The sequence below is a fragment of the Comamonas sp. 26 genome, from assembly GCF_002754475.1.
Classification (GTDB): Bacteria; Pseudomonadota; Gammaproteobacteria; order Burkholderiales; family Burkholderiaceae_C; genus Comamonas.
This window is the reverse complement of sequence record NZ_PEFL01000001.1, coordinates 3,077,884-3,129,460: the sequence shown is the minus strand read 5'-3', so window position 1 is coordinate 3,129,460 and position 51,577 is coordinate 3,077,884. Positions and strand designations below refer to the sequence as shown.

General features: G+C 59.3%; 42 protein-coding genes, 2 tRNA genes and 5 rRNA genes (1 of these 49 cut by a window edge). 26 read left to right on the top strand and 23 right to left on the bottom strand.

Features of this window, described 5'->3' with window-relative positions:
- The 8 genes from CLU84_RS14570 to CLU84_RS14535 all read left to right on the top strand — a co-directional run.
- Positions 1-2,396: ribosomal RNA gene (locus CLU84_RS14570) — 23S ribosomal RNA — on the top strand; the annotation flags it as partial.
- A gap of 180 nt (positions 2,397-2,576) precedes the next feature.
- Positions 2,577-2,689 (top strand): 5S ribosomal RNA (rrf, locus tag CLU84_RS14565).
- Positions 2,690-3,041: 352 nt separating this feature from the next.
- Positions 3,042-4,574, top strand: a 16S ribosomal RNA gene (locus tag CLU84_RS14560).
- 100 nt (positions 4,575-4,674) lie between these two features.
- Positions 4,675-4,751, top strand: a tRNA-Ile gene (locus tag CLU84_RS14555).
- Positions 4,752-4,780: 29 nt separating this feature from the next.
- Positions 4,781-4,856 (top strand) — tRNA-Ala (locus CLU84_RS14550).
- Between the two features lie 418 nt (positions 4,857-5,274).
- Positions 5,275-8,154 (top strand): 23S ribosomal RNA (locus tag CLU84_RS14545).
- Between the two features lie 180 nt (positions 8,155-8,334).
- A 5S ribosomal RNA gene (rrf, locus tag CLU84_RS14540) occupies positions 8,335-8,447 on the top strand.
- A 108-nt stretch (positions 8,448-8,555) separates the two neighbouring features.
- Positions 8,556-9,302, top strand: coding sequence for a 16S rRNA pseudouridine(516) synthase (locus CLU84_RS14535; RefSeq protein ID WP_099738037.1), 747 nt, complete (start codon positions 8,556-8,558; stop codon positions 9,300-9,302).
- Between the two features lie 66 nt (positions 9,303-9,368).
- On the opposite strand, the gene CLU84_RS14530 is transcribed toward CLU84_RS14535, so the two are convergent.
- The 5 genes from CLU84_RS14530 to CLU84_RS14510 all read right to left on the bottom strand — a co-directional run bounded on the left by CLU84_RS14530 (position 9,369) and on the right by CLU84_RS14510 (position 13,991).
- Positions 9,369-10,190, bottom strand: coding sequence for a DNA/RNA non-specific endonuclease (locus CLU84_RS14530; RefSeq protein WP_099738036.1), 822 nt, complete (start codon positions 10,188-10,190; stop codon positions 9,369-9,371).
- A gap of 329 nt (positions 10,191-10,519) precedes the next feature.
- On the bottom strand, positions 10,520-11,317 hold the full coding sequence (locus tag CLU84_RS14525; RefSeq protein WP_099737770.1) for a hypothetical protein: 798 nt from the start codon (positions 11,315-11,317) through the stop codon (positions 10,520-10,522).
- Between the two features lie 15 nt (positions 11,318-11,332).
- Positions 11,333-11,779, bottom strand: coding sequence for an RNA-binding S4 domain-containing protein (locus tag CLU84_RS14520; protein ID WP_099737769.1), 447 nt, complete (start codon positions 11,777-11,779; stop codon positions 11,333-11,335).
- 32 nt (positions 11,780-11,811) lie between these two features.
- On the bottom strand, positions 11,812-13,293 hold the full coding sequence (locus tag CLU84_RS14515; RefSeq protein WP_099737768.1) for a sensor histidine kinase: 1,482 nt from the start codon (positions 13,291-13,293) through the stop codon (positions 11,812-11,814).
- On the bottom strand, positions 13,290-13,991 hold the full coding sequence (locus tag CLU84_RS14510) for a response regulator (protein WP_099737767.1): 702 nt from the start codon (positions 13,989-13,991) through the stop codon (positions 13,290-13,292). The genes CLU84_RS14515 and CLU84_RS14510 overlap by 4 nt, the downstream gene beginning before the upstream one ends.
- A 134-nt stretch (positions 13,992-14,125) precedes the next feature.
- Here CLU84_RS14510 and CLU84_RS14505 point away from each other — a divergent pair, with 134 nt between their 5' ends.
- The 14 genes from CLU84_RS14505 to CLU84_RS14440 all read left to right on the top strand — a co-directional run bounded on the left by CLU84_RS14505 (position 14,126) and on the right by CLU84_RS14440 (position 31,035).
- Positions 14,126-15,091 carry a tripartite tricarboxylate transporter substrate binding protein gene (locus tag CLU84_RS14505; RefSeq protein WP_099737766.1) on the top strand — a complete coding sequence of 322 codons (966 nt, stop codon included), beginning with the start codon at positions 14,126-14,128 and terminating at the stop codon, positions 15,089-15,091.
- A 273-nt stretch (positions 15,092-15,364) separates the two neighbouring features.
- Positions 15,365-15,958 (top strand): tripartite tricarboxylate transporter TctB family protein, encoded by a 594-nt coding sequence (locus tag CLU84_RS14500; RefSeq protein WP_099738035.1) that lies wholly within the window; start codon positions 15,365-15,367, stop codon positions 15,956-15,958.
- Complete coding sequence (locus CLU84_RS14495) at positions 15,958-17,475, top strand: tripartite tricarboxylate transporter permease (protein ID WP_099737765.1); 1,518 nt, start codon at positions 15,958-15,960, stop codon at positions 17,473-17,475. The genes CLU84_RS14500 and CLU84_RS14495 overlap by 1 nt, the downstream gene beginning before the upstream one ends.
- A gap of 219 nt (positions 17,476-17,694) precedes the next feature.
- Positions 17,695-19,227: a sigma-54-dependent Fis family transcriptional regulator gene (locus CLU84_RS14490; RefSeq protein ID WP_099738034.1), complete on the top strand. Its 1,533-nt coding sequence runs from the start codon at positions 17,695-17,697 to the stop codon at positions 19,225-19,227.
- Between the two features lie 85 nt (positions 19,228-19,312).
- A complete protein-coding gene (locus CLU84_RS14485) occupies positions 19,313-21,301 on the top strand; it encodes an acetoacetate--CoA ligase (protein ID WP_099737764.1) in 1,989 nt (662 codons plus the stop codon).
- Between the two features lie 47 nt (positions 21,302-21,348).
- Complete coding sequence (locus CLU84_RS14480) at positions 21,349-22,230, top strand: 4-hydroxyphenyl-beta-ketoacyl-CoA hydrolase (RefSeq protein WP_003057560.1); 882 nt, start codon at positions 21,349-21,351, stop codon at positions 22,228-22,230.
- A 258-nt stretch (positions 22,231-22,488) separates the two neighbouring features.
- Positions 22,489-23,676: a substrate-binding domain-containing protein gene (locus tag CLU84_RS14475; RefSeq protein WP_099737763.1), complete on the top strand. Its 1,188-nt coding sequence runs from the start codon at positions 22,489-22,491 to the stop codon at positions 23,674-23,676.
- Between the two features lie 110 nt (positions 23,677-23,786).
- On the top strand, positions 23,787-25,328 hold the full coding sequence (locus tag CLU84_RS14470; RefSeq protein ID WP_099737762.1) for a PHB depolymerase family esterase: 1,542 nt from the start codon (positions 23,787-23,789) through the stop codon (positions 25,326-25,328).
- A 39-nt stretch (positions 25,329-25,367) separates the two neighbouring features.
- Complete coding sequence (locus tag CLU84_RS14465; RefSeq protein ID WP_099737761.1) at positions 25,368-26,141, top strand: ABC transporter ATP-binding protein; 774 nt, start codon at positions 25,368-25,370, stop codon at positions 26,139-26,141.
- Positions 26,138-26,872, top strand: coding sequence for an ABC transporter ATP-binding protein (locus tag CLU84_RS14460; protein ID WP_099737760.1), 735 nt, complete (start codon positions 26,138-26,140; stop codon positions 26,870-26,872). The genes CLU84_RS14465 and CLU84_RS14460 overlap by 4 nt, the downstream gene beginning before the upstream one ends.
- A 94-nt stretch (positions 26,873-26,966) precedes the next feature.
- The gene (locus tag CLU84_RS14455) at positions 26,967-27,950 is read left to right on the top strand and encodes a branched-chain amino acid ABC transporter permease (protein WP_099737759.1); all 984 of its coding nucleotides are present in this window, start codon (positions 26,967-26,969) and stop codon (positions 27,948-27,950) included.
- Positions 27,951-27,962: 12 nt separating this feature from the next.
- Positions 27,963-29,036 carry a branched-chain amino acid ABC transporter permease gene (locus tag CLU84_RS14450; RefSeq protein ID WP_099737758.1) on the top strand — a complete coding sequence of 358 codons (1,074 nt, stop codon included), beginning with the start codon at positions 27,963-27,965 and terminating at the stop codon, positions 29,034-29,036.
- A 67-nt stretch (positions 29,037-29,103) separates the two neighbouring features.
- A complete protein-coding gene (locus CLU84_RS14445; protein ID WP_099737757.1) occupies positions 29,104-30,000 on the top strand; it encodes an alpha/beta fold hydrolase in 897 nt (298 codons plus the stop codon).
- An 84-nt stretch (positions 30,001-30,084) separates the two neighbouring features.
- Positions 30,085-31,035: a VTT domain-containing protein gene (locus CLU84_RS14440; RefSeq protein ID WP_099737756.1), complete on the top strand. Its 951-nt coding sequence runs from the start codon at positions 30,085-30,087 to the stop codon at positions 31,033-31,035.
- Between the two features lie 56 nt (positions 31,036-31,091).
- Here CLU84_RS14440 and CLU84_RS22245 read toward each other — a convergent pair whose 3' ends face one another.
- The 14 genes from CLU84_RS22245 to hemH form a co-directional block, all read right to left on the bottom strand.
- Complete coding sequence (locus CLU84_RS22245) at positions 31,092-31,265, bottom strand: hypothetical protein (RefSeq protein WP_199173741.1); 174 nt, start codon at positions 31,263-31,265, stop codon at positions 31,092-31,094.
- A 12-nt stretch (positions 31,266-31,277) separates the two neighbouring features.
- Positions 31,278-32,375, bottom strand: coding sequence for a YeeE/YedE thiosulfate transporter family protein (locus CLU84_RS14435; protein ID WP_099737755.1), 1,098 nt, complete (start codon positions 32,373-32,375; stop codon positions 31,278-31,280).
- Positions 32,376-32,432: 57 nt separating this feature from the next.
- Entirely contained in the window at positions 32,433-33,389 is a 957-nt protein-coding gene (locus tag CLU84_RS14430; protein ID WP_099737754.1) for a sulfurtransferase, read from the bottom strand.
- A gap of 220 nt (positions 33,390-33,609) precedes the next feature.
- The gene (locus CLU84_RS14425) at positions 33,610-34,140 is read right to left on the bottom strand and encodes a (2Fe-2S)-binding protein (protein ID WP_099737753.1); all 531 of its coding nucleotides are present in this window, start codon (positions 34,138-34,140) and stop codon (positions 33,610-33,612) included.
- On the bottom strand, positions 34,137-36,419 hold the full coding sequence (locus CLU84_RS14420; protein WP_099737752.1) for a xanthine dehydrogenase family protein molybdopterin-binding subunit: 2,283 nt from the start codon (positions 36,417-36,419) through the stop codon (positions 34,137-34,139). The genes CLU84_RS14425 and CLU84_RS14420 overlap by 4 nt, the downstream gene beginning before the upstream one ends.
- A gap of 6 nt (positions 36,420-36,425) precedes the next feature.
- Entirely contained in the window at positions 36,426-37,223 is a 798-nt protein-coding gene (locus CLU84_RS14415) for a xanthine dehydrogenase family protein subunit M (protein ID WP_099737751.1), read from the bottom strand.
- Positions 37,224-37,244: 21 nt separating this feature from the next.
- Positions 37,245-37,757, bottom strand: a complete 513-nt coding sequence (locus CLU84_RS14410; protein ID WP_099737750.1) for a nucleoside deaminase — start codon at positions 37,755-37,757, stop codon at positions 37,245-37,247.
- Between the two features lie 20 nt (positions 37,758-37,777).
- Positions 37,778-38,539 (bottom strand): ABC transporter permease, encoded by a 762-nt coding sequence (locus CLU84_RS14405; protein ID WP_099737749.1) that lies wholly within the window; start codon positions 38,537-38,539, stop codon positions 37,778-37,780.
- A gap of 32 nt (positions 38,540-38,571) precedes the next feature.
- On the bottom strand, positions 38,572-39,351 hold the full coding sequence (locus CLU84_RS14400) for an ABC transporter ATP-binding protein (protein WP_099737748.1): 780 nt from the start codon (positions 39,349-39,351) through the stop codon (positions 38,572-38,574).
- 69 nt (positions 39,352-39,420) lie between these two features.
- Positions 39,421-40,419 (bottom strand): ABC transporter substrate-binding protein, encoded by a 999-nt coding sequence (locus CLU84_RS14395; RefSeq protein WP_099737747.1) that lies wholly within the window; start codon positions 40,417-40,419, stop codon positions 39,421-39,423.
- A gap of 40 nt (positions 40,420-40,459) precedes the next feature.
- A complete protein-coding gene (locus CLU84_RS14390; protein ID WP_099737746.1) occupies positions 40,460-41,260 on the bottom strand; it encodes an alpha/beta fold hydrolase in 801 nt (266 codons plus the stop codon).
- Positions 41,261-41,271: 11 nt separating this feature from the next.
- Entirely contained in the window at positions 41,272-42,225 is a 954-nt protein-coding gene (locus CLU84_RS14385) for an isopenicillin N synthase family oxygenase (RefSeq protein ID WP_099737745.1), read from the bottom strand.
- A 201-nt stretch (positions 42,226-42,426) separates the two neighbouring features.
- Positions 42,427-43,395, bottom strand: coding sequence for a LysR family transcriptional regulator (locus CLU84_RS14380; protein ID WP_099737744.1), 969 nt, complete (start codon positions 43,393-43,395; stop codon positions 42,427-42,429).
- A 55-nt stretch (positions 43,396-43,450) separates the two neighbouring features.
- The gene (hemH, locus tag CLU84_RS14375; protein WP_099737743.1) at positions 43,451-44,548 is read right to left on the bottom strand and encodes a ferrochelatase; all 1,098 of its coding nucleotides are present in this window, start codon (positions 44,546-44,548) and stop codon (positions 43,451-43,453) included.
- A gap of 71 nt (positions 44,549-44,619) precedes the next feature.
- On the opposite strand from hemH, the gene CLU84_RS14370 reads away from it, so the two are divergent.
- The 3 genes from CLU84_RS14370 to CLU84_RS14360 are packed head-to-tail and all read left to right on the top strand — an operon-like array spanning position 44,620 to position 46,525.
- A complete protein-coding gene (locus tag CLU84_RS14370) occupies positions 44,620-45,369 on the top strand; it encodes an HAD family hydrolase (RefSeq protein ID WP_099737742.1) in 750 nt (249 codons plus the stop codon).
- A gap of 45 nt (positions 45,370-45,414) precedes the next feature.
- Positions 45,415-46,263: a DUF2189 domain-containing protein gene (locus CLU84_RS14365; RefSeq protein WP_099737741.1), complete on the top strand. Its 849-nt coding sequence runs from the start codon at positions 45,415-45,417 to the stop codon at positions 46,261-46,263.
- A 46-nt stretch (positions 46,264-46,309) separates the two neighbouring features.
- Complete coding sequence (locus tag CLU84_RS14360; RefSeq protein WP_099737740.1) at positions 46,310-46,525, top strand: DUF2788 domain-containing protein; 216 nt, start codon at positions 46,310-46,312, stop codon at positions 46,523-46,525.
- Positions 46,526-46,609: 84 nt separating this feature from the next.
- Here CLU84_RS14360 and CLU84_RS14355 read toward each other — a convergent pair whose 3' ends face one another.
- The 4 genes from CLU84_RS14355 to hpnC form a co-directional block, all read right to left on the bottom strand.
- Complete coding sequence (locus CLU84_RS14355; protein WP_099737739.1) at positions 46,610-47,632, bottom strand: tripartite tricarboxylate transporter substrate binding protein; 1,023 nt, start codon at positions 47,630-47,632, stop codon at positions 46,610-46,612.
- Positions 47,633-47,775: 143 nt separating this feature from the next.
- On the bottom strand, positions 47,776-49,122 hold the full coding sequence (hpnE, locus tag CLU84_RS14350) for a hydroxysqualene dehydroxylase HpnE (protein WP_099737738.1): 1,347 nt from the start codon (positions 49,120-49,122) through the stop codon (positions 47,776-47,778).
- 8 nt (positions 49,123-49,130) lie between these two features.
- Positions 49,131-49,970 carry a presqualene diphosphate synthase HpnD gene (gene hpnD / locus CLU84_RS14345; protein WP_099737737.1) on the bottom strand — a complete coding sequence of 280 codons (840 nt, stop codon included), beginning with the start codon at positions 49,968-49,970 and terminating at the stop codon, positions 49,131-49,133.
- Between the two features lie 149 nt (positions 49,971-50,119).
- Positions 50,120-51,025 (bottom strand): squalene synthase HpnC, encoded by a 906-nt coding sequence (gene hpnC / locus CLU84_RS14340; RefSeq protein ID WP_099738033.1) that lies wholly within the window; start codon positions 51,023-51,025, stop codon positions 50,120-50,122.
- A 239-nt stretch (positions 51,026-51,264) separates the two neighbouring features.
- Between hpnC and CLU84_RS14335 the strand changes: the two genes are divergently transcribed.
- A protein-coding gene (locus tag CLU84_RS14335; RefSeq protein ID WP_233210167.1) for an efflux RND transporter periplasmic adaptor subunit crosses the window boundary here: on the top strand, positions 51,265-51,577 show its 5' end (the start). Its footprint extends 863 nt past the window's final position; only the first 313 of its 1,176 coding nucleotides appear in the window; it begins with the start codon at positions 51,265-51,267; its stop codon lies off the right edge, out of view.

The following is a 51,577-nucleotide window of genomic DNA, read 5'->3' as shown; positions in this document are numbered from 1 at the left end:
CCCGGGAGGAGTGAAATAGATCCTGAAACCGTATGCTTACAAAAAGTCGGAGCCTCGTAAGGGGTGACGGCGTACCTTTTGTATAATGGGTCAGCGACTTACATTCAGTGGCAAGCTTAACCGAATAGGGGAGGCGCAGAGAAATCGAGTCCGAATAGGGCGATCAGTCGCTGGGTGTAGACCCGAAACCAAGTGATCTATCCATGGCCAGGATGAAGGTGCCGTAACAGGTACTGGAGGTCCGAACCCACTAATGTTGCAAAATTAGGGGATGAGCTGTGGATAGGGGTGAAAGGCTAAACAAACTTGGAAATAGCTGGTTCTCTCCGAAAACTATTTAGGTAGTGCCTCAAGTATTACCGTCGGGGGTAGAGCACTGTTTAGGCTAGGGGGTCATGGCGACTTACCAAACCTATGCAAACTCCGAATACCGACGAGTACAGCTTGGGAGACAGAGCACCGGGTGCTAACGTCCGGACTCAAGAGGGAAACAACCCAGACCGCCAGCTAAGGTCCCTAAAATTGGCTAAGTGGGAAACGAAGTGGGAAGGCTAAAACAGTCAGGATGTTGGCTTAGAAGCAGCCATCATTTAAAGAAAGCGTAATAGCTCACTGATCGAGTCGTCCTGCGCGGAAGATGTAACGGGGCTAAGCCAGTTACCGAAGCTGCGGATGTGTCATTTATGGCACGTGGTAGGAGAGCGTTCTGTAAGCCTGTGAAGGTGTCTGGAGACGGATGCTGGAGGTATCAGAAGTGCGAATGCTGACATGAGTAGCGTTAAAGGGGGTGAAAAGCCCCCTCGCCGTAAGCGCAAGGTTTCCTACGCAACGTTCATCGGCGTAGGGTGAGTCGGCCCCTAAGGCGAGGCAGAGATGCGTAGCTGATGGGAAACAGGTCAATATTCCTGTACCGATCAATAGTGCGATGTGGGGACGGAGAAGGTTAGCTCAGCCAACTGTTGGATATGTTGGTTCAAGCCTGTAGTCATGCCTGGTAGGCAAATCCGCCGGGCTAAGATGAGGGGTGATAACGAGTCTGCTTGCAGACGAAGTGAGTGATACCCTGCTTCCAGGAAAAGCCACTAAGCTTCAGCTATTGACGACCGTACCGCAAACCGACACTGGTGCGCGAGATGAGTATTCTAAGGCGCTTGAGAGAACTCAGGAGAAGGAACTCGGCAAATTAACACCGTAACTTCGGGAGAAGGTGTACCCCAAGTCAGTGAAGTTGAACAAACGGAGCTAAAAGGGGTTGCAAAAAATTGGTGGCTGCGACTGTTTAATAAAAACACAGCACTCTGCAAACACGAAAGTGGACGTATAGGGTGTGACGCCTGCCCGGTGCTGGAAGATTAAATGATGGGGTGCAAGCTCTTGATTGAAGTCCCAGTAAACGGCGGCCGTAACTATAACGGTCCTAAGGTAGCGAAATTCCTTGTCGGGTAAGTTCCGACCTGCACGAATGGCGTAACGATGGCCACACTGTCTCCTCCTGAGACTCAGCGAAGTTGAAATGTTTGTGATGATGCAATCTCCCCGCGGAAAGACGGAAAGACCCCATGAACCTTTACTGTAGCTTTGTATTGGACTTTGAACGGATCTGTGTAGGATAGGTGGGAGGCTTTGAAGTGTGGTCGCTAGATCACATGGAGCCAACGTTGAAATACCACCCTGGTGCGTTTGAGGTTCTAACCTTGGTCCATTATCTGGATCGGGGACAGTGCATGGTAGGCAGTTTGACTGGGGCGGTCTCCTCCCAAAGCGTAACGGAGGAGTTCGAAGGTACGCTAGTTACGGTCGGACATCGTGACGATAGTGCAATGGCATAAGCGTGCTTAACTGCGAGACTGACAAGTCGAGCAGATGCGAAAGCAGGACATAGTGATCCGGTGGTTCTGTATGGAAGGGCCATCGCTCAACGGATAAAAGGTACTCTGGGGATAACAGGCTGATACCGCCCAAGAGTTCATATCGACGGCGGTGTTTGGCACCTCGATGTCGGCTCATCTCATCCTGGGGCTGTAGTCGGTCCCAAGGGTATGGCTGTTCGCCATTTAAAGAGGTACGTGAGCTGGGTTTAAAACGTCGTGAGACAGTTTGGTCCCTATCTTCCGTGGGCGCTGCAGATTTGAGGAAGCCTGCTCCTAGTACGAGAGGACCGGAGTGGACACACCTCTGGTGTACCTGTTGTCACGCCAGTGGCATCGCAGGGTAGCTAAGTGTGGAAGAGATAACCGCTGAAAGCATCTAAGCGGGAAACTCGTTTCAAGATGAGATCTGCCGGGGCCTTGAGCCCCCTGAAGGGTCGTTGTAGACCACGACGTTGATAGGCTGGGTGTGGAAGCGCAGTAATGCGTTAAGCTAACCAGTACTAATTGCCCGAGCGGCTTGACCCTATAACTTTGGGTTTAGCTCAGAAATGAAAAGACAGAATGAATCATGCAAGTGATCATTCAAGTTATGCCAAAAAGGCGCAATCGAATAAGCTGATCGAGACTCTATGAATTCGTTGGATTGAAAGTGAGCTTTGATTAAGAAGTTAATCGAAGAGCGATCAATCTGACAAAAAGTTTATGCCTGATGACCATAGCAAGTTGGTACCACTCCTTCCCATCCCGAACAGGACCGTGAAACGACTTAGCGCCGATGATAGTGCGGGTTCCCGTGTGAAAGTAGGTCATCGTCAGGCTCTTACGCCAAAACGCCTGGCTCACGCCAGGCGTTTTCTTCTCTCTCTTCGAAAGAGGGGTGAGAAGAAAACGCAAAAACGTTTTTAAAGTGCTGCAAAACAGTGCTAAAATCTAAGGCTTCGCTGATCACAGCAAGCAACGAAATTCAAAAGTGGTTCTGCCGGTTTTGAGTTCTCGGTTCCTTAAAAAAATACAGCCGATAAGCGTGGGCGTTTGATGGCAAGCAGCCAGTTCTTCGGAACAAAACTCTTCGGAGTATCAAGCGCTCACAAAAACAGTAATTATTGAAGAATTTATTCTTCTTGATTCCGTCAAGTGAGTGAGCAGTCGAAAGACTTTAAATTCAAGATCGAACTATAGAGTTTGATCCTGGCTCAGATTGAACGCTGGCGGCATGCTTTACACATGCAAGTCGAACGGTAACAGGTCTTCGGATGCTGACGAGTGGCGAACGGGTGAGTAATACATCGGAACGTGCCTAGTAGTGGGGGATAACTACTCGAAAGAGTAGCTAATACCGCATGAGATCTACGGATGAAAGCAGGGGATCGCAAGACCTTGTGCTACTAGAGCGGCTGATGGCAGATTAGGTAGTTGGTGGGGTAAAGGCTCACCAAGCCAACGATCTGTAGCTGGTCTGAGAGGACGACCAGCCACACTGGAACTGAGACACGGTCCAGACTCCTACGGGAGGCAGCAGTGGGGAATTTTGGACAATGGGCGAAAGCCTGATCCAGCAATGCCGCGTGCAGGATGAAGGCCCTCGGGTTGTAAACTGCTTTTGTACGGAACGAAAAGCTCTGGGCTAATATCCCGGAGTCATGACGGTACCGTAAGAATAAGCACCGGCTAACTACGTGCCAGCAGCCGCGGTAATACGTAGGGTGCAAGCGTTAATCGGAATTACTGGGCGTAAAGCGTGCGCAGGCGGTTATGTAAGACAGAGGTGAAATCCCCGGGCTCAACCTGGGAACGGCCTTTGTGACTGCATGGCTAGAGTACGGTAGAGGGGGATGGAATTCCGCGTGTAGCAGTGAAATGCGTAGATATGCGGAGGAACACCGATGGCGAAGGCAATCCCCTGGACCTGTACTGACGCTCATGCACGAAAGCGTGGGGAGCAAACAGGATTAGATACCCTGGTAGTCCACGCCCTAAACGATGTCAACTGGTTGTTGGGTCTTAACTGACTCAGTAACGAAGCTAACGCGTGAAGTTGACCGCCTGGGGAGTACGGCCGCAAGGTTGAAACTCAAAGGAATTGACGGGGACCCGCACAAGCGGTGGATGATGTGGTTTAATTCGATGCAACGCGAAAAACCTTACCCACCTTTGACATGTACGGAAGTTACCAGAGATGGTTTCGTGCTCGAAAGAGAACCGTAACACAGGTGCTGCATGGCTGTCGTCAGCTCGTGTCGTGAGATGTTGGGTTAAGTCCCGCAACGAGCGCAACCCTTGCCATTAGTTGCTACATTCAGTTGAGCACTCTAATGGGACTGCCGGTGACAAACCGGAGGAAGGTGGGGATGACGTCAAGTCCTCATGGCCCTTATAGGTGGGGCTACACACGTCATACAATGGCTGGTACAAAGGGTTGCCAACCCGCGAGGGGGAGCTAATCCCATAAAGCCAGTCGTAGTCCGGATCGCAGTCTGCAACTCGACTGCGTGAAGTCGGAATCGCTAGTAATCGTGGATCAGAATGTCACGGTGAATACGTTCCCGGGTCTTGTACACACCGCCCGTCACACCATGGGAGCGGGTCTCGCCAGAAGTAGGTAGCCTAACCGCAAGGAGGGCGCTTACCACGGCGGGGTTCGTGACTGGGGTGAAGTCGTAACAAGGTAGCCGTATCGGAAGGTGCGGCTGGATCACCTCCTTTCTGGAAAAATGCTGCTTTAAATTGAACGTCCACACTTATCGGTTGTTGGAACAAGCCAAAGCTTGATAGGCAAGGAAACTTGCTTGTTGTGTTGAGGAATGGGTCTGTAGCTCAGCTGGTTAGAGCACTGTGTTGATAACGCAGGGGTCGTTGGTTCGAGCCCAACTAGACCCACCAAGATTCCAATGCCAGTGCAAGAGGATCCTGGGGGATTAGCTCAGCTGGGAGAGCACCTGCTTTGCAAGCAGGGGGTCGTCGGTTCGATCCCGTCATCCTCCACCAAGTTTAAAAATGATAGCGCCTGAAGGTGCTATAATCGTTGGCTCAGCAGATGTTGCAAGGCATGAGGTTGAGAAGCAAGAAAACAGAAATTCAATATAAAAGCAGTCTGAAGCAGACTGCTTTTATATTGATCTTTGATCAATAGGCTGTTCTTTAAAAATTCATAGAGTCGAAATCAGCGTTGCTGGTGGAAAGCGCAAACCAAGGTTTGTGCACCGTGCCATCAGCAACTTTTTGATTGCGTCAAAACAAATATTTTGCGAAAGCAAAGATATTTAGTAATGACGAATATTCTCTAAGCTGTATCGAAAGATACAGCCAAAGATATTCACATTACGGCATAACGCGTGAGGTGCAAGACCTCACCAGTCTTTGAAATCTAGAGCTTTGTGTTTCGCAAGAGACGTCAAAGTTATAGGGTCAAGTGACTAAGAGCATATGGTGGATGCCTTGGCGATGATAGGCGACGAAAGACGTGATAGCCTGCGATAAGCTTCGGGGAGCTGGCAAATAAGCTTTGATCCGGAGATTTCTGAATGGGGGAACCCACCTCGCAAGAGGTATCGCATGATGAATACATAGTCATGCGAAGCGAACCTGGAGAACTGAAACATCTAAGTACCCAGAGGAAAAGACATCAACCGAGATTCCGATAGTAGTGGCGAGCGAATTCGGAAGAGCCTTGCAGTGATAGTCGACCGGTTAACAAAATGGCATGGAAAGGCCAACCATAGTGGGTGATAGTCCCGTATGTGAAAACCGATCGGTGGTACTAGGCTGCAGACAAGTAGGGCGGGGCACGAGAAACCCTGTCTGAATATAGGGGGACCATCCTCTAAGGCTAAATACTCATCATCGACCGATAGTGAACCAGTACCGTGAGGGAAAGGCGAAAAGAACCCCGGGAGGGGAGTGAAATAGATCCTGAAACCGTATGCTTACAAAAAGTCGGAGCCTCGTAAGGGGTGACGGCGTACCTTTTGTATAATGGGTCAGCGACTTACATTCAGTGGCAAGCTTAACCGAATAGGGGAGGCGCAGAGAAATCGAGTCCGAATAGGGCGATCAGTCGCTGGGTGTAGACCCGAAACCAAGTGATCTATCCATGGCCAGGATGAAGGTGCCGTAACAGGTACTGGAGGTCCGAACCCACTAATGTTGCAAAATTAGGGGATGAGCTGTGGATAGGGGTGAAAGGCTAAACAAACTTGGAAATAGCTGGTTCTCTCCGAAAACTATTTAGGTAGTGCCTCAAGTATTACCGTCGGGGGTAGAGCACTGTTTAGGCTAGGGGGTCATGGCGACTTACCAAACCTATGCAAACTCCGAATACCGACGAGTACAGCTTGGGAGACAGAGCACCGGGTGCTAACGTCCGGACTCAAGAGGGAAACAACCCAGACCGCCAGCTAAGGTCCCTAAAATTGGCTAAGTGGGAAACGAAGTGGGAAGGCTAAAACAGTCAGGATGTTGGCTTAGAAGCAGCCATCATTTAAAGAAAGCGTAATAGCTCACTGATCGAGTCGTCCTGCGCGGAAGATGTAACGGGGCTAAGCCAGTTACCGAAGCTGCGGATGTGTCATTTATGGCACGTGGTAGGAGAGCGTTCTGTAAGCCTGTGAAGGTGTCTGGAGACGGATGCTGGAGGTATCAGAAGTGCGAATGCTGACATGAGTAGCGTTAAAGGGGGTGAAAAGCCCCCTCGCCGTAAGCGCAAGGTTTCCTACGCAACGTTCATCGGCGTAGGGTGAGTCGGCCCCTAAGGCGAGGCAGAGATGCGTAGCTGATGGGAAACAGGTCAATATTCCTGTACCGATCAATAGTGCGATGTGGGGACGGAGAAGGTTAGCTCAGCCAACTGTTGGATATGTTGGTTCAAGCCTGTAGTCATGCCTGGTAGGCAAATCCGCCGGGCTAAGATGAGGGGTGATAACGAGTCTGCTTGCAGACGAAGTGAGTGATACCCTGCTTCCAGGAAAAGCCACTAAGCTTCAGCTATTGACGACCGTACCGCAAACCGACACTGGTGCGCGAGATGAGTATTCTAAGGCGCTTGAGAGAACTCAGGAGAAGGAACTCGGCAAATTAACACCGTAACTTCGGGAGAAGGTGTACCCCAAGTCAGTGAAGTTGAACAAACGGAGCTAAAAGGGGTTGCAAAAAATTGGTGGCTGCGACTGTTTAATAAAAACACAGCACTCTGCAAACACGAAAGTGGACGTATAGGGTGTGACGCCTGCCCGGTGCTGGAAGATTAAATGATGGGGTGCAAGCTCTTGATTGAAGTCCCAGTAAACGGCGGCCGTAACTATAACGGTCCTAAGGTAGCGAAATTCCTTGTCGGGTAAGTTCCGACCTGCACGAATGGCGTAACGATGGCCACACTGTCTCCTCCTGAGACTCAGCGAAGTTGAAATGTTTGTGATGATGCAATCTCCCCGCGGAAAGACGGAAAGACCCCATGAACCTTTACTGTAGCTTTGTATTGGACTTTGAACGGATCTGTGTAGGATAGGTGGGAGGCTTTGAAGTGTGGTCGCTAGATCACATGGAGCCAACGTTGAAATACCACCCTGGTGCGTTTGAGGTTCTAACCTTGGTCCATTATCTGGATCGGGGACAGTGCATGGTAGGCAGTTTGACTGGGGCGGTCTCCTCCCAAAGCGTAACGGAGGAGTTCGAAGGTACGCTAGTTACGGTCGGACATCGTGACGATAGTGCAATGGCATAAGCGTGCTTAACTGCGAGACTGACAAGTCGAGCAGATGCGAAAGCAGGACATAGTGATCCGGTGGTTCTGTATGGAAGGGCCATCGCTCAACGGATAAAAGGTACTCTGGGGATAACAGGCTGATACCGCCCAAGAGTTCATATCGACGGCGGTGTTTGGCACCTCGATGTCGGCTCATCTCATCCTGGGGCTGTAGTCGGTCCCAAGGGTATGGCTGTTCGCCATTTAAAGAGGTACGTGAGCTGGGTTTAAAACGTCGTGAGACAGTTTGGTCCCTATCTTCCGTGGGCGCTGCAGATTTGAGGAAGCCTGCTCCTAGTACGAGAGGACCGGAGTGGACACACCTCTGGTGTACCTGTTGTCACGCCAGTGGCATCGCAGGGTAGCTAAGTGTGGAAGAGATAACCGCTGAAAGCATCTAAGCGGGAAACTCGTTTCAAGATGAGATCTGCCGGGGCCTTGAGCCCCCTGAAGGGTCGTTGTAGACCACGACGTTGATAGGCTGGGTGTGGAAGCGCAGTAATGCGTTAAGCTAACCAGTACTAATTGCCCGAGCGGCTTGACCCTATAACTTTGGGTTTAGCTCAGAAATGAAAAGACAGAATGAATCATGCAAGTGATCATTCAAGTTATGCCAAAAAGGCGCAATCGAATAAGCTGATCGAGACTCTATGAATTCGTTGGATTGAAAGTGAGCTTTGATTAAGAAGTTAATCGAAGAGCGATCAATCTGACAAAAAGTTTATGCCTGATGACCATAGCAAGTTGGTACCACTCCTTCCCATCCCGAACAGGACCGTGAAACGACTTAGCGCCGATGATAGTGCGGGTTCCCGTGTGAAAGTAGGTCATCGTCAGGCTCTTACAGAGAAAAACCCCGTAATCGAAAGATTACGGGGTTTTTTATTTGATAAATCAGTATTCTTGATATTGCTTGCGCAGTAGTGGACAAAGAGAAGGAATCAGGCATGCAGCTGCAGGATATGTTGTATTCACAGGGCTTTGGCATTCGTCGTGTGTGCTCCGGTTTGGTGCAGCAGGGCTGGGTGGAGCTGTGGAACACCGAGACCGAGTCTTGGGATGTGGTGCTTGACTCCACTTTGGACATTGATCCTGAGGGGATGAGCTTTAAGGTGCAGGGCGTGGAATGGGCGTATCACGCTTTGGGCTATGTGCTGCTGCACAAGCCAGCTGGAACCGAATGCTCCCAAAAGCCCTCAGCTCACCCCAGCATCTACAGCCTGCTGCCACCGCCTTTGCGCTTGCGACCCAATAAGGGTGCCGTGCAGGGCGTGCAAGCGGTGGGCCGCCTGGATCAGGATACGACGGGCTTGCTGCTGCTCAGCGATGACGGTCAGTTCATTCACCGCATGTCGTCGCCCAAAAAGCATGTCTCCAAGGTCTATCGCGTGACTTGCAAGCATCCTGTCGATGCGAAGCAGGTGCAGAGCCTGCTGGATGGCGTGGTGCTGGATGATGATCCCAAGCCTGTGAAGGCTGCCGCATGCGAGCTGATTGATACGCATGTGCTGGATTTGACGCTGACTGAAGGCAAGTATCACCAGGTCAAGCGCATGCTGGCTGCCGTGGGCAACCGCGTGGAAAGTCTGCACCGCTGGCGAATTGGTGGGCTGGTGTTGCCGGAAAATCTTGCGCCAGGCGAATGGCGCTGGCTGACGGCGGATGAGCTGGAATTGCTCAAGCCCGGCAACTAAATACTGAATGCAATGCAAAAAGCCTGCTGGCATAGCCAGCAGGCTTTTGTTGTTTGAAGAGCAGGCTTAGCGTTGCAGGACAGATGCAGGTGCGGAAACCTGCTGGATCTTGCCTGCGCTGCGTAGTGCTGTGGAGGGCAGGAACTCGATGCCGGTGCGGCGCACCAATTCTTCGTAGCTGATGGGCTGGGTTACGCGGGCGGCATCGTCATTGGCTTGCCAGTGGGCCCAGGCGCGTTGGTTCTGGGCGTCGTAGACCAGCTTGTACAGAAAGCTGGGGACTCGTACCTGGTTGCTTCCGACGGCACTCGTATCCGCGGCAAATACGGGCCCGGTGATGACGTAGACATCGCCAGCAGCACGCTGGGCGTAGCTGCGTGTGTCTTTTTCGATGCGAGCCCAGGGGCCGCCGTTTTGTTTGCTGGACTGAGGCACCATATTGGCCAGTGAAAAGCTCTGGGCCATGGCCTGTGCAGTGGGCATGTCACCGGCAGGTGCCATGTGGCCGCGTGAGTAGCCGGAGCGCTTGTAGTCGTCCAGCTCGGCCCGTTCGTCGCGGGGCAGGCGGGCGTCGCTGAAGAACTTGTTGGTGCGTTTTTCGTCTGCGTCTTCCACCAATGCCTTGTTCAAGCGCTGGGCGACAAAGACGGGTGTCTTGCTCTGGCCACTGTGCAGAATGGCAAATGCGTCATAGCAAAGTGCACGCAGCTTGGGCTGATCGTTGAGAACTGGAGGCTTGCCGCCTGCAAAGAACTGGGGGCACTGGCTAAACCCCTGAGTGCTGCGCGTGGGGTTGGAGACTTGCAGTTGACCCGCTGGAGCGGTGGGCGACGACGGCAGCGGCAGCGGCATCTTGGCCGTGCAGGCCATGCTGCTGATGGACAGCAGGGCCAAGGCGGCATAGCGTGCAAGGCGCTGGCCTGAAGTTACGGGGAGGGCGTGAGCAGACCGGTAAAAAGCGAGTGACATTCGAGAGCAGAGACGGGGGAATGGTCGTTAATCGACCAGAAAAAGCGTGCCGCAAAGGCGAGGATGAGCTATTGAAAAGATAGCTGCTTGCGTATGCATAGAAGCTATTTCAGGCTTGAAGTTCCATCAAAGGCTTGCATGACAATCGCTGGCAGCTCTTATTTTAAGTAACTGAAAGATGCTGAAGATTGTCTCTTGCTCATGAATTCAGAGCAGGTAGCGCTTGAGCTGTAAGCGCTAGATGACTTTTAGCCTTGTATGGAAGTGCCGGGTGTCCCGTACATGAACAGCACTTGCAGCGCTGCCTGCGTCTGCTGGTGCAAGCTGGCCAGAGCCTGATCTTTATCGGGCGGGAGAATGTATTTGCCCTGAGCATTTTTGGCATAGGGCTGACCCAGCAACTCCGCCATGTCGATCTGGTAGTAGCTGCGATTGCCATAAGGCCGCTTGCCATCGATATAGGGCATAGGCCACAGCGGCTGGCTGGGGTCTTCGTCGTTCAACACGTCGTCAATGCTGTCGCTGCTGACCTCGCGCCATTGGGCGGCGTTGAGCAGCAATTGATGTGCGGGCAGAAACTGAAACGCCTGGCTTGCGCTGGCGTGCTGCTTGGGCTGCACAAAGCCAGAAGGTAATGAATAGCTGCCTGCAGGCAGCGTGGCTGAGGCGACGAATTCAGGAATGAGCAAGCAGACTTCGGCCAGCAGGCGGGTGGCCCGCGTGCGGTCTGTGGTTTGCAGAATGTGAAGGGCAGTGCGCAAGGCAGAGTCTGCTTCGGTGCTTGTATTGACGTTTGCGCTGGAACTCCATAGCGGCTGCACAGGATCAATGCCTGGTGCACCTGATTCTTCGGGAACCCAGTTCACGTGCAACTGGCGTATCAGCAGCAAATGTTGCGCTGAGAAAGTCGGTAGAGCGTTGGCGGTGAAGACGGCACGAATGATGTCGTGTCTATCTTCCGCCGCAGCATCCTTGCGCAGCCACCACCAGCCTAGGGACCCGGCAGTCAATGCACCCGCCAGTGAGATCAGTTGTCTGCGGATCATGGCTGCTGCAGGGTTTTAGTCGTCAATCGATGCGCTCCAGCGATCACCCCAGCCGCTGCTGCGGTGGTCTTTGCTGACGCGGTCAATCTCGCGGCGGTCGCGTTTGGTGGGGCGGCCTGCATGCAGGGCAGCCAGCGTGTCTGCGGGCTCTGGCGCCAGGCGGCGCTGCTCGGCCAGTTGCTCGCGCTGGGCCATGCTCTGCGACGTTTCCTCATACAGCAGCTGGGCCACAGGGGCCGGGCCGCGCATATTGCTCAGGCTGCGCACGATGACTTCTTTGGGAATGCTGCCCTGGCGCAGGTCGATGGTGTCGCCGGGGCGTATTTCACGCGAGGCCTTGGCATTGGACTTGTTGACGGTGACGCGGCCCTTGCCAATTTCCTCAACAGCCAAGCTGCGGGTCTTGTAGAACCGCGCGCACCACAGCCATTTGTCCAGACGCATGGATTGAATTTCGCTCATGCAGATATTTTGCGGCGAGTCTGGGCCGAGATTCAAGACAGTTGTGTATCAAGGCTCTGTGCTTCCGCATGCTGCAGCGGCAGTTTCACCAGCGCGCGCAGACCGCAAACCTGTCCGCATATATCGTGCAGATTGCGCAGCTCGATCTGGCCCCCCAGGGTTTGCACAATTTCCTGGCAGATGGCCAGGCCGAGGCCCGATCCGCTGCGTGCATTCCCCGCTGAGAAAGGCTGGAACAGGCGCTGGGCCAGTTCGTCATCAATGCCGCTGCCGCTGTCTTCAATGCTGAGTAAGGCCATGCCGTCTTGCTGACGCACATCGACTTGCAGTCGCCCACCTCGCGGCGTATGGCGCAGTGCATTGTGCAGCAGGTTGCGGGTCAGCTCGCGCACCATCCATTCATGGGCGGGCACGTGGCAGGGCTGGGTTTCAATGCCAAAGTCCATGTCCAGATCGGCAATCAGCGGTGACAGCTCAAGCGCTACATCGCGCACGATGTCGTCTAACTGGGCCAGCATGGTGCTCGGCTGGCTGCTGTCTTCCTGGCGCAGCTGCTCGACCTTGGCCAGCGCCAGCATCTGGTTGGCGACGCGGGTGGCGCGGTCTACGGTGTCGTCAATTTCTGCAAAGGCTTGCGCAGGTGGAATATCGCCGCGCTTGGCGGATTGCACCTGCACCTTGAGCACGGCGAGTGGCGTGCGCAACTGGTGCGATGCATCGCGCACAAAGCGCTTCTGATTGCTGAGCAGGCGCTGCAGGCGCAGCATGGTCTGGTTAGTAGCGTCCAGCAGCGGCTGTATTTCACGCGGGGCTTCGGGGGCGTCGAGAGGGCTGAGGTCGCCCTGAGCCCGCTCCTGCAAATCTTCGCTGAGCTGGCGAATGGGCTTGGTTGCGCGCTGCACCACGATGATGACGATAAGGGCCACGACCAGTACCAGCAGTGCTTGGCGAATCAGCGTATCTCGCAGAATCTGCAGAGCCAGAGACTGGCGCAGCTCCAGTGTTTCAGCCACTTGAATAACCGCCATGCCGCGGCCGTTGGCGCTGGCGACAGGTTGCAGCAGTACGGCGACGCGCACTGGGTGGCCGCGAAACTCATCGTCATAAAAATCCACTAGCGCGGCATAGGGCGGGCGCGGCGGAATCTTGCCATGCCACACGGGCAGCTCGCTGAAGCCCGAGACCAGTGCTCCATCGAGCGTGGAGACTCGGTAGAACATGCGGCTCTGGTTATCGGCTTCAAAAATCTCCAGCGCCGAGTAGGGCACCATTGCGCGCAGATGGGCCTTTTCGTCGTAGCCCTCAACGCCAATTTGTTCGCTGATGCTCTTGGCCGATGCCAGCAGCGTTCTGTCATACGCCGTGTGCAGCGATGACAGGGTTTGCTGATACAGGCTCCAGGCGTTCAGCGCAATAAGCAGCAGCACTGGCAGCAGAATACCGGTGAGCAGCAGGCGCCGCAGAGACCAGGCAGCCCGGCGCCGCCCACTGGCCGGGCCTGTGCTGGTGCTCATGTACTGACCTCGACCTTGATGAGATAGCCGAGGCCTCGCAGCGTGACCAGTTGAACGCCTGTGCCGCTGAGTTTTTTGCGCAGGCGATAGGCCACGACTTCTACGGCTTCGTACTGAACATCGACCTCACCGGGGAAGACGAGACTGAACAGGCGCTCCTTGGTTACGGCGTGGCCGGGGCGGGCCAGAAGGGCGTGCATCATGGACAGCTCACGTGGCGTCAGCTCCAGCACCGCATCGTTCAGATAGATAGCACCGCTTTCTTTTTCATAGCGCAGAGCGCCCAGCATGATTGTCTCAGGCGCGGATTTAGGTGTGAAGCTGTCTTGGCTGCGGCGCAGCAGTGCGCGCAGGCGTGCTTCCAGCTCATCCAGGTCAAAAGGCTTGGCCAGATAGTCGTCGGCACCGGCATTCAGACCCATTACGCGGTCACCCACCGTGCCGCGTGCGGTGAGTATCAGTACGGGGGTGCGCAGGCCCTGTGCGCGGGCGCGCTCCAGCACTTGCAGGCCGTCGAGGCCGGGCAGGCTCAGATCCAGCACCACGGCATCGGGTTCACGGGTCAGCCAGTGAGCCAGGGCGCTGGGTCCGTCGGCCGCTACCTCGACATGCAGGCCGCGGCGCATGAGGGTGCGCTGCAGCGTGGTGCGCATGGCGGAATCATCTTCAACAAGCAGTAATTGCATGGGGCAGAACATAGCACTGCGCCGAGAACCCACGGGCAATTCGTGAAACTACCGATACCGCTTAAGGGAATGCCCTAGGCGTTTGGACAGCTGTTTGACAGGCAGGCTCATCATCATTCGTTCACCAAATACATAAGGAGCTCACCATGCGTCGTGATACGTTTCTGAAGTCTCTGGCAGCCCTTGCGGCAGCTGGTGCTTTGCCTCTGTCGGCACAGGCTGCGACAGCCATCAAGATGATGCTGCCCGCCAACCCCGGTGGCGGCTGGGACACGACAGGCCGAGCCCTGGGCAAGGCTTTGCAGGACGCGGGTGTGGCTTCTTCCGTCACGTATGACAACAAGGGCGGCGCTGCGGGCGCGATTGGTCTGGCTCAGTTTGTCAACGGCAGCAAGGGTGATCCCAACGCCATGATGGTGATGGGCGCCGTGATGCTGGGTGGCATCATCACTGGCAAGCCACCAGTGAATCTGACACAGGCAACGCCTCTGGCCCGCCTGACCAGCGAATACAACGTGTTCGTGTTGCCCGCCAACTCGCCTTACAAGAACATGGCCGAAGTGGTGGCTCAGCTCAAGAAGGACCCTGGCTCGATCAAGTGGGGCGGCGGTTCGCGTGGATCGACCGAGCACATTGCTGCGGCCATGATTGCCCGCGAAGTGGGCGTGGACCCCTCCAAGATTAACTACGTGGCATTCCGTGGGGGCGGTGAGGCAATCTCCGCCATTCTGGGCGGCAATGTGACCGTGGGCGGCAGTGGCTTCAGCGAGTTTGCTGAGTACATCACCACCGGCAAGATGAAGCCCATTGGCGTGACCTCGGCTCAGCGCCTCAAGGGTGCGGCCTCCAGCATCCCCACGCTCAAGGAGCAGGGTATCAACGTGGAGATCGGCAACTGGCGCGGTGTGTATGGCGCACCCGGCATCTCTGCGGCTCAGCGTACCGAGCTGATTGCTCAGATCGAAAAAGCCACCAAGAGCAAGGCCTGGGCCGAAGCGCTGCAAAAGAACGACTGGACACCTGCATGGCTGGGCGGTGATGCCTTCGCCAAGTTTGTGGACGACGAGTTTGCCAGCCTGCGCGCCACCATGGCCAAGTCTGGAATGATCTGATGACGGCCAGGCAGCTTTGCATTCGACAGAGCTGCCCACTGTCTGTTTTTTATCTCTTGCCACAGGGCGCGAACATAGCATTCTTGCTGACCGGTTTTTCTTCTTCGCGACCCTGAGTTTTACCCCCGCAAATGTTCAATGGTCTTGCCGCAAATGCAAGGCTGGGGCGTTTGCACCCCGGTGATTGGTGTTGGAGTGGTGGTTAAGGACAAAAGTCCCAGATCAGCCGCTTTGACGAATGACCGAGCCTTTGAACATCAAGTCTTCAAAATCATGTCTGATTCTTACCAAGATCTAGCCAAGGCCGCAGAGGCCGCGCAGGTTTCGGCCTACGCAGACCCTAACGAGCCGCAAAGCCCGAATGTCCCGTCCAAGGTGGCGCAAACCATCGTGGGCAGTGGCGTGCTGCTGGTTGCCATTAGCCTGGCCGTTGGCGCGCTGCAAATCCCTGGGGATGCAGGCTACGGCGGCGTAGGCCCCAACTTTCTGCCTTGGGTGTGCGCGGCAGTGCTGGGCATCTGTGGTGCTTTGCTGATCTGGGAAGCTCAGACCGGCGGCTTTCGCCATGCAGCCGACCCCGGTGGTGGTGCCAAGGCTGACATTGGTGCCTTTGTCTGGGTCTCTGCAGGCCTGCTGATCAATGCTGCGCTGATCAGCACGCTTGGCTTCATCTTCAGCTGCACCATCTGCTACGTGCTGGCCGTGCAAGGCCTGCGCCGCGCAGCCCATGAGAAGAATGTCTCTGCACCCAGCACCTGGGTGAAGGATGTGATTACCGGACTGCTGATCTCTGCACCCGTGTTCTGGATGTTTACCCAATTCCTGGCCATCAATCTGCCGGGCCTGACTCAGACGGGGTGGCTGTAATGGATATTTTTAACGCTCTAATGGCTGGCTTTGCCACGGCCATCACTCCTGTCAATCTGCTGTGGGCGCTGGTCGGTTGCGCGCTGGGTACTGCTGTGGGCGTGCTGCCCGGCATAGGCCCTGCGGTGGCGGTGGCGATGTTGCTGCCCATCACCGCCAAGGTGGATGTGACGGCTTCGATGATTTTCTTCTCGGGCATTTACTACGGCGCGATGTACGGTGGCTCGACCACCTCCATCTTGCTGAATACGCCCGGTGAAACCGCTTCCATGGTCACGGCCATGGAAGGCAACAAAATGGCCAAGAGCGGGCGAGCCGGTGCGGCGCTGGCTACGGCGGCGATCGGCTCCTTTTTTGCCGGTACTTTTGCCACGGTTGTGGTCACGCTGTTTGCCCCGTTTGTGGCTGACTTTGCCGTCAAGCTGGGCCCGCCTGAATACTTCATGCTGATGGTTCTGGCCTTCACCACCGTGAGTGCGGTGCTGGGTCAAAGCTCGCTGCGCGGTATGACGGCGCTGTTTGTCGGTCTGGCTGCTGGCTGTATTGGCATGGACCAGATCTCTGGCGCTGCCCGTTACACCGGCGGCAAGATGGAACTGCTGGACGGTATCGACATCGTGCTGGTGGCTGTGGGCCTGTTTGCCGTGGCTGAAGTGCTGTATGCGGCCATCTACGAAGGCAAGGTTGAAGAATCGCAGAACAAGCTGACCCGCGTGCACATGACCAAGCGCGACTGGAAGCGCTCTGTTCCTGCCTGGATTCGCGGCACCGTCATCGGTACACCGTTTGGCTGTATTCCTGCCGGAGGTACCGAGATCCCTACCTTCCTGAGCTACGCCACCGAAAAGAAGCTGGCCAAGGGTGAAGACAAGGCTGAGTTCGGCAAGCAAGGCGCTATTGAAGGTGTGGCCGGCCCTGAAGCCGCCAACAACGCAACGGTGACGGCTGCGCTGATTCCTCTGCTGACGCTGGGCATTCCTACCAGCAACACCACTGCGGTGCTGCTGGGTGCATTCCAGAACTACGGCATCAACCCCGGCCCGCAACTGTTCACGACCTCGGCGGCCCTGGTCTGGGCGCTGATTGCATCGCTGTACATTGGCAACGTGATGCTGCTGGTGCTGAACCTGCCCATGGTCGGCCTGTGGGTCAAGCTGCTGAAGATTCCACGTCCTCAGCTGTACGCTGGCATCTTGATCTTCGCAACGGTGGGTGCTTACGGCATGCGCCAGAGCGCATTCGATCTGTTCCTGCTCTACGGCATTGGCGTGCTGGGCGTGATCATGCGTCGCTTTGACTTCCCCACAGCCCCAGTTGTGGTTGGCATGATTCTGGGCCCTCTGGCCGAAGCACAGATGCGTAACGCCGTGTCGATTGGCGAAGGCAGCTGGTGGATTTTCCTGCAGCGCCCCATGTCGCTGACGCTGATCATCATTGTGCTGTCGGTGCTGATCGTTCCCCGCGTCCTCAAGCGCATGGCAGATGCCAAACAGACACGAGAGGCTGTCGCCGCCTAGTCTTGTTTCCTAGCCTGCTGCGGGTGCTTTACGCATGGAGCCCGTTGCATTCATATCCCCTGTTCGGTGAGCTGAGCAGGGGATTTTTTTATGCATGCAGACTCCAGCCATCGAGAAAAAGACGTTATTTGCTCATGTATTGATAGTGCGGAGGACTCTGCTACAGCTCTGTGCTGATGGTTGAGATGCAATGTCGCCTACCATGGCGCAATGATGGAAATGAGCCAACTGGCACCCAACGACTTCGCTTCCCAGCTGCCTGAAGATGCCGACGGCATTTATGCCTTGGCGGCGCGTTCCATGTTTCAGCTATTCTCCTCGATGAGCCAGGGCATGTTTCTGGTTGACAGAACCGGGCGCATTGTCTGGGTCAACAAAGGGTATGAACGCTTTCTTCCCCGGCTGGGTATGGCTGGTGTCGGCGACTTTCTCGGACATCTGGTGGATGAGGTTATTCCCAACACCCAGATGCGTGGTGTTCTGGAAACCGGCAAACCTGTTTTGATCGATTTGCTGACCAACAGTGCGGGCACGTTTGTCGTGAGCCGTCTGCCGCTGCATGACGATGAGGGGGGCGTGATCGGCGCCATCGGCATTGTGCTGTTCGACCAGCCTGAAACCACTTTGCAGCCTTTGATCAGCAAGTTCGCGAGACTGCAGCGCGATCTGGACGAAGCCAGGCGGGAGCTTGCCACCCAGCGCAGCCGCAGCCTGAAGGTGTCCATGCAAGGTGCGCGTCGCAGCAAATACAGCTTCGCCAGCTTTGTGGGCAGCAGCCCGGCGGCAGTGGAGGTCAAGCGCCAGGCCCGGCGCGCGGCTCAGTCCATGAGTCCGGTTTTGTTGCTGGGCGAGACAGGTACCGGCAAAGAAGTGCTGGCCCATGCCATCCATGCTGCTTCGACACGATCCCTGGGGCCGTTTGTCACCGTCAATATCGCCGCCATTCCTGAAGCCTTGCTGGAGGCCGAGTTCTTTGGCGTGGTTCCTGGTGCATTTACCGGCGCCGACCGCAAAGCGCGCGATGGCAAATTCAAGCTGGCCGATGGCGGAACCTTGTTTCTCGATGAGATCGGTGACATGCCTGCGAGCTTGCAGGCCAAATTGTTGCGTGCCTTGCAGGAGGGGGAGATCGAACCACTGGGTTCCAACCAGATCGTGCATTTCGATGCCCGGGTGGTGGCCGCCACCTCTCGCGATCTGCTGCAGATGGTGCGCGATGGCTTGTTCAGAGAAGACCTTTTCTACCGACTGCATGTGCTGCCGGTGCATGTGCCACCGTTGAGGCAGCGCAGCAGCGATATTCCCGCGCTGGTGGAAATGCTGTGCGAGGATCTGGCGCTGCGCAATGACATGGCGCCACCGGAGCTGGGCCGTGGGGTGCTGGAACTGCTGGTCGCACAGGCCTGGCGCGGCAATATTCGCGAGCTGCGCAATGTGCTGGAACAAGCTGCCATGCGCTGTGATGACTCGCATATCGATGCCGGACTGCTGGCGCAGGTGCTGCGCTCTTCCGGGGTCGAGCCACTAGCTCCTTCACATCGGTTATCGCTGCCGCTGACGCAGGAGCCGCTTGTCCAACAGCCGGTGGCCGGTGAACTCATCAGGCCGCTGTCCGAGCAGATGGCCGAACTTGAAGCCCGTGCGATACGGGCGGCCATGCAGGCGCATGCGGGCAACAAGCTGGCGGTCGCCAAGGCTCTCGGCATATCGCGAGCCAAGCTCTATGACAGGCTGGAGAAGCTGAATTTCTAAGCCTTGCTAGGGATTGTCCTTGGTTGAGAGGACTCTATTTGTTTTTATAGTTATAAAAAATATCTAATTTGAGTCCGGAGACAGCATGGCATTGGTACAAGGGCAAGAATTGTGGAGGCCCACGCAGCAACAGCAGGAGCAAAGCGGCCTGTGGCATTACATGAACTGGCTGCGCGACAGCCGTGGCCGTGACTGCTCCGACTATGAGGCGCTGTGGCAATGGTCGGCCACCGATATCGAAGGCTTTTGGCGCTCGATCTGGGACTACTTCGAGATTCAGGCCGATGGTGACCCGACGCAGGTGCTGGCCGGCCGCAAGATGCCGGGTGCTCAGTGGTTTCCCGACACCCGGCTCAACTATGCCGAGCATATCTTCCGCCAGGCCAGCGATCAGCGCCCGGCCATCATTGCGCGCTGCGAGGGCCATGCTCCGGTCGAAGTCTCCTGGCAGCAGCTGCAGCGCGATGTGGGTGCCCTGGCGGCAAGCCTGCGCGGTCTGGGCATTGGGCCTGGCGATCGTGTGGTGGCCTATCTGCCCAATGTGCCGCAGACCGTGGTGGCGTTTCTGGCCTGTGCCAGCATTGGCGCCATCTGGTCCAGTTGCGCGCCGGAGATGGGCGTATCCGTGGTGCTGGACCGCTTCCAGCAGATTGCCCCCAAGCTGATTTTTGCGACCGACAGCTATACCTATGCTGGCAAACGGTTCGATCGCCGTGAGGTGCTGAACGAAGTGCTCCAGGGTCTGCCCGATATCGCCCGGGTGATTCATGTGCCGGGGCCCTTGTTCGGCAGCGATGCCGAGCATGCGGACGTGCCCTGGCGTGACTGCATGCGCTGGGACGAGGCAACGCACCATGCAGCGCCGCTGCAGTTCGAGCGCCTGCCGTTCTCCCATCCGCTATGGGTGGTGTACTCCTCGGGAACCACCGGCCTGCCCAAGGCCATGGTGCACAGCCATGGCGGCATTGTGCTCACGCACCTGAAGACCAATCGCCTGCAGCACGATGTGTTGCCCGGCGATCGCTTCATGTTCCTTGGCAGCACGGGCTGGATTGTCTGGAATCTGATGATAGGCAGCCTGCTGGCTGGCGCGACCGTGGTCCTGTCCGACGGCAATCCGACGGCGCCCCATGATGATGCGCTCTGGGACTTCATAGACCAATACCAGGTCAGCATCTTTGGTTGCGGTGCGGCCTTCCTCATCAAGAGCATGAAGGATGGTGTCTCGCCGAAGAAGGGGCGCCAGTTCGAGAAGCTGCGTGCCATCAACTCCACGGGCTCGCCGCTGCCTCTCGATGCCTATGCCTGGGTCTATGAGAACGTCAAAAGCGATCTATGGCTGGCCTCGATCAGCGGCGGCACGGATATCGCCTCGGGCTTTGTGGCCTGCGCTCCCATACTGCCGGTCAATGCGGGCGAGATTCAGTGCCGCGAACTGGGCGTGGCGGCCCACGCCTTCAACGAACAGGGGCAGAAGGTGGTTGCCGAAGTCGGCGAGCTGGTGATTACCGAGCCCATGCCCTCCATGCCCGTGTTCTTCTGGAACGACGAGAGCGGCGCGCGCTACTACGACAGCTATTTCGATGTGTTTGCCGGCTACTGGCGTCATGGCGACTGGATCGAATTCAGCGAGCGCGGAACGGCCGTGATCTACGGGCGCTCGGACAGCACCATCAACCGCTTCGGCATACGCATGGGCACGGCAGAGATTTACCGTGTCGTCGAGGAGCTCGACGCCGTCAAGGACAGCCTGGTGGTCGACCTCGAATACCTGGGCCGACCTTCCTTCATGCCGCTGTTCGTGACCCTGGCCGAAGGCCAGGCATTGACGGGCGAGCTGACTGCCCAGATCAAGAACGCCATCAAGACCAAGGCTTCGGCACGCCATGTGCCCAATGTGGTGGTGCAAGTGGCCGAGATTCCGCGCACCCTCACGGGCAAGAAGATGGAAGTGCCTGTGCGCAAGCTGCTGCTGGGGGCGGACGCCGCCAAGGTGGCCAGCCCCGATGCCATGGTCAATCCGTCCAGCATTGATTTCTTTATTCAATTTCGAGAGCAGGTGCCGCAGGCGTGACAAGCGCTTGAGGCTGATTTGACTCAATACCCAAAGCAGACCCACCCATGAACCATCAAGATTTGATCGCCATCGACTTCCACACCCATGCCGAAGTCAGCTGCCGCAATCCCTTTGACAGCTATGGCGAGGAGTACGACCGCGCGGCCGACAAATACTTCGGCAGCTCGCTGCGCCCGACGATCGCCGAAACCATTGCTTATTACCGCGAGCGCAAGATCGGTCTGGTGATGTTCACGGTGGACAGCGAGGCGCAACTGGGCCGCCGCCGCATTCCCAACGAAGAGATTGCCGATGCCGCGCGCGAGAACAGCGACATGATGGTGGCGTTCGCGAGCATCGACCCGCACAAGGGCAAGATGGGTGCGCGCGAGGCCGAGCGCCTGATCACCGAATGCGGCGTCAAGGGCTTCAAGTTCCATCCCACGGTGCAGGGCTTCCATCCCTACGACCGCATGGCCTGGCCCATCTACGAGGTCATCAACCACTACAAGCTGCCCGCCATCTTCCACACCGGCCACAGCGGCATCGGTAGTGGCATGAAGTGCGGCGGCGGCCTGCGTCTGGCCTACAGCAACCCCATGCTGCTGGACGACGTGGCTGTGGATTTCGGCGATATGCAGATCGTCATGGCCCACCCCAGCTTTCCCTGGCAGGACGAGGCGATCTCGGTGGCGCTGCACAAGCCCAATGTCTGGATTGATCTGTCGGGCTGGAGCCCCAAGTATTTCCCCAAGCAGCTGGTGCAGTACGCCAACACCTTGCTGAAAGATCGTGTTCTCTTCGGCAGCGACTTCCCGCTGATCACGCCCGAGCGCTGGATGAAGGACTTCGAGGTCGCCGGTTTCAAGCCCGAGGTCATGCCCGGCATCCTCAAGGACAATGCCGTGCGCCTGCTCGAATTCGACAAAAAACGCGATGCCGCGTGATAGCAAGAAGGATCACCTCGGTGATCCTTTTTTCATTGCGGCTTGCTTGAGGCCGGGAAGCGTCCACGGCGCGAGCCCGGTGAAGTGTCTTTGAATCAGGCAATGTCTGAATTCAAGGCATTTCTGTCTGATTTTTGAACAGTTGCAAGCTGTGCATGCATGCTCTCCAGAGGAAAACCAGACTGGCACGAAGACTGCTATCTGCTCACCATACAAGTACAAGCGGAACCACCGCAAACATCCTCAAGGAGACAATACATGCACAAGCGCAGCCTGCTGCAGTTCGCGGCTCTGGCCGCCATGGTCGCCCATGTTCCGGGCGCTCTGGCTCAATCCGAAATCCGCATCGCCCATGTCTATAGCAAGACCGGGCCTTTGGAGGCCTACGGCAAACAGACGCAGGCGGGGCTGATGATGGGGCTGGAGTATGCCACGGGCGGCAGCATGACAGTGGCAGGCAAGAAGCTTGTCGTGATCGAAAAGGACGACCAGGGCAAGCCCGACCTAGGCAAGAGTCTGCTGGCTGCGGCCTATTCGGACGACAAGGCGGACCTGGCGGTGGGCCCTAGCTCATCGGGAGTGGCCCTGGCGATGCTGCCCGTGGCTGAGGAATACAAGAAAATTCTGCTCGTCGAGCCGGCGGTGGCAGACTCGATCACGGGCGACAAGTGGAACAAGTACATCTTCCGCACCGGCCGCAACTCCAGCCAGGACGCGATCAGCAATGCGGTGGCCATCGACAAGCCCGGCGTTCAGATTGCCACGCTGGCCCAGGACAATGCCTTTGGTCGCGACGGTGTCAAGGCTTTCAAGGAAGCCGTGAAAAAGGGCAAGCTGGTGCATGAGGAATATCTGCCCGCTGCCACCACCGACTTCACGGCCGGAGCCCAGCGCCTGATCGACAGGCTCAAGGATGTTCCGGGCAAGAAGGTGATCTGGGTGGTCTGGGCCGGGGCTGGCAACCCCTTCAAGATTGCCGACATGGACCTCAAGCGCTACGGCATCGAGATCGCCACCGGCGGCAACATCCTGCCCGCCATGGCCGCCTACAAGAACCTGCCGGGCATGGAGGGGGCGACCTACTACTACTTCGGCATTCCCAAGAACCCGGTGAACGAGGCCATGGTCGCCATGAGCTACAAGCAGTACAAGGCTCCGCCGGACTTCTTCACGGCTGGTGGCTTCTCGGCCGCCATGGCCATCGTCACGGCACTCAAGAAGACCAGTGGCGACACCAAGACCAACACCTTGATCAAGACCATGGAAGGCATGAGTTTTGATACGCCCAAAGGTGTCATGACGTTCCGCAAGGAAGATCACCAGGCCATGCAGAGCATGTACCACTTCAGGATCAAGAACGACCCGGCCATGGCCTGGGGCGTTCCAGAACTGGTGCGCGAGATCAAGCCTGAAGAAATGAAGGTTCCCGTTCGCAATCAGCGCTGAACCAGCCGGGAAATCTTCCCGGTTCGACCCGTCCTCTCAATTGATGAACCCTCGGAAACACGAGGGCTGGCATTGCTCATTCCTATTTCACAGATTCACGGAGACAAAGCATGCGAGTTCAATCCTGGAGAAGTGGTGTTGCCGCCCTGGCGCTATGGGGCGGCGTGAACATGGCTGCGGGGGCGGCCGTGCCGCTGGGGCAATACAACATTGCCACCGACCAGATCAGCGTGTCGGGCCTGTCGTCGGGTGGCTTCATGGCGAACCAGCTGGGCAATGCCTATTCGGCAACCTTCATGGGGGTGGGCATCTTTGCTGCGGGTCCATATATGTGTGCGGGCCTGAACAATTACACGGCCTGCATGTACAACGCCAGCATCACGAGCGCACAGCTCAATGCCATGCAAAGCAGCATTGACAGCTACAGCAGCGCCGCAAGCATCGATGCCAAGAGCCGGATAGCGGCGCAGAAGATCTACATCTTCACGGGCACCAGCGACTACACGGTGGGCCCGAATCTCACCGATGCGCTGCAAACCCAGTACCTCAACAACGCAGTGCCGCAAGCCAACATCGCCTATGTCAAGCGCTCGGGTGCAGCCCATGTTCTGCCCACCGACTTCGACAGCAGCGGCAACAACGCCTGCAGCAGCAGTGCTTCGCCCTACATCAGCAATTGCGGCTATGACGGCGCCAAGGCCGTGCTCACGCATTTCTATGGCGCGCTCAATCCGCGCAACGCTGCTCCGGCCAGCGGCAACTACATCGAGTTCAACCAGTCGGCCTATTCCAATGCCAATCCGGGCATGGCCAGCACCGGCTGGCTGTACGTGCCGCAAAGCTGCGCGAGCGGCACGCAGTGCAAGCTGCATGTGGTGCTGCACGGCTGCCAGCAGAGCACCGACAAGATCGGCGACAAGTTCGTCAGGAACACCGGCTTCAGCCGCTGGGCGGATACCAACAACATCATCGTGCTGTATCCGCAGACCCAGGTGGACAACAACAACCGCAGCACGAGCAAGAGCGGTTCGCTGGCCAATCCCAATGCCTGCTGGGACTGGATAGGCTGGTATGGCAACAATTTCGCGCAAAAGAGCGGCGTGCAGATGACGGCCATCAAGGCCATGATCGACCGCATTGCCTCCGGCACAGGCTCGGGCACCGGTGGTGGGACCGGCGGAGGTACTCCGACCCAACCGGCCCTGGCAGCACCCACGGGACTGGGTGCGTCTGTCGCCACCAGCACCAGCATGCAACTGGACTGGGGCCCCGTGACGAGTGCTGCGGGCTACAACGTCTATCGCAACGGCAACAAGGCCAATGCGCTCACGGTCTATGCCACCAGCTATGTCGACTCGGCACTGAGTCCCTCCACCAGCTATAGCTGGACGGTACGGGCTGTGGACGGCAATGGTGCCGAGAGTGCCGATTCTGCTGCGGTGAGTGCTTCGACACTGACCGGCAGCAGTCCTGCTGGTACCTGTACCACGGCCAGCAACTACGCCCATGTACAGGCCAATCGCGCCTATCAGCAGGGCGGCTATGCCTATGCCAACGGCTCGGCGCAGAACATGGGCCTGTGGAACGTGTTCTACACCACCACGCTGAAGCAGACCGGCAGCAACTACTACGTGATCGGAACCTGCCCCTGAGCAGCCGCCGCACGCAACGAGAAGGAAAGATCCGCTTTCATGGGCATTCTGGCAACTAAAGATCTCACCATCCGCTTTGGCGGCCATGTGGCCGTGAGCGCTGTAACCTGCTCGTTCGAGCCGGGCACGCTCACGGCCATCGTGGGCCCCAATGGCGCAGGGAAGACCACCTATTTCAACCTGATCTCAGGCCAGCTCAAGGCCAGCTCCGGCACGGTTACTCTGGGGGCGCGCGACCTGACGGGGCTGCCTGCTTCGGCGCGCACGCGTGCCGGGCTGGGTCGGGCCTTTCAGCTCACGAATCTCTTTCCCAATCTGAGCGTGCGGGAGAACGTGCGCCTGGCGGTGCAGGCCAGCATGGCAGGGCCGCATCGCCGGGGCCTGAACCTCTGGAGCATCTGGAGCGATCACCGGGCCGTCACGCAACGGGCACAGCAAATCCTGGACAAGGTCTCCATGTCCGAGCGTGCTGATACCGTTGTCGCCAGCCTGCCGCATGGCGACCAGCGCAAGCTGGAGGTGGCGCTGTTGATGGCGCTGGAGCCTCAGGTCTATATGTTTGACGAGCCCACGGCGGGCATGAGCCATGACGAGGCGCCGGTGATTCTGGACCTGATACGCGAACTCAAAAAAGACCGCAGCAAGATCATCCTGCTGGTGGAGCACAAGATGGACGTGGTGCGGGAGCTGGCCGACCGCATCATCGTGCTGACCAATGGGCAACTGGTGGCCGATGGCAAGCCGGCCGAAGTCATTGCATCGCCCGTGGTGCAGCAGGCCTATCTTGGCAATGCCGTGAAGGAGGACGTATGAGCAATACCGCCACCGCTTTGTTGCAGCTGTCCGGCGTTCACACCCATATCGGTGCCTATCACATACTGCATGGCGTGGATCTGGTGGTGCCGCGTGGCGAGGTCACCATGCTGCTGGGCCGCAACGGCGCTGGCAAGACCACGACGCTGCGCACCATCATGGGTCTGTGGCAGGCCAGCCAGGGCCGCATTCAGTTTGGGGAGAAGGACATCAGCCAGCTGTCCACGCCGGCCATTGCACGCCTCAATATTGCCTATGTTCCCGAGAACATGGGCATCTTCGCCGATCTCACGGTCAAGGAGAACCTGCTTCTGGCCGCTCGCGCTGCCGCCCATGCGGGCCAGATGGATGGGGCACGACTGGACTGGATTTACCAGCTTTTTCCTGCCGTGCAGAAGTTCTGGAATGCGCCTGCGGGCAAGCTCAGCGGCGGGCAAAAACAGATGGTGGCTGTGGCCCGCGCGATTGTCGAGCCGCGCGATCTGCTCATCGTCGACGAGCCCAGCAAGGGCCTGGCTCCCGCCATCATCAACAACATGATCGCGGCCTTTGCCCAGCTCAAGGCCAGCGGCGTGAGCATCTTGCTGGTGGAGCAGAACATCGACTTTGCCAAACGTCTGGGTGACGGCGTGGCGGTGATGGACAACGGCCGTGTGATTCACGCGGGGCGCATGGCGGATCTGGCGGCCGATGCGCAGCTGCAGCAGTCGCTGCTGGGCTTGTCGTTATGAGAAAAATTACATCAAAAATGCCGCAAGTGATTATCCAGTATAAGCAAGAAGCTATGAATATGAAAGCGTTGACACGCAGCTGGAGGGCGCTTGCATGAGTTTCAAGGACATGGATTACAAGCCGCTGTTGCTGGTGCCGCTGCTGGCACTGGTCACCTTGCCGCTGGTGGGCTCGCCCAGCACCTGGCTGACGCTCACCGTGGCCGGCCTGGCCATGGGCATGATCATCTTCATCATCGCTTCGGGCCTGACGCTGGTGTTCGGCCTCATGGATGTGCTTAACTTTGGCCATGGCGTGTTCATCGCGCTGGGCGCTTTTGTGGCCACCAGCGTACTCGGCGCCATGGGCGACTGGACGGGGTCGGACCAGCTCTGGCGCAATCTGGTGGCGGTGTTTCCCGCCATGCTGGTCGCGATGCTGGTGGCTGGCGCCGTGGGGCTGGCATTCGAGCGCTTTATCGTGCGCCCCGTCTATGGTCAGCATCTCAAGCAGATTCTCATCACCATGGGCGGCATGATCATTGGTGAAGAGCTGATCAAGGTCATCTGGGGCCCGCAGCAAATTCCGCTGCCCTTGCCCGAGGCGATGAAAGGCGCGTGGTTGCTGGGTGATGCGGCCGTGGAGAAATACCGCGTGTTTGCCGTGCTGGTGGGTGCGCTGGTGTTTGCCGTGCTGTTCTGGACGTTGACGCGGACCAAGCTGGGGTTGCTGATCCGCGCCGGCGTGCAGGATCGCGAGATGGTTGAAGCCCTGGGCTACCGCGTGCGCAACCTGTTCATCGGCGTGTTTGTGGCGGGCTCGGCCCTGGCCGGGCTGGGTGGTGTGATGTGGGGGCTGTACCAGCAGAACGTGATTCCGCAGATGGGCGCGCAGGTCAATGTGCTGATCTTCATCGTCATCATCATCGGTGGCCTGGGCAGCACGGGCGGCGCGTTGATCGGGTCGCTGCTGGTAGGGCTGATGGCCAACTACACGGGCTTTCTAGCTCCCAAGGTGGCGCTGTTTTCCAATATTGCACTCATGGTCGCCATCCTGCTGTGGCGCCCACAAGGCGTCTTTCCCGTCGCCAATCGCTAAGGAGTGGACACCATGCTCAATCGTTTGCTCTCCGGCGATCTACCGCGTAGCCGCATTTTGGCGGTGCTGCTGCTGGTCATTTTTATTGGCCTGGCCGTGGCACCGTTTGTCTTTCCGGGCGTCAAGGCGCTCAATGTCGCGGCCAAGGTCGTGATCTTTGTGGTGCTGGTGGCCAGCTTTGATCTGCTGCTGGGCTATACCGGCATCGTCAGCTTTGCCCACACCATGTTTTTCGGCATAGGTGCCTATGGCGTAGCCATTGCATCCAGCAAGCTGGGAGCTGGCTGGGGCGCACTGGCGCTGGGACTGGGTGCGGCGCTGCTGGTGTCGCTGGTCTTGTCGCTGGCCATCGGCCTGTTCTCGCTGCGTGTGCGCGCCATCTTCTTTGCCATGATCACGCTGGCTGTCGCGGCGGCATTTCAGACCCTGGCTTCGCAGCTGTCCGACTGGACGGGGGGCGAAGACGGCCTGACCTTCAAGATGCCCGAATGGCTGTCGCCTAGCTTCGAGCCGTTCGAGAACGAAATCTTTGGCGTGCTCGTCGACGGCAAGATCATCAGCTACTACCTGCTGTTTGTACTGGCCCTGCTGCTGGTGCTGATGCTGCTGCGCATCGTCAACTCGCCCTTTGGCCGTGTGCTGCAGGCCATCCGCGAGAACGAATTCCGTGCCGAGGCCATTGGCTACCGCGTGGTGGTTTACCGCACCACGTCGAGCGTGCTCTCGGCCCTGTTCGCCTGCGTGGCCGGTGCCATGCTGGCCGTCTGGCTGCGCTACAACGGCCCCGACACCACGCTGTCCTTCGAGATCATGATGGACTGCCTGCTCATCGTCGTCATTGGCGGCATGGGCACGATTTATGGCGCGGTGATTGGCTCCGTCATCTTTCTCGTCGCGCAAAGCTATCTGCAGGATTTGCTGCGCATCGGCAGCGAAGCGGCAGTCGGCCTGCCATGGCTGTCGGCTCTGCTGTCACCGGATCGCTGGCTGTTGTGGCTGGGTCTGCTGTTTGTGCTCTCGGTCTATTACTTCCCCACCGGGTTAGTGGGGCGGCTGCGTGCAGCGGTGCTGTCGCACAAGCCGTAATCACTTTGGATTTGATAGCTGCAAGCGTTTGATAGATAAGCGCTTCGGCCAATTTCATTTAAAAATCATGAGTTCGAATGCTTTGTTTTTGCTCCAGCCTGCTTCCTGCTACGTCACCTGTGCCGGCTATGAAATTCATTACATGGACTGGCAGCCGACTGCTGAGCCCGTTGCCACAGTGATCGCCTGGCATGGCCTGGCTCGCACAGGGCGCGATATGGATGCCCTGGCACAGTTTCTCGTGGCACAAGGCTATCGCGTCATCTGCCCGGATACGTTGGGGCGAGGACTGAGCCAGTGGAGCCGCAACTCCAGCGAGGAATACCAGCTGCGGTTTTATGCCCGGCTGGCGCGTGAGTTGATGGATGCTTTGGCACTGTCGCAGGTGCATTGGGTGGGAACCAGCATGGGCGGTGCCATCGGTACGGTGTGCGCGTCCGGCCTGTTCGAGCCGGATCTCAAGCGCCGTATTCTCACGCTCACCCTCAACGACAATGCTCCCGAGCTGGCCGAGGCTGCTCTGGCCCGCATCAAAGGCTATGCCGGTCGCCCGCCGGTGTTTGACACCGTGGCCGAGCTGGAAGCCTTTTTCCGTGCGGCCTACAAGCCTTACGGCTGGCTCAGCGATGTCGAGTGGCGCAAGCTGACCGAGACCAGCACGCGTCGCACGGACGACGGCCGCATCACCCCGCATTACGACCCGCGCATGATCGAGCAGTTCACCGAGCACGACAACGACTATCTGCTCTGGGATCACTATGATGCGCTGCAACTGCCTGTGCTGCTGCTGCGCGGCGAGGCGTCTGATCTGGTGCTCAAGCCGGTGGCCGAGCAGATGATGCAGCGCGGTCCCGGTGCCCAAGGGCTGCTAACGTGGCTGGAGGTGCCGGGCTGCGGCCATGCACCAGCGCTTAATGTGAGCGCGCATTTCGAGGCAATCCAGTCCCATCTGCATCTGGCTTGAAACCCAACAACCTCGCGGACTCGGGGATGTTTGCGTCTCGCTAGCATCGGGAGCTAACCTTGGGCAGGGTAAGGAGCGTGGGTCATGGGCTTTGTCGTGGATCTGATTCGGGAATACGGCTTCGGCATTGTTTTTCTCAATGTGCTGATTGAGCAGATGGGGGCACCCATTCCAGCTTATCCGGTGCTGGTAGTGACGGGCGCGCTGGAGGGCACAAGCATGGCGCGGCTGGGCTTGCTTACGCTGATTGCCGTGGTTGCAGCCCTGATTGCGGATGTGCTCTGGTATCGCGCGGGCAAGGCCTATGGGCAAAAGGTGCTGGGGCAGATCTGCCGCATCTCGCTCTCGCCTGATGCCTGCATTCGCCAGACGGAATCTGTGTACGGCCGCTGGGGTGCCAAGTCCTTGCTGGTGGCCAAGTTCGTGCCGGGTTTTGCCTCCATCGCCAGTGCCCTGGCCGGCGTGGTGGGCACGCCTTTTCGCACCTTTGTGCTTTTCGATACGCTGGGGGCCCTGATCTGGGTTGGCTCGGCCGTGTTTCTGGGCTCGCTGTTCAGCTCCACCGTGGAGGATTTGCTCGATGTGCTGACGGCGCTGGGCAAATGGGGGCTGCTGCTGCTAGCGGTGGCGTTTGCCGTGTTCGTGGCACGCAAGTGGTGGCAGAGACAGCGCGTGGTGCGCTCGCTGAAGATGCCGCGCATGTCGGTCGAAGAACTGGCGGGGCTCAATGCCCGGGGCACGACACCGACGGTGATCGATGTGCGCGAACCCCTGCTATTCGGTCAGGGTCATATTCCTGGAGCCAGTTCCTGGCTGGAACACCAGGGCAAGGGCAGGCCGGCCTACGAACATTTGCTGCCGCGCGAGCAGCATGAGCATGGCCTGGTGGTGTATTGCGACTGTCCCGACGAGATCTCCGCTGCGCGTGTGGCCCGGCAATTGCAGCGTGCGGGATTTCACAATGTACGGCCCTTGACCGGGGGACTGTCCGCCTGGGAGGCGGCGGGCTTTGAGCTGGAAAAGCCCGAGGCCTGATACGGCGCAAAAGAAAACGCCCTGACCAGCGGACAGGGCGTCGGGGATAGCGGCGCTTATTTGCCGGTCGGCATGGAGCAATGTCCGCCCTGTGCCGCCTGGCCGGAGCCGGCGGCAATCAGCGGTGCTTCGAAGCGCAGGTCAATGGCTGGCGATGTCTGAAAGTCCCAGGCCAGAAAGACCAGCAGTACGGCCCAGAAGACGGCGCGCAAGGTATTGGGTGAAGTCATGAAGTTCCTTGCTCAGAAGCCGAAATGGCGGCGGATACGCAGGCCGAAGATGGTGCCCGCAAACGCTAGCGGCACCCAGATCCAGCCGTGGATGGAGCCCGTGGAAATGCCCGATAGCATGGCCCCCACATTGCAGCCAAAGGCCAGACGCGAGCTATAGCCCAGCACCAGCCCCGCGACCAGGGCCACGACCCATTGCGTGCCGGTCAGCGCCTTGGCTGTCGCGGGTTTGCCCGCTGCAATCCACAGTGCGCCGCCCAGAATGCCTATATTGGTGATGCTGGTCACATCCAGCAGCACGGTCTCATGCAGGCGCGCGGCGTTGCCGGGCTGGCTCCAGAACCAGTTGCTGGCCAGATCGATTGCACCCGTGGCATTGGCCACCTTGGCGGCCCACAGGCCAAAGCCATAGACCACGCCCCAGGGCTGGCCTGCAATGATCAGGTTCAGCGTAGCCAGCACTGCCAGCAGCACGGCACCTACCAGCCACTTGCGCACCAGCAGCGGCTTGGCAGGGCGGTTAAGAGTTGCGTTGGCTTTTTTGACGTACAGCGCCACGCCTGCTGCCACTACGGCCAGTGCGGCCAGCGTGGCGATCAGCGCCGGTGCCCAGCCCCATTCAGTCACCAGACCCACGGGCGCGGTATTGCCCAGATCCAGCCACCAGCCCAGGTGCAGGCTGCCCATAAAGCTGCCAATGGCAAACAGCGGCAAGATAGCCGTGTTCATGGGGATGCCCATGCCCGCCTTGTACAGCGTGCCGCTGCCGCAGCCGTCGGCAATCTGCATGCACAGGCCAAAGACAAAAGCCCCCACCAGCAAGCTGATGCTGGGTGGGCCAAGTGCGGCAGTCAGCTCAGGAAAATGGCCCAGCAGGGGCATGGCGAGGGCTGCAGCCAGGGCCAGCAGCAAGAGCTGGCCAAAGATGCCGCTACCGTCTTTTTCCTCGACCAGCATGCGCCAGCCGGTGGTGAAGCCAAAGCGCTTGCCAGCCAGCACGGCACCCAGGCCAATGCCCACGGCAAACAAGGCCGCCTGACGCACCGAGACGGACCACAGCAGCCAGCCAAAGAAGATGGCCAGCAGGGCCGTAATGGGAAGTCGTTTCATTCTTGGTATTGATTTGATAGCTTCCAGCGCTTGATGCATAAGCGCTGGAGCCTATTTTTATTTAAAAGTCTTTTCCCACCACTTTTGGGCGTCGTATGCCAGCGATTGGGCGCGACCCGGCTGATTGGCCATGCGCGGAGCATCCTTGGATTGCGTCCAGTCCACCATGGAGCCTGCGTAGAGCTTCACATTGGGCAGGCCGGCCATTTCAGACAGGCCAAACCAGTCGGTGGCCGCCCAGTGGCCGGTGTTGCAGAAGGACACCATGTCCTGACCTTGCTGGCGCTGGATCTGGCTGGCAATGGTCTTGGCCTTTGCCGCATCGACAAACAGCGTGCTGCCGGGCACAAACCACTGGTTGAAATCCAGCTGCTGGGCGCCGGGCAAAGTGCCAGACAGTTTGGCAGCAGGCGCGCGGGTCTTACCTTGGTAGAAAGCATCGGGACGCGAATCAACCAGCGCGGCGTTGGACAGGTCTACGTGCTTGCCCACATCTTGCTGTGTGGCCAGCCAGTTAGCGTCAAAACTGGGTGCGTAGCTGCTGGGGTTGATCTGCAGGGTGGTCTTGCCCACGGGCTTGCCTGCGGCTTGCCATGCCTTCATACCGCCATTGACGATGGACAGCTCCTTGAGGCCAAGGCTCTTGAGCGTCCAGTACACGCGGGCTGTGGCACCAAAGTCTGTCGCGTCGGCACCGCTGGAAATCACCACGGCGTGGGTCGCAGGCGTCAGGCCCAGCGATTGCACCAGCGCCACCAGCTTGGGCTGGTCAGGCAGCTCGCCGGGGTTGGTCGCAGGGCCGCGCCATTTGCCATAGGGAGCGTTAGCGGCCTTGTCGATGTGACCGGCCTCAAAGGCTTTGGGGTCGCGGATATCGATGAGGCGCACGTCGGCCTGCTGCAGCAGGGGTTGCAATTGTTCAGGAGTGAGCAAGGGCTGGGCGGCAAGCGTCCAACTGCTGGCAGTCAGGCCCAAGCCCAGACCCAGCGCATAGGTGGTTAGAGAGTTTTTCATGGCAGGAGTCGGACGGTGCCGAGTCGTAAAGCGGGCTTGGCTATGCCCAATGCCTCTATTGTCCTGTCTTGGGTCAAGAAGGCCAACGATGAAAAACTTGTCTGCTTATGGCCTGGGGTCATGAACAGCCACAGGGCTGATGCAGCTCTCAAAATTCATGGAAATAATGGCTGTAACGCTTTATCTATAAGTGCATGAAGCTATCAAATCTGAATATCAATCAGGATTTTTGAGCTGGAAACAGCTCGCGCAAGGCACGTCGGATACTGCCATAGCCCGTGCATCGGCAAAGGTTTCCGCACATCAGGGCTTCGGCTTCAGTGGCTGTGGGGCGTGGCTGCTGCTGGTGCAGCCAGCTCATGCTCATGACCATGCCGGACGTGCAATAGCCGCATTGCACACCGCCGCAGCGCGCGAGTGCGTCGCGCACTGGCTCGCTGGCGCTGTCCTGCGCCAATGACTCTATGGTGCGCACGGCCTGGCCCTGGATTTGATAGGCCATGAGCAGGCAGGCATTCACTGGCTCGCCATTGAGCCAGACCATGCATGCGCCGCAGCGGCCTACTTCGCAGCCGGGCTTGGCGCCGGTCACCAGCCAATGCTCGCGCAGCAATGTCAGCAGCCGGGTGTCGGGGCTGCAGGCCGCGCTGACCGACTGGCCGTTCAGGTTCAGCTGCAGCTGGAAAGTCTCGGCCTCCTTTGTGGCCGCCGAGTAGGGCATGCCGGTGTGGTCTGGTGTGTTTGTCGTCATGGTGTGGATGACTCCGGGCCGGCTTCCAGCAGCGCAATCACGCGGGCCGGCGTCATGGGGAGCTGAGTGATGGGGTGCTGCAGCGCAGTAGCCATGGCATTGGCCACTGCGGGCAGGGCAAAGTTGACGCTGATCTCGCCGGCACCACGTGGGCCTATGGGGTCGCCTGCCGGCAGATTTTCAATCGCCAGCACCTGCATGGCGGGAGCGTCGGCCAACGTGGGGATCAGGTAGCCGTCGAGATTGCGCGCCTGGTAATGGCCGCCCACGCATTCCAGCTCTTCCTGCGTGCACATGGCCAGACCCATCACGGCTCCACCCTCCATCTGGCCCAGATAGCCCTGGGCCGATGCCACGGGTCCCAGCGCCGTGCACATCACCAGGTTCTGAACCTGTACCATGCCGCTCCAGGTATCGATGCGCACTTCGGCAATCGCCGCGCAGGCACCAAAGACGAAATGGCTGTCATGTGCATTGCCATCCGGATCTTCCGCATGCAGGTGAATGGCGATGAGCGGGCGTTCTTCAGCCATGGCCAGGGCTAGCTCGGCATAGCCTAGCAGCAGGCCCTGGGCGTTCTCTATGCCTTGCTTGCCGCAGCACAGAGTTGCATCGGGCCGCAGCGCTGAGGCGGCTGAGAGCAGAGATTCCTGCCAGGGTTGCGCAGCCTCTTGCAAGGCACGCCACACCAGAGTGGTGGCGCGTGATGCGGCCACGGGGCCTGAGTCGGGCGTCAGCCGGGTATCGCCCAGCATCGGTCTGACGCGATCTGGCGCACAGCCCAGTTGCTGCGCGCAAAGACTTTGTATGGCACCGACCAGGTTCTGACCCAGCTCGGTAAAGCCGCAACGCAGCTCGATCGCGCCGTCGGCGGCCAAGGCCAGCTCAATGCGGCAGTCGCTGGGGCCGCCCTTGCCAAAGCCATCGCTGCGATGGATCAGCGTCATGCCCACACCATGCAGATGGCGGCCGTCTTCGCTGTGCCAGCGATGCGGGCCGCGCCACAGCGGCTGTTGGCGGGCCACATCGAGTGCGCGCTGCGGTCCGTCAAACGGCACGAGGTATTGACCCAGCGGGCCGGGCGCCTCGGGTGGGGCAAGGTTGAGGGCGCGAAAGGTATCCGGTGTCATGCCCGCGAGCTGGGCCAATCTGTCGATCTGCTGCTCGAGCGCAAACTGCGCCTGCACGGCACCGAAACCGCGAAATGCCCCGGAGATGCCGTTGTTGGTGTAGGCCAGTCTGGCGCTCAGGTCCAGTACCAGATATTGGTAGGGTCCTGGTGCATGCTCGAGCGCCGCATCCAGGACCTCGGGGCCATGCGTGGCATAAGCACCGGTGTCGGCCAGAATTTCGACTTGGTGAACGGTGAGTTTTCCCTGCGCATCGCAGCCCGTGCGCATTCGGATCTGCATGGGGTGGCGCTTGACGCCCAGATCCACCGATTGCGGGCGCGTCAAATGCAGGCGCACAGGTCGCTGTGCCTTCCAGGCCAGCAGGGCGGCGATGGGCTGAATCGTCAGCTCATCCTTGCCGCCGTAGGAGCCGCCCACGGGCGTACCGACGGCATGCACCTTGTCGTGCGGCATTCCCAGCATGTCGGCGATGACCTGCTTTTCCCGGGCGGGGTTGTGGCTGCCGAAGAACAGGCTCAGGCCGCCTGCGCCATCGGGTTCGGCCACGCCGCCTTCGGTCTCAAGAAAGGCATGCATCTGGCGCGGCGTTGCATAGCTGTCCTGAACCCAGTGGACGGTGGCCGCCTGGGCTGCATGCATGTCGCCACGGCGGTGGCTGATGCCATGCAGCAGGTTGCCACCCTCATGCACCAGTTGGTCGGCGGTTTGTGCTCCGTCAAGCGCGGCAAGGGGGTCGCAGACCAAAGGCAGGAGCTCGTATTCGACCTCAATCAGTGCCAGCGCCTGCAGGGCCGTAGCCATGTCAACAGCCGCAACGGCGGCAACCGGGTCGCCCACATGGCGCACCTTGTCGATGCAGAGCACGGGCCGGTCCACCTTGCGCAGGCCGTAGTACTTGATGCCGCTGATATCGGCATGGGTGACCACGGCATGAACGCCTGGCAGGGCTTTGGCCGCACCGGTCTCGATGCGCAGAATGCGGGCATGGGGGTGGGGGCTGCCCAGAATGGCACCGCGCAGTTGGCCGGGCCGTATGCGATCGGTCAGAAAGCCAGGGTTGCCTCCGAGCTTGGCTACGGCGTCGGGTCTGGGCTGCAAGGACTCGTAGCCCAGGTCGCGGATGTGGTGAGGGATGGGGAATTCCATGACGGCTCAGGCAAGCAGCTTGCAATGTCCCGCAATCAGGCGGCTGGCGATCATGGCCAGATCCGGGGGCAGGGTCTGCTGACAGGTGGTGCGGATATCGCTGACAGTGGGACGAACCTGCAACTCATGCGCATAGGCCAGCAGTTTTTCCGTGGCCAGCAGGCGGTGTACGCCGATGCCGGGGGTGGCTGCGGCAATACGGTCCACGCTCAGTGGTTCTTGCCCATCCATCCAGCGTATGGTCATGCGAAGCCGCGCCGGGGAGAATGCCGCGCGATAGCCGGCCTTCTCGAAGATCAGTGGCCGGGGCGGCATCACATCACTGCGGGGCAGAAAAAAGGACAGCATCAGAGGCTTATCCATGAGCTGCAGCGTCTGCGCCAGCGACTGGATGTTTCCATCCGTCAGCTCGACTTGCGCATCCATGGCCAGCAGCACGGGGCAGCAATCACCCTCGCCCCAGCCTATATTGCCGCCCAGGGTGCCCAGTCGGCGCACCCCCATGGCACCTAGCTGTTCCAGGGCCTGTACCAGCACGGGCGCATGCTGCTGCACCAGTGGATTGCAGCGGACGGCTTCCAGTCGCATGCCCGCGCCTATGCGCAGGTATTGGGGGGTCAGGCTGATCTGCTGCATCTCTGGCCAGTGCATCACATTGATGAAATGCGTGGCCTGGGGTGCCAGACGCGGCTCTGCCCAGGATTGCTGCAGCAGCGTTCCCCCGGCGATAAAGCAGGCGGTCTGGCCCAGCTTTCGGGCCAGAGCCTGCGCTGCCTGGGGCGATGAGGGATGGGTGAGCAGCATGACGCGGCTTTCTTCTGGCGCTTAGCGCTGCGCCCAGAACGCTTGCTGTTGCGCGGCGATTTCGGCTTCCATCTCGGGCACGGGGCCGATCAGTTCCACCGCTTTCTGGCAATGCTCGAAGACATAGCGCGAGGAGACGCTCATGGTCGGGTTCTCGCCATGGCTGCCCGTGCATTCCAACAGTCGGTGCTCGGTCATGCCGAACACGATGCGGCCGATATTGGCCCAGTAGGCGGTGCCGGCGCACATGCAGCAGGGCTCCACATTGGTGTAGAGCGTGCAGCTCCAGAGAAAATCGGGCGTGTAATTGGTGGCCGCGATGCGGGCCAAGGTGGACTCGGCGTGGTTGACGGTGTCGATATTGCATTGCTCCATGAGCACGGTTTCCTGATCAGGCCCGACCAGCACAGCACCAAACGGGTGGTGGCCCATTTGTGTGGCACGCTCGGCCACGGCCTGTGCGTGGCGCAGATTGCGCTGTATCTGTTCGGGAGTTGGCGTCAGGCCTTGCGGGGGGAATGTGGTGTTGGTCATTGGATTGGTCTTTGTTTGGGTCAGGCGGGAGTGCTCTGGCTCCAGGGGAAGAGGCGTTTGTGCAACTGCTGCACCGCACCGTAAAGCAGCAGGCTGCACAGCACCAGCAGGCCCAGCGCGGCAAAGGCGACCGGTACCTTGAACGAAGAGGTGGCAAACAAAATCAGATAGCCCAGACCTTTTTCCGCAGCCACGAACTCGGCGACCACGGCACCCACAATGGCCAGCGTGATGGAGACTTTGAGGGCCGAGAACACATAGGGCACGGCAAACGGCATGCGAATCTGCCAGTACTGACGGCTGGTAGTGGCGCGAAGCGAACGCGACAGCTCTACCAGTTCTGTCGGCACCGATGCCAGGCCCAGAGCCGTTGAAACCACCAGCGGGAAAAAGGCAATCAGTGTGGTGATGACCACGCGCGGCAACAGTCCGGCCCCGAGCGTGACGACGATGATGGGGGCCACAGCCACGATGGGCGTGGACTGGATCACCACTAGCCAGGGCATGATGATCTTGGACAGCAATTTTGAACGTGTGATGGCAATGGCCAGCGGAATGGCCAGCGCAATCGCCAGCACATAGCCGATCAGTGCAACTTGCAAGGTGGCCGTGACATGCTCCAGCCAGCGGGGCAGACCCAGCTCTGCGGCGGCGCTCCAGATGACGCTGGGGGCCGGGAAAATGTATTCAGGTATCTGCGCCAGGCGACAGGAGCATTCCCAGATCGCTAGGGCGGCGAGAAAAACCAGCAGCGAGGCGTGGCGTTGAAGCAATGCGGGCATAAAAGTGGCCTCTAGGAGCTGCGGGTGGGGCTTTAAGTGTGTGCAGGGTGTTTGCTGAAGACCTTGACGCGAATGTCATTGGCCATTTCAGTGAACACAGGGTCGGCCAGCGTGGCCATGCTGCGCGGGCGCGGCAGTGGCACATCGATGATCTCGGCCACGCGGCCGGGGCGAGCGCTCATGACCACGATGCGATCGGAAAGCAGCAAGGCTTCTTGAATCGAGTGGGTCACGAAGACAACGGTCTTGGGGCGCTCGTTCCAGATGCGCAGCAGCTCAAAGCTCATCTCGTCGCGGGTGAGGGCATCGAGCGCAGAAAAAGGCTCGTCCATCAGCAAAATATCGGGGTCATGCAGTAGCGAGCGGGCAATCGAGACGCGCTGCTGCATGCCGCCAGACAGCTCGTGCGGACGCTTGTGGGCAAATTCTTTGAGGCCGACCATGGCCAGTAACTGCTTGGCGCGGGCTTCTTCCTTCATTTCCACTTGGCCGTATTTGTGGCGCATGGGGAAGGTGATGTTGTCCAGCACCGTGAGCCAGGGCAGCAGAGTGGGTTTCTGGAACACCATGCCGATTTCATCGCGGGGCTCGTTGACGGGAAGATCGAAGATGCGTACCTCGCCGCTGCTGGGGCGCAGCAAGCCTGCAAGCAGGCGCAGGATGGTGGATTTGCCGCAACCCGAAGGACCGATCAGCGAGACAAACTCATTACGGCGCAGATGCAGGTCCACGCCCTGCAGGGCTGTGACAGGGCTGCCATCACTGGAGACAAAGGTCTGGGTGACCGCGTTCAGATCGATTACATATTGCATGGCAGGCGATCAAGGAAAGAGAAGCAAAAGCAGAATCGACGGCAGCACTGTGCTGCCGTCATGCGGGACTTATTTGCTCAGAAAGCTGCGGTCGACCAAAGTCTCGGGGTCAAGCTTCTTGAGGTCGTAGCTCATGGACTGGGCCACCCAGTTCCAGGTCGATGCCAGCAGCTTGGGCTCGAACTTGCCCAGGCCGTCGCGCTGGCTGATCTCGTTCCTGAGCAGCGGAATCGAGGCTTCAAATTCGGCCTTGATCACGGCAACTTCGGCTTCGGGCACCTGGGCCTTCAGCGATTCGGCAGCCTTTTGCGGGCTTTGCATGGAAAATTCCAGCGATCTGGTCAGCGCGCGCACATAGCGCTTGAGCACCTCGGGGCGCTCCTTGATGGTCTTGTCGCTGGCCATGGCAGACCAGCCATAGCCGTCCAGGCCGAACTGCGTCCAGGGAAGGACCGACAGGTCTTTGTTGGCTTGCTTGAGCACGGCACCGAAGGCGGGGGCCACGGTCACCCAGTTGATGGTCGCGTCCACACGGCCCTGGGCCAGCATGGGGGCCAGTGTGGCCGGGTCGGATTTGATGACCTTGATCTTGCTGGCATCCACGCCGTTTTTTTGCAGCACGATGGGCCACAGCGCATTGGAGGAGGAGAAGGTTGGCATGGCCACAGTCTTGCCTTCCATGTCCTTGAGGCTTTTGATTTTGCTGTCGGCACGCGTGAAGAGCGCATCGGGTTGTTTGGAGTACAGCGACATCACAGCTTTGACCGGAATCTTGCCTTCGGCGGCGGCCATCATCAGCGCCGAGATACCGCCAAAGCCTACATCGGCCGAGCCCGAGGCGACCTTGGTCACGGCATCGGCCGAGCCGCGGCCGGGAACAATCCTCACGTCCAGGCCTTCTTCCTTGAAAAAGCCTTGCTGCAAGCCGGCATAGACAAAGGATTTGTCGCCGCCGGGAAGCCAGTCCAGTTGCACGGTGAGCTTATCGGCGGCCTGAGCGACACCGCCACCGGCGATGAGCATGGCGGCAAGGGCGGAGAGTTTGAAGGAGGTGCTGCGGCGGGTCATGGGAGCTTCCTGAATAGTGCGAAGGTGGGAGAGTTGTTTGCTATACATTGATGAGCGGTATGCGCAAATCCATCAATGGCTTGAAGGCAATTTCATTCAAAGCGGGCAGCAAGGCATCGGTCAGCTCTTGCGGGCAGGCCAGTTGGGGCACATGGCCGCAGTCGAGGCTGATACGCCTGGCGCCCGGCGTGAGTTGCTGCATGCGCTGCTGCAGATGCAGCGTCACGGACCGGTCATGGCGGCATTCCACATAGATGCGAGGTATCCGGCCAAAGCGTTCCGCGCTGAGCTGGTTGAGCATGGCTCGGCCCGTCTCGGGTTGGACGCACAGGCGGCTGGCAGCCTTGAGCGCCGCGGTCGGATTGCAGTCATGAAGAAACACGGTCATGGCTGCATCCAGCGCGACGCTGCTGGCGCTGTGATCCTCATTCCAGATCAAATGAGGTCCTATGCCTTCGTAGCGAAACGTTGGGTCGGCGGCCCGGCATTGCCGGATCACATCGGCATAGCCCATGCCGCTGGGAAGCATCATGCCGGCCAGGTAGACCAGGGCGCTGACGCGCTCCGGTGCGGCCTGTGCGACCTGAGAGGCTGTGATGCCACCGCCGCTGTGGCCGATCACCACGGCAGGGCCGTCCAGCGATTCCAGCACCCGCAGCACATGATTCGTGTAGCCGCTCAGGTGGGCGTGGCCCTCGTCTTCGGTCGATGCATCGTTGCCCGGCAGGTTGACGGCAATCACGTTCCAGCCTTTGGCCTGCAGCAGGGGAATCCAGGCTGCAAAAGCCCAGCTGCCCTGCCAGGCCCCGTGGATCAGCACCATATTGCGTGAGTTTGTCATCGTGGCCTCCGTCAACCGTAGGTGCGGCGATAGCATTCGATCTGGTGCTGCTCCACCGTGACGGCCGGGTACTTGGGCTGTTCGCCTTCGTCCAGGCAGGTGGTAATGCATTCCACCTTGTGCATCGGGTTGCCGGTGAAGAAAAAAGGCACGGAGTAGCGCTCGCGGCCCGAGATATTGATCACCCGGTGCAAGGTGGATACATAGCGGTCATTGGTCCAGCGTGCAAACAGGTCGCCGATATTGACCACGAAGGCTCCGGGCACGGGTGGTGCATCGATCCAGCTTTGCCCATCTTTGTCCCAGACCTGCAGACCGCCAGCCTCGTCCTGCAGCAGCAGCGTCACGCCGCCAAAGTCCGTGTGCGCGCCACAGCCTTTTTCGCCGGGTTCGGGGTTGGCGGGCTGAGGCGGGTAGTGCAGCAGGCGCAGGGTGGCGGCGGCTTCATGCAGATAGCCATCGAAGTGGCTGATCGGCAGGCCCAGCGACAGGGCCAGGCCGCGTACGACGGTAGCACCCAGGCCATAGGCCGCCTGGTAGTAGCTCTGCATTACGGTGCGGAAATCGGGCAGAGTCTCTGGCCATTGGTTGGGTCCGGTATTGAAGCGGCCGGCCAGAACGCGCGGGTCGTTGGCGGCAACCTCGGCACCCGCATAAAAGCTTTCCTTGAGGTCGGGTGGTGCGCCGCTCTCCAGCGTCTGGGCGCGCAGCGGTTCATAGCCGCGATTGCTGCGGGAGAGTTTTTTGTCTACAGCCAGCTTTTCAGCCATGGGCAGGTCAAAGAAGCGCTGGCTGGCGGCAAATACGTTGTGGATCAGCGCCGGGTCGATGCCGTGGCCGGTGATGTAGAAAAAGCCGCGTTGCTCGCAAGCCTGGCGCAGCTGCCCTGCCACCAGGTGCTGATCCACGGGATCATGGCTGCGCAGGCCGCTGATATCGATGATGGGGAGGGCAGAGTGGCTCACAAAAGGCTTCCAAAAGCTGAAGATCTGGAGCCAGTTTAGAAAGCATGCTCTGTGCTGGATAGCGCAGCTTTTGCTGCGGGGTGATCTAAAAATGTGAGCGGTTATCGCTTGCGGGTAAAGAGATGCACGGCGTTGGTGCATTGAGTCGAAGGTGTGCGCACAAGGCCGGTGCAGGGACTTGAGGTGGCCTGAGATTTGCTGCTAAGGATGGGTGGACGTAGCTTTCCCATAGCTATCGACCCATTCACGCAATGCCGCACTTTCCTCGTTCTCGCGGGTTTCTATGGCGTCGGCCACGATGCGGTTGAAGGCGTCGAGTGCCGAAGGCAGCGTGCGCCCCGCACGCACGTAGACGCCCAGTTCGGAATACAGCGTGCTGGGTGTGTCCAGCGGCACATGGACCAGCCGCCCCTCGCGCAGCTCTCTTTCCAGACCCAGACGGCTCTGGAAAGAGAGCCCCACGCCGCGCTCGACCAGACTTTTGGCCAGCTCTATGGACGAGGTTTCCAGCAGCACCTGCAATGCACGCTTGTGGTGCGTCAACAAGGGCTGCAGCAGCTCGTGCATGGAGAGCTCGGGCGTTGGCAGAATCAACGGAAAGGCCGCGCATTGTGCAAAACCCACGCGCTCCAGCTGGGCAATCGGGTGCTTGGGCGGCACGATGGCACCCAGCGCAAACCGGCCCATGGTGCACTGGCGCAGATTGTCGTGGCGCTTGACTGAAAAGCCGATGCCAACGTCCGCATCGCCCTGAATCACGGCCTGTGCAGCCTGTTGCGAGCCACAGGTGCGCACATGAATCTGAATCGTCGGATAGCGCCTGTGCATCTGGGTGAGCACGGCAGGCATCAGGTCGGCGTTAAGACCTTCCACGGCAGCCACGCTGACAGAGCCGCGGCGCACGCCGCGCAGCAACTCCAGTTCGGTGGCAAGGCGGTGCTCGTCCTGCAGCACCGTGATGACATGGCGCGAGAACACCTCGCCGGCAGCCGTGAGCCGCAGGCCGGAGCTGAGGCGCTCGAACAGCGGACTGCCAATCTCGTCTTCGAGCAGCAGCAACTGGCGATTGACAGCCGATGAGGCGACATGCAGGTGGCGTGCGGCCTCGCGTATGGAGCCGCAGCGGCGAATCATGTCGAAATAGCGAATGGAGCGGGCGTGGATATGCATGCCCTTTCAGGCTGCATATGCCGTGCCAGTTCGCGGGTGCTTGGCCGCTCTGGTTTTACTGAGATGACCCAGTCGATTGGGCGCGCTGGGCTCGGGCCTTGAGTTCGGCTTCGTCTTCGCGCTGCGTGGGCCAGCCCTGCATGTGCTGCTGGGCAATATTGCTCAGAGCCGTCAGCCACGGCGCGCTGTCGTTCAGGCAGTCTATGTATTCAAACTGCTTGCCGCCTGCGTGCAGAAAGGCTTCGCGTGCTTCCTGGCTGATTTCTTCCAGTGTTTCAAGGCAGTCGCTGGTAAAGCCGGGGCAGACAACATCTACGCGCTGGGTTCCGGCCTGCGCCAAGGCAATCAGCGAGGGTTCGGTATAGGGTTCCAGCCACTTGGCCTTGCCAAATCGCGACTGGAAGGTGACCAGGTACTGATCGGCATTGAGCTTGAGGCGCTCGGCCAGCAGGCGCGCAGTTTTGTGCGATTCGCAGTGATAGGGGTCGCCCAGGTGCAGGGTGCGCTCGGGCACGCCGTGAAAGCTCATGACCAGCTTTTCCCCCCGGCCATGGCCGCGCCAGTGCGCTTCGATGCGCTGGGCCAGTGCGTCGATATAGCCTGCATCGTCGTGGTAACGGTTCACAAAGCGCAGCTCAGGAATGTGGCGCTGGGTCTTGGCCCAGTCATACACGGCATCAAACACGCTGGCCGTGGTCGTGCCCGAGTACTGAGGGTACAGCGGCAAAATCAGAATGCGCGTGCAGCCTTCTTTTTTGAGGGCATCCAGTTGCGCCTCGATGGACGGCTTGCCATAGCGCATGGCGGGCAGCACCTGCACGTTGTGGCCGCGCTCGCCCAGCCAGCCGCGCAACAGTGTGGCCTGGCGCGTGGTCCAGTGCAGAAGTGGGGAGCCGTCTTTTTCATGCCAGACCGTGGCGTACTTGGCGGCCGATTTGGCCGGACGCGTGCGCAAGATGATGCCGTGCAGAATCGGCCACCAGGCGAGTTTGGGAATCTCGACGACTCGGTCATCGCTCAGAAACTGGGCCAGATACGGGCGCACGGCTGCGGCAGTCGGGGCATCGGGTGTGCCTAGATTGCACAGCAGAATGCCGGTGCGGGCGGATTGATCGTGGCGGAAGCTGGGTTCGGGCGCAAAGCGTGATGGCATGGCGCAATTGTGTCAGCTAAGAAGCGAGCGTGGCAGCTCTGCGCGTTTGCATTGCCGCTATCCTTGCGGGTATGCAAGCTCAAGACACCATCAATCCCGCCATCGAAATTCTGCAGCAGCTGCGCGCTAGCGGCCAGATTCGTGCCATCAGCTTGGATCTGGATGACACGTTATGGCCTATCTGGCCCACCATTGCCAAGGCCGAAGGCATTTTGCTGCGCTGGCTGGAGCAGCATGCGCCCGGCACGGCCCAAAGTCTGGGAGATACCGCGACGGTGCGGGCACTGCGCCATGAAATTGTGACGCTGCGCCCTGATCTGAAAACCGACCTGAGTGGCCTGCGTCGCGAATCCATTCGTCTGGCACTGACGCGTGCTGGGGACGACCCGGCACTGGCCGAGCCTGCATTCGATGAATTTTTTGCGGCACGCCATCAGGTGGATCTGTTTGATGACGCATTGCCTGCCCTGCAGTTCTTCTCGCAGCGCTGGCCAGTCGTGGCGCTCTCCAACGGCAATGCCAACGTGAATGTGGTTGGCATTGGTGAACACTTCAAGGCATCGCTGTCGGCCAGCGGTGCGGGCATGGCCAAGCCGGATATACGCTTTTTCCAGGCCGCAGCCGATGCCGTGGGCGTCGCGCCCGAGCATGTGCTGCATATCGGCGATGATGCGGCTCTGGATGTGCAGGGCGCCATGGATGCGGGTATGCACGCGGTGTGGCTCAACCGTGAGCAGTTAGCATGGCCTTGCGTGGGTCCTGAACCCCACGTCACAGTCGCCAGCCTTTGGCAGTTGTGTCAGGGGCTGGCAGATCGTTGACCTGACGAGCGAGAGCGTGCGCGGGTCGGCGAAGAGGAGTTGCCTATGCCTACCTGCCAGACCGCCTGCCTTTTCACCCCGCCGCCACTGGCGCCGGTGCATACCATCTCCTGGAGTCAGCCGCTGGTGTGGCTTTCCAGAGCCTTGCGGGACATTGCTAACGCTCCTTTAATGAGCATGGCGCATGGTCTCATCTTGATCCTGATCGGTGCAGCCATCCTGACCGTGGGGCACAATCGCTTCTGGTTGATGGCAGGAGCCTTGTCTGGCTTTCTGGTGGTAGGGCCTCTGGTGGCCACCAGCCTGTATGCCATCAGCCGGGCCATTGAGCGCGGTGAGACTGCGAACTGGAGTCTGATTCGCAAAACCTGGACTCAATGGCAAAGCTGCCATGCCACGGGTCGGGGAGGGTACTGGTGCATGGTGAAGTTTGGTGCGCTGCTGGCGCTGGCGGCCACAGGCTGGGTGCTGATTTCTGCATCGTTGATCACCGTGATGTCGCCCGTGCATGTGGAGACATTGCAGGACTTCATTGCGGATGTGGTGCTGGCCAAGGATGGTCAGCTTTTCATGCAATGGATGGCTTTGGGCAGCTTTCTGGCTGCCCCGATATTTGCGTCCAGCGTAGTGGCCATGCCGCTGATGCTGGACAGGCGAGTGACTGTGCGCCAGGCCGTGTTGACCAGCTGGTCCGTGGTTCTGGCTAACCCGAGGCCTATGGCTTTGTGGGCGGCGCTGATTGTATTGTTGACTTTGCTGGGCCTTGGCAGCTATTTGCTGGGGCTGTTGGTTGTGATGCCCTTGCTGGGCCATGCCAGCTGGCATGCTTATCGAGACTTGGTGGATGCCTCGGCATTTGCTTCCAGGGATGAACCGATAGAGCCTGCCGCCTGAGCGCCGCACGACCAGGGCCTGGCAAGGCTGTAAGGACCTGGTTGTCGTGATATTTGGCTATACGGAAGAGCAGATCGCCCACTTTTTTCTGACCTGGGGCGTGGGCGCCTTCATCTTGTTCATGGTGTTCATCATCCTGCAGCTGGCGCGCCAGTCCAAGGCAGGAAAGTTCGGCACCTTTGTTATCTGTCTGGGTCTGGGCGTTGGCTTTATTGGCTACGTCGCCAAGATCGTTATCCAGTGGTGGATAGAACGTAATTGACACCCCCTGAGGCGCTTTGCGCCTTCCCCCTCTCTGGCGCGTAGCGCCGGAGGAGGCGGATACCTTCGCTGCGCCCGCTTTTACTCAGTTCGGCTTGACTTGCGCGCGCTTCAGTACTTTTTGCCAGCGGTTTTGCTCGGTGGCGATGAACTGGGCGAATTGCTCTGGCGTGCTGCCAATGGGCTCCGCCGCATCGCCCAGCAGGCGCTTGAGGGCGTCGGGGGCCTTGACGGCTTTGGCGCATTCAACCGCCAGCTTGTCCACATGGGCGCGAGGCAGGGTCGATGGGGCCAGCATGCCGTACCACTGTGTCATTTCAAAACCGGGGAAGCCTTGCTCGGCCACCGTCGGCACATCGGGCAGTTGCGGCAGGCGCTTGGTTGAGCCAGTCGCAATGCAGCGCACCTTGCCTGCCTTGATAAACGGCAGCAGCGCAGCAGCGCCCACAGCTGCGGCATCAAGACGGCCCGAGAGCAGGTCGGTCATCATGGGGCCGGTGCCGCGGTAGGGCACGTGCAGCATGAAGATATCGGCGGTCATCTTCAGGTATTCAAACGCCAAGTGGCCTGCGCTGCCATTGCCGGCCGAGCCGTAGCCCAGCTTGCCGGGGTTCTTTTTGGCATAGGCCACCAGCTCGGCAATGTTCTTGACCGGCAGATCGGGGTGCACCACATACAGGCTAGGCACCTTGGCCAGCAGGCTCACAGGCACAAAATCTTTCTTTGGGTCCCAGGACAGCTTGTCAAAAATGTAGGGGTTGACGGCCAGTGTGCCGATGTGACCGAGGATGACGGTGCTCTGGTCCTCAGCACGCGCTACTTCCTGCATGGCGATATTGCCTGCTGCGCCGGGTTTGTTGTCCACAAACACGTTCTGACCCAGCGTCTTGGAGAGTTCTGCTGCGGTGGAGCGGGCCACGATTTCTGAGCTGCCCCCGGGTGCGAAAGGCACAACAAAGCGAATCGGGCGGCTGGGCCAGTTGTCATCGGCCGCCTGAGCCAGACCGGGCAGCAAGCTGCTGCAGGCCAGCGCGCCTGCACCCGTCAGCAGATGGCGGCGCGAGATGGTCAGAACTTCGCGAGTGGATTGGTTGAACGTGGATGCCATGTTGTCTCCGTTGCTTTGGTTTTATTTGGCTGAGAGTGAGCCCTCAACCCATGGTTGCAACTGTGGCTGTCAAACGGCTGTCAAACGTGGTGCTGCAGGACTATTCAGGCATCAGGAATACCCTGATGAGAGGGCTACAACGCCTAGAGCTGGTCTGCTTTGACTAGTTCATCTGCCGCCGCCATGCCACTGCGTACGGCGCCTTCCAGCGTGGCGGGGTAGGGGCCGGCAATGTAGTCGCCACAGGCCCACAGGCCATGGCCCAGCGCCATTTCAGGGCGCTCTGCAGCAGGAGTGCAGGCAAAAGTGGCGCGTTTTTCCACTACGGTTTGCACGGCTTCAATGTCTTGCCAGCCCAGTTGCTGGCGGGCTTGCTCCAGTACCTGATGCTGCAACGTTTCGCGGTCTGTCCGGCAGTCGCTGATGACAAAGGCCATCAGGCCTTGCCGGGCAGCAGCTTCGGTGTGCAGGTGGCCGCGATCAAACACAAACTGCGCGGGTGCCGACTCGCCGGGGTGCAGGGCCAGCCAAGGCATGGCAGCTGTTAGGCGATGGCTGGTGCATGCGTAAACCGTGGCAATGGCGGTGTGCTCAAGCGCCTGCGCGGTTTGTGCCCAGCTTTGGTAGTGCACACCGTTTCGGGCGGGCAGGCGTTCGTCTTCGGCGGCCAGCAGGGCCAGCCTTGCAGCTTCATGGGGCGGGCAGGCCAGCAGCACGGCATCAAAGCGCGATTGCTCCAGTGCGGTGGCGATGACGGGGTTGGCTGTGCGAAGCAGCCATTGCGGGCCTTGGGGAATCAGTTCCTGAGTGCGGCTGGCCGTATGCACGGCATGGCCCCGGCTTTGCAGCCATTGCGCGGCGGGCACGGGAAATAAATCACCCAAGCCGCAGCGCGGTACCAGAAAGTGAGAGCCGCCGGTGCCTGCAAACAGGGCGTCGTGCAGCACACGCAAAAAGATGCTGCCGCTGGCCTGCGCTGCGGGCAGGTTCAGAGCCGAGACGCACAGCGGCTCAATAAATTCATCGAGCAGCCGCCCGGGCAGGCCGGTGCAGATATCGGCCACCGTGGCCGTGTCTGCGCAGCGAAAGCCCTGCAAGCGCCAGCGCACGGCACGGCCCAGCAAGGCGGCGCGCTCGCGCAGCGACCAGCCGCTGGCGCTGGCAATGCCGATCAAGGCATCCAGCGGTGCGGGAAGGTTGGGGAAGGAGAGGCCGCTGCCATCGGCATAGCGCATGGCCAGTGGCTTGCGCAGCAAGGCTTTTTCGGGGTCGGTGCCAACCATGCGCATCAGGCGCAGACAGTCGGCATAGGCGCCAATCAGAATGTGCTGGCCGTTGTCGGCGTCTATGCCACTGGGTAGATCCAGATTGCGGGCGCGGCCACCCAACTGGCGGCTGGCTTCAAAAACTGTGGGGTGATGGCCGCTGAGCGAGAGCTGTACTGCGGCGGCCATGCCGGCCCAGCCGCCACCGATGATGGCAACTTGCATGGCTGCGATTACATGCGGCCCAGCGCCTGCATCTTCCAGACCAGCCAGAGCTTGCGCAGTGGCGTGAGGCTGATGCGCTGGTGCAGTACCTGAAAGTTCTCGGACTCAATCTCGCGCAGCAGGGTGCGATAGATGCTGGCCATCATCAGGCCGGGCTTTTGGGCGCGGCGGTCAGCGTCGGGCAGTAGCGAGAAAGCCTTGTCATACAGGCCATGGGCGCGCTCGGCCTGAAAGCGCATCAGCGCGGTAAAGCGGTCTGAATACTCGCGCTTGGTAATCTCGTGCGCCTTCACGTCGAACTGCTGCAGCTCGCTGATGGGCAGGTAGATGCGGCCGCGCATGGCGTCTTCGCCCACATCACGAATGATGTTGGTGAGCTGCAGCGCCTGACCCAGCGTGTGGGCGTATTCGGTGGTGCGCTCGTCGGTCTGGCCAAAGATGCGCGCTGCGACTTCGCCGACCACGCCTGCCACCAGATGGCAGTAGCGCTGCAGACCGGCATAGTCCAGATAGCGGGTCTGGTCCAGATCCATCTGGCAGCCTTCGATCACGCCTTGCAGATGGCGTTCTTCAATGCCATAGGTCTTGGCGTGGGGCATCAGCGCCAGCATCACGGGATGATTGGACTGACCGCTAAAGCCTTTGTGCACTTCACTCTTCCACCATGCGAGCTTGGTGGCGGCGACGCCGGGGTCGGTGACCTCATCGACTACGTCATCCACTTCGCGGCAGAAGGCATAAAAAGCCGTGATAGCGGCGCGACGCTCCTTGGGCAAAAAGAGGAAGGCGTAGTAAAAGCTGCTGCCCGAGGACGCTGCTTTGTCTTGGACGTACTGATCCGGATTCATAGGGGGAGCATTGTCACATGGCAAGGGTGTCTGGCGGGCGCAAGAGTGCAATGCGCTGCTTGCGCATAGTCAAAACTGCCGCTCGTACTTTTAATTTAATAGCTGCTAGCGCCTATCTATAAAGGGCTGGAAGCTATTTTTACTTGAATTCAGGTGGACATGATGAGGGCTTGCCAGAGCATGGCAGGCACATCTTTTTTGCCCAGCTTGATGCGCTGGTAGAGGTTGCGGCCCTGCATGGCGTCCAGCTTGTTCAGAATGCGCAGCCCGCCTTGCACCACCAGACGCAGTTCCCAGCCTGCACGGCCGGGCAACTGATGGACCAGCGGTGCGCCATGGTTCATCAGGCTGCGAGCCTGGCGGTTGAGTTCATCCAGCAGCGTCTGCAGCGCGGGCGTCAGCGCTTGCGCTTCGGGTTTGATAGCGCTTCGCGCAAGTCCATGGCGGGCCAGATCGGCATCTGGCAAGTAATGGCGCTGGCGCGGCAAGTCCTGACTCAAGTCCTGCCAGAAGTTGATGAGCTGCAGCGCTGTGCAAATGGCGTCGCTTTGAATCAGTGCCTTGGCATGGCCCACGCCATACAGATGCAGCAGCAGCCGCCCTATGGGGTTGGCCGAGCGCCGGCAGTAGTCAAGCAACTGGGCCATGTCGGTGTAGCGAGTCTGCGCGCCCGTCATGCGCACATCTTGATCAAAGGCGCTGAGCAGGTCGGCCAGCAATTGCTTGGGCAACTGGTGCACCTGCACCTGTGCGGCCAGCGGGCCAAAAACCTGGGGCCAGGCGGTGCGGGCCAGCATGCTGGCTTCACCAGCCGTGCCTATGTGCTGCAGATCGGTCGCGTATTGCTGCAGCGTGAGCAGGCGCTGCTCGGTGCTGAAGTCACCCTCGTCAGCCAGATCGTCGGCGGTGCGCGCAAAGTGGTAGATGGCCGCAATCGGCGGGCGCAACTGGGGTGGGCACAGCCACGATGCGACGGGGAAATTTTCGTAGTGCGTGATGCTGCCCGGCTCATGGGGCGCGGGGCTTGCGGGGGGCGTATGGTTCACGGCCCGTATTGTGGACTGAGCTGCGCCAAGGCTTGTCGCTGGCCGATAAAAAGACGGCGTAAAAGCGTACGAGCGTGCACAATCAGCGCTGACTTTGGTGCAGCGGCCTTCCCGGTAGCTGCGCTTTTCTTCTTTTTTAAGCCCAGGACACCATGGCTGTATCGCCCTTTCGTCGTTTTGCAGTGTCGGTTTCATCGCGCAGGCATGCTGCTCCTTTGCTGGCCCTGTCTATCGTGGCGGCTGCGGCCATGTTGTCGGCATGCTCCAAGAAAGAGCCTCTGCCTGAGCCGGTTCGTGCGGTCAAACTGGTGACGGTGGGCGAGGGCGCGATCGAAGCGGCTCAAGAATATTCGGGCGATGTGCGTGCCAAGGTGGAGTCTCGTTTGGGCTTTCGCGTCGCAGGCAAGATCACCAAGCGCGAGGTGGAGCTGGGCCAGCATGTCAAGGCGGGTCAGGTGCTGGCGCGACTCGATGCGCGTGACTACCAGCTCAGCGCCGATGCCGCGCGTGCCCAGCTGTCATCTGCGACCACACAGCGTGACTTGGCCGATGCCAATGCCA

What these genes read in the sequence shown, in the direction of transcription:
- CLU84_RS14535 (WP_099738037.1), top strand. Translation starts at nt 8,556, where the DNA reads ATGCAGCTGCAGGATATGTTGTATTCACAGGGCTTTGGCATTCGTCGT.
- CLU84_RS14525 (WP_099737770.1), bottom strand. Translation starts at nt 11,317, where the DNA reads ATGATCCGCAGACAACTGATCTCACTGGCGGGTGCATTGACTGCCGGG.
- CLU84_RS14520 (WP_099737769.1), bottom strand. Translation starts at nt 11,779, where the DNA reads ATGAGCGAAATTCAATCCATGCGTCTGGACAAATGGCTGTGGTGCGCG.
- CLU84_RS14515 (WP_099737768.1), bottom strand. Translation starts at nt 13,293, where the DNA reads ATGAGCACCAGCACAGGCCCGGCCAGTGGGCGGCGCCGGGCTGCCTGG.
- CLU84_RS14510 (WP_099737767.1), bottom strand. Translation starts at nt 13,991, where the DNA reads ATGTTCTGCCCCATGCAATTACTGCTTGTTGAAGATGATTCCGCCATG.
- CLU84_RS14505 (WP_099737766.1), top strand. Translation starts at nt 14,126, where the DNA reads ATGCGTCGTGATACGTTTCTGAAGTCTCTGGCAGCCCTTGCGGCAGCT.
- CLU84_RS14500 (WP_099738035.1), top strand. Translation starts at nt 15,365, where the DNA reads ATGTCTGATTCTTACCAAGATCTAGCCAAGGCCGCAGAGGCCGCGCAG.
- CLU84_RS14495 (WP_099737765.1), top strand. Translation starts at nt 15,958, where the DNA reads ATGGATATTTTTAACGCTCTAATGGCTGGCTTTGCCACGGCCATCACT.
- CLU84_RS14490 (WP_099738034.1), top strand. Translation starts at nt 17,695, where the DNA reads ATGAGCCAACTGGCACCCAACGACTTCGCTTCCCAGCTGCCTGAAGAT.
- CLU84_RS14485 (WP_099737764.1), top strand. Translation starts at nt 19,313, where the DNA reads ATGGCATTGGTACAAGGGCAAGAATTGTGGAGGCCCACGCAGCAACAG.
- CLU84_RS14480 (WP_003057560.1), top strand. Translation starts at nt 21,349, where the DNA reads ATGAACCATCAAGATTTGATCGCCATCGACTTCCACACCCATGCCGAA.
- CLU84_RS14475 (WP_099737763.1), top strand. Translation starts at nt 22,489, where the DNA reads ATGCACAAGCGCAGCCTGCTGCAGTTCGCGGCTCTGGCCGCCATGGTC.
- CLU84_RS14470 (WP_099737762.1), top strand. Translation starts at nt 23,787, where the DNA reads ATGCGAGTTCAATCCTGGAGAAGTGGTGTTGCCGCCCTGGCGCTATGG.
- CLU84_RS14465 (WP_099737761.1), top strand. Translation starts at nt 25,368, where the DNA reads ATGGGCATTCTGGCAACTAAAGATCTCACCATCCGCTTTGGCGGCCAT.
- CLU84_RS14460 (WP_099737760.1), top strand. Translation starts at nt 26,138, where the DNA reads ATGAGCAATACCGCCACCGCTTTGTTGCAGCTGTCCGGCGTTCACACC.
- CLU84_RS14455 (WP_099737759.1), top strand. Translation starts at nt 26,967, where the DNA reads ATGAGTTTCAAGGACATGGATTACAAGCCGCTGTTGCTGGTGCCGCTG.
- CLU84_RS14450 (WP_099737758.1), top strand. Translation starts at nt 27,963, where the DNA reads ATGCTCAATCGTTTGCTCTCCGGCGATCTACCGCGTAGCCGCATTTTG.
- CLU84_RS14445 (WP_099737757.1), top strand. Translation starts at nt 29,104, where the DNA reads ATGAGTTCGAATGCTTTGTTTTTGCTCCAGCCTGCTTCCTGCTACGTC.
- CLU84_RS14440 (WP_099737756.1), top strand. Translation starts at nt 30,085, where the DNA reads ATGGGCTTTGTCGTGGATCTGATTCGGGAATACGGCTTCGGCATTGTT.
- CLU84_RS22245 (WP_199173741.1), bottom strand. Translation starts at nt 31,265, where the DNA reads ATGACTTCACCCAATACCTTGCGCGCCGTCTTCTGGGCCGTACTGCTG.
- CLU84_RS14435 (WP_099737755.1), bottom strand. Translation starts at nt 32,375, where the DNA reads ATGAAACGACTTCCCATTACGGCCCTGCTGGCCATCTTCTTTGGCTGG.
- CLU84_RS14430 (WP_099737754.1), bottom strand. Translation starts at nt 33,389, where the DNA reads ATGAAAAACTCTCTAACCACCTATGCGCTGGGTCTGGGCTTGGGCCTG.
- CLU84_RS14425 (WP_099737753.1), bottom strand. Translation starts at nt 34,140, where the DNA reads ATGACGACAAACACACCAGACCACACCGGCATGCCCTACTCGGCGGCC.
- CLU84_RS14420 (WP_099737752.1), bottom strand. Translation starts at nt 36,419, where the DNA reads ATGGAATTCCCCATCCCTCACCACATCCGCGACCTGGGCTACGAGTCC.
- CLU84_RS14415 (WP_099737751.1), bottom strand. Translation starts at nt 37,223, where the DNA reads ATGCTGCTCACCCATCCCTCATCGCCCCAGGCAGCGCAGGCTCTGGCC.
- CLU84_RS14410 (WP_099737750.1), bottom strand. Translation starts at nt 37,757, where the DNA reads ATGACCAACACCACATTCCCCCCGCAAGGCCTGACGCCAACTCCCGAA.
- CLU84_RS14405 (WP_099737749.1), bottom strand. Translation starts at nt 38,539, where the DNA reads ATGCCCGCATTGCTTCAACGCCACGCCTCGCTGCTGGTTTTTCTCGCC.
- CLU84_RS14400 (WP_099737748.1), bottom strand. Translation starts at nt 39,351, where the DNA reads ATGCAATATGTAATCGATCTGAACGCGGTCACCCAGACCTTTGTCTCC.
- CLU84_RS14395 (WP_099737747.1), bottom strand. Translation starts at nt 40,419, where the DNA reads ATGACCCGCCGCAGCACCTCCTTCAAACTCTCCGCCCTTGCCGCCATG.
- CLU84_RS14390 (WP_099737746.1), bottom strand. Translation starts at nt 41,260, where the DNA reads ATGACAAACTCACGCAATATGGTGCTGATCCACGGGGCCTGGCAGGGC.
- CLU84_RS14380 (WP_099737744.1), bottom strand. Translation starts at nt 43,395, where the DNA reads ATGCATATCCACGCCCGCTCCATTCGCTATTTCGACATGATTCGCCGC.
- hemH (WP_099737743.1), bottom strand. Translation starts at nt 44,548, where the DNA reads ATGCCATCACGCTTTGCGCCCGAACCCAGCTTCCGCCACGATCAATCC.
- CLU84_RS14370 (WP_099737742.1), top strand. Translation starts at nt 44,620, where the DNA reads ATGCAAGCTCAAGACACCATCAATCCCGCCATCGAAATTCTGCAGCAG.
- CLU84_RS14365 (WP_099737741.1), top strand. Translation starts at nt 45,415, where the DNA reads ATGCCTACCTGCCAGACCGCCTGCCTTTTCACCCCGCCGCCACTGGCG.
- CLU84_RS14355 (WP_099737739.1), bottom strand. Translation starts at nt 47,632, where the DNA reads ATGGCATCCACGTTCAACCAATCCACTCGCGAAGTTCTGACCATCTCG.
- hpnE (WP_099737738.1), bottom strand. Translation starts at nt 49,122, where the DNA reads ATGCAAGTTGCCATCATCGGTGGCGGCTGGGCCGGCATGGCCGCCGCA.
- hpnD (WP_099737737.1), bottom strand. Translation starts at nt 49,970, where the DNA reads ATGAATCCGGATCAGTACGTCCAAGACAAAGCAGCGTCCTCGGGCAGC.